This is a genomic window from Actinomadura meyerae (genome assembly GCF_900188445.1).
Classification (GTDB): domain Bacteria; phylum Actinomycetota; class Actinomycetes; order Streptosporangiales; family Streptosporangiaceae; genus Spirillospora; species Spirillospora meyerae.
This window is the reverse complement of record NZ_FZOR01000017.1, coordinates 112,844-154,311: the sequence shown is the minus strand read 5'-3', so window position 1 is coordinate 154,311 and position 41,468 is coordinate 112,844. Positions and strand designations below refer to the sequence as shown.

Genomic DNA, 41,468 nt, shown 5'->3' with positions numbered 1-41,468 from the left:
CGAGAACATCACCCACGACTCGCCGGCCACGATCCGATTGATCTGCCCAGCAGCTTAATTTAACGGCATTGCACCATGGAATTGGTGAACGCGGCATCAGTGATCGCTGCCGCACTCGCCTCCCGCACCGTCCCCGACTCCCCAGCCGCCTGCCTGGAACTGGCCGAAGAACTCGCCTCCGCCAACGATCTACAAGAGGCCGCGCTAGCCGGGCTCGTCGGCGTCGTGGACAGCGCCCGGGAAGTGCAGCGGTGGGGTTTCCCCTCCACCCGTTCCTGGCTGCGGTCCCGCATGGGCATGCGAGAATCCCGCGCCAAAGAGCGGCTGACCCTGGCCCGCCAGCGCCACCGCCTGACGGAGGTCACCGAGCGGTGGACCGCAGGCGAACTGTCAACCGGGTACGCCGCGACGATCGCCGAGGCCACCGCCCGCCTGGACGATGACGACTGCGGCGCCGCTGAGGACATCCTGCTGGACATGGTCGACCAGGGCTTCTCCGCGGGGAAGGTCGCCAGCTTCGGTAAGCGGATCCGCGACGTCATCGCCGAACGCGACGGACGCGAGCAGGAGCCCGAGGAGGCGCGGCGTGGATATGAGCGGTCCTGGATCGACTCCACCCGGTCCCTGGACGGTGGCCGCTACATCAAGGGCTGGTTGAACGCCGAGGACGCCGCGATCTGGGACGGCACCCTCGCACCGCTGGCCAAGCCCGCCGGAACCGACGACCGGCGCGACCTGTCCGAACGCACCGCGGCCGCGCTCACCGGCGTGCTGTCGGGTGGGCACACGGCCACCAAGGTCACCGTCATCTGCGACCTGGACACCCTCACCGGCGGAACCACCCCAGCCCGCCTCACCGACGGCACCCCCATCCCCGCAGCCCAAGCCCGCCGCATCGCCCTGAGCGCCGGAGTGTCACCGCTGCTGCTCGGTCAGGGGAACACCCCGCTGTACCTGGGGCACCGGGTCAGGTTCGCCACCGCCCCGCAGCGCCAAGTCCTGGAGGCGCTGTACGACACCTGCGCGGTACAGGGATGTGAAGTACCGGGCACGTTGTGCGAGGTCGACCACGTCCACGGCTGGGCCCTCGGCAACAGCCCCACCGACATCGACAAACTCACCCTCACCTGCGGCTGGCACAACCGCTACAAACACACCCACCCCGACCGCCTCCACATCACCAAAACACCCGACGGCCGCTACACCTACCGGCTCCACCCACCGGGTATCCGAACACTCGGCCCCGACGGCGATCCTGAACCCGGACGCCCACCACCCACACCACCCGCATGGTTCGAGGCCGCGTGATCGACAGACCGGTGCCCGAGCCCGGCCGCCCCCGGCGGCACGGGCCGGGCTCGCACGGGCTGGGCTCGCCTGCCCACCCCCACCCACCTGCCGCGCTGCCCCATAAAGCTAACGGCGCCTGATCGGCAAGCTCCAACTGGCCGTGCCACCCACCGCGGCCGGGCAGCCATCCCCTCAACCCGGCAGCGCCCACCCCCGGTAGGCCCCAGTAGGCCCACTGCCCCGGCCTCGGCCACCCCGGGCGTCAGCTTGCAGCCCTCCCCGGCCCGGTCACCTGCCAGACTCGCGCCAAAGCGTGTGAATCACAGCCTGCAGCGCGTCCCGTCCTCCGCGCCTCCCGCCGCTACCCTCCGGCCAGGGCTGAGGCGACCCACCTCCTGACCAAGGCCCGGCAAGGGCGGGCCGGGGCTTGCCGGCACGTTCGAGTGATGGGGATGTGGTTCCTGTATGGGGTGGGGGCGGCGCGTCGGGCAGAGGGCAGGCGGAGCCTGCCCGACGAAAGCTGCACTCAGGGGCCGCAGAGGCTCCAAAGTCAAGGGTGGGACGGAGTCCCATCGCGAAGCGACGCCGAAGGCGCCCTTGACTTTGGAGGGGCGGCCCCGTACGCAGCGCCGCCCCCACCACGATTCCCCCAACACCGAACATCCGACACCGAACAGCGATCAGACCATGGCCGATGAGGGAACCGGCACCGACTCCTAGCGCCTGGCCCAGGCCCGCGCCAAGCGCCAACAGCAAGCCATCGGCTGACCTGCGGACACCGTAGCCGAGGACAGGCATGACGACCCCGCCCTCGACCTCCGAGCTCCTACCACCGGCGCAGCAGGGCCGTGGCGATGGCGACCTGAACGGGTTCCAGCATCACCTTTCCGTCTTCGACCTCCCATAGGGCGTTCTGCAGCACGCGGCCGAGAGTCCAGCCGGTCGCCCGGTTCCGGTCCAGGCCGACGACCTCGGTCAGCAGGTCGAAGCGCCGGAGCACCGCGCGAGTCACATCACCGGTGGCCTCGACCTCGTCCCACCGATTGTCCAGCGCGGGCAGCAACTCGAATCCCGGGTCACCGGCCAGCGGTTCGGGATCGATCGCCAGCCAGGGTTCCCGTTCTCCGGCAAGAACGTTGTCGTAGTGCAGATCCCAGTGCAGCAGGCGGTCGCCAGGTTCACCCATCAGCTCGGTCACGGCCGACGCACAGATGCGCACCAGCCTCTGTTCGGCAGGGTCACGCAATGCCGACACCGCCTGCGGGACTTGGTCGAGCATGGCGGCGGCGATGTCGGACAGCCGCCGCAGACCTGTCGGGGCAGGCACCGAGGTCAGCCGTGCCATCAGATCGGCCAGGACCCGCAGGGCCGTGGTGTCGTCGGCGATCGAGGACAGGGGCCGGGCCGCATCCAGCCGCTCGAGCAACTGCGTGGCGCTGTTCTCGTCATGGTCGAGCAGGCGCACGATCCCGTTGCCGTTCCACGTCCGCAGGCCGGCGGCGGTCCCGACGGTCTCCTCCCGCGGCTGCTGGAGCTTCAAGACCGCGGGAGTTCCGTCGGACCGAAGCACGGGCAAGACCAGTGACGCCATGCCATATGCGGGCGGACCATCCGGCCGCAGCCCCCAGCGTTCCAGGAACTCACCACCCAGCCGGGGCAGCTCGGCGATCCACGCCCGCGCCTCGGCGCCGTGCGCGCCATAGGACGCGGCGAACACATCCGGAACGTCGATACGGATCGACCTGGTCACGGAAGAGTCTCCTTCGTCAGTTCGAAATCAGGTGCGATGAACGAAGGAGATCGCGGAGGCGCCCGAGTGCCGGGCAGGCGTCAAAGCATGCCCCAAGCCTACCTGTAAACGATCATGACCGGCCCCGGGACTCCGGCCCGGCGGCCGCCACGTCGCGCCTCGCTGACCGACGCGCCGTGAGGAGCGTTTGCCCGATTCGGCCCCACCGGCACATGTGTGGCCTGCACGTCGCCCAGCCGGGCTCCCACATCCCGCACGTTCACAACCCGTGCGTGCACGAGAGGCACGCTCGGCCTTCGCGCAGTGGTACTACACGGCTAACTCAACGTGTCACGGTAAGAGGCGGAACAGGGCCCGCGTAGGGCACTGGATGTCGAGACTGACGAAAGTCCATGCCGCCCACGTGAGACTCAACGTCTTCCTAGAGCACGTGGACTTGTTCGACACCAGATTGTCACCCTGTTCGCACTGACCAGCCGTTCATTCATCCGCTGGTCGCCGAACAAGTCGTGTACACACGGTAGTGACATGGTCACGATCCAGCTCCCCCGGGGGTCAGCATGGTCAGCCCGTACGTACGACGCCAGCGCCTTGCGGCCGAACTCCGCAAGCTCCGCGAGGAGCGCGGCTTGATGGCGGAGGAACTCGCCAAGCGCATCCACTACTCGCGCATGAAGATCAGCCGCCTGGAGAACGCCCACGGCCGCCCCGACGTAGGTGACGTCGTCAAGATCTTGGATGCGCTCGAGATCTCGGACGACGAGAGCATGACCATCATCCGCCTGGCCTCCGCCGCCTCCGAAAGGGGCTGGTGGGACCGCTACGGCGACGCCATGGGCGCGCGTCAGCGGCTCTACGCCGACATCGAGTCGGGCGCTGCCACCATTCGTGAGTACAACCAAAGCGCCATGCCGGGTGTCCTCCAGACCCCAGACTTCATCGCAGCTTTGATCGGCCTGACGAAAGCTGAAGGTCCGCTCGACTTCAGCCCCAAGAAGATGACGGACGCCCGGCTTCAGCGTGTTCGGTCGATCTTCCGACCCGACGGCCCGGTATACGAAGTGGTCGTGGACGAGGTAGTCATACGGAGGCTCACCGTCCCAGACGACATCATGAGAGCCCAGCTCTGCCACGTCATCAAGATGCTGGAAACCGAGCCGCAGCTGACCCTACGGATCCTGCCGGTCAACGCGCGGCTGGTCGGCACGCTGCTTCCCCGCTCGACCTTCACCCTCTATACCTTTCCCGATCAGGACGACCCGCCCATGGCCGTGGTGGATACCATCACGGCTGACCTCGTCTACACCGAGCCGCGAGAGGTTGAACGGTATACACGCAGGTATGAGTATCTCCGTCGGGCGACTCTGTCCCCTGAAGACAGCAAGATGCTCCTGATCGAGGCGGCGCGAGAGCCGAACGACTAGACAGGAACTCCATGACCAGCAGATTCACCAACTGGCGCAAGTCTCGTTACAGCGAGCCCAACGGCACCTGTGTGGAAGTGGCCGCCGGCCCCGCTGGCACCGTAGGCATCCGCGATTCCAAAGCGCAGGGAGCAGCGCCGATACTGGAACTGACGCGCCAGGAGTGGGTTCGTCTCCTCGAATCCGTCCGATCCATCTGATCGAACGTTACTCATCAAGCCGCTCTGAGCGGCGATGATCACCTTCCACGGTGATGCGCATTCGGTGCTAAAAAGTTCTGGGGCGCGCGGTGCTGTGGTTGCATATGGCCTCATGGCTTCTCCGGTGTATCTCCCGGCTGGGACTCCGCCTCGGCAGGCACAGGACGAGGACGGGCGGGTCGTTCGGGTTCTGGCGAGTACGCGGCAGCGTGTCGCGGCCCGGGTCGTCGACTTCGTCGTGGCCGCCGTGGTGTTGCTGGTGGTCGTGTCGCCCATGTACCTGTCCGTCTTCCTGGCCGAGGACGCCTCTTCTTCCCAGCTCCTCTGGGTGGCCGTTCCGGCGATGCTTCTCGCCATCGCCGCTCCGGCCCTGCTGCGGGTCGGCGGGATCGCGCGGTGGGGTTGCACGCTCGGGCAGCGGGTCGCCGGGATCCGCGTCGTGTGCCGGGAGGACGGGACGCGGGCGCCGGGGTGGCGGCGCTCTTTCCAGCGGTACGGCGTCTCTCGGTCGACGTCGTCCGTTCCGTTGTTCACCGATCCGTGGGCGCACCGGAGCGACGAGCGCCTCGGGCAGTGCCTGCACGACCGCCGCGCCAAGACCGTGGTCGTGCGGGCGGAGGCGCCGCCCGCACCCGAGGAGGAGACCGGTGGGCTGGCGGCGCTCGGCTCTTCCGTGCCGGTCGTACCGAGTACCGACCATGTGCGGCGCTGGGAAAGGCGGGAGCGCCGGTGGCGCATCGCGATCGGCTCCATCACCGGCGTTCTCGGGGTGGCCATTCTGACGGCGCCGGTCGCCATTCCGTTGATCGCCACCGGTTCGGTGCCCGGCAGCGGTCCGGCGTTCGAGGTGAACACCTTCTACGACGATGACATCCGGTTCACCAACGCCTACAACGGGCAGTCCGAGACCTACGAGCGGACGGCGGCCGAGGTCTTCGACGACGAGAACGGCTGCCGCGCCGGTGCGACCACCGAGCAGGGGCGCGGTGTCACGCGCCGGCTCGGGTGCGAGGGGCGCATCGAGATCGCGTTCAAGACCCCGGACGGGGTGCTGGTCAGCAGCCACGTCCTGAAGTTCGGCGATGCGGCCGCGGCGCGTGAGGCCGCGCGGCAACTGCGGCACACCGATCTGCGCTTCGTGCCGGGTGGCGACACCGAACCGCCGGGCGGCGCTCAGGTCGGGCAGGTGGGGAGCCAGGACCGGTACGTCGTCGCGACCACCGCCGTGTCGCCGCCGCGGCCGGACGCGGCGGCCAGGGCGAAGAGCGCCTTCCGGTTCATCCACGCCCCCACCCTGAGCGTCATCATCTGGCTGTGAGGGCGCCGGCCGCCCGTCGCCGCCTGTCGCCGCCGACCGCCTGTCGCCGGCGGCCGGCGGGTGACGGGGACGGGGACGGTCAGGCGGGTGCCACTCGGGCCGCCAGGGTCTTCTTGCTGATCTTGCCTACGGGGGTGCGGGGGAAGGCGTCGGTGGTCTCCAGGCGGTCGGGGAACTTGTAGGCGGCCAGGCCGCGGGTGCGGAGGAACTCCTTGACCTCCAGGAGGGTGGGGGCCTTCCCGCCGTCCCTGATGATGAGGAAGGCGCAGGTCCGCTCACCCATCACCGGGTCGGGGATCCCCACCACGGCGGCGTCGTGGACGGCCGGGTGGGCGAGCAGGTGGTTCTCCAGCTCCTCGGCGGACACCTTGTCGCCTCCCCGGTTGATCTGGTCCTTCTCACGGCCTTCGACGATCAGGTGGCCGGACGGGAGCCGCCGCACGAGGTCGCCGGTCCGGTAGAAGCCGTCCGGGGTGAAGGAGCGGGCGTTGTGCTCGGGGGCGCGGTAGTAGCCGCGCAGGGTGTACGGGCCCCGGGTCAGGAGTTCGCCGACCTCGCCGGGCGCCACCTGCTCGCCGTCCTCGTCGACGATGCGGATCTCGTCGGCGGGCGACAGCGGGCGGCCCTGCGTCTGCTCGATGAGGTCGGCGGGGTCGTCCAGGCGGGTGTAGTTGAGGAGTCCCTCGGCCATGCCGAAGACCTGCTGGACCTGGCAGCCGAGGGTGGCCGGGACTTCGGCGGCGCGCTCGGCGGCGAACTTCGCGCCGCCGACCTGGAGGAGTTCGAGGGAGGAGATGTCCTCCTCCTGCCAGGACACCGCGTCCAGCCAGAGCAGCGCGATCGGCGGGACGACCGCGCAGACCGTGGCCCGCTCGCGTTCGATGAGGGGGAACGCCTCGTCGGGCGAGCCGGACGGGGACAGCACGACCGTGCCGCCGGTGGCGAAGACGCCGAGGATGCCGGGGCAGGCCAGGGCGAAGTTGTGCGCGGCGGGCAGGACGACCAGGTAGACCGTGGCAGGGGTGAATCCGCAGACCTCGGCGCTGGCCTCCAGGTTGTAGACGTAGTCGCGGTGCGTCCGCGGGATCAGCTTCGGCAGGCCCGTCGTGCCGCCGGAGAGCAGGAAGACGCCGATGTCGGACGGCGACGGGGGCGTGAACTCGACGGGCTCGGCGTCGACGGAGGCGAGCGGGGTGAACTCCTCCGCGTCGCCGTCCACGATCACGCGGTCCACGGGGAGGGTGCGGGCCATGGCGCGGTAGTCGAAGTCGCCGTCGCGGTCGGCGCAGATGTAGGCGCTGGCCTCCGACAGCTCGCACAGGTACCGGATCTCGCTCTCGCGGTGGGCGGGCAGGGCGAGGACGGGCGCCGCGCCGATGCGGACGAGGGCGAGGAAGGTGACGACGAAGGAGGTCGTGTTCGGCAACTGGACGACGACGCGGTCGCCGCGGCCGATGCCGAGGGCGAGGTAGCCGGCGGCGGCGCGGGCGGCGCGCGCGTCGAGTTCGGCGTAGCTGAGGCGGTCGTCGCCCGCGACGAGGGCCGTGGCGGACGGGTCGCCGCGCAGCACGTCGCCGAGGACGCGGTCCTGCCAGTAGCCCTCGGCCTTGTAGCGGGCTTCGAGGTCGGCGGGCCAGGGCGTGAAGCCGTCCATGCTCACCGCCCGGCCATCTGCGCGGCGGCGCCGGGGACCGGCTCGGCCGGGTCGGAGCCGAGGGCGACGATGCGGTTGGCGGCGTCGACGTGCACGACGCGGGGCTCGTGCCGGTCCCGCTCAACCTCGTCCACGGACGCGTACGTGATGATGATGACCATGTCGCCGGGCTGGACCCGCCGTGCGGCGGCGCCGTTGATCCCGATGACGCCGCTGCCCGCCTCACCAGTGATGGCGTAGGTGACGAGACGGGAGCCGTTGGTGATGTCCACGACGTGGACCTGCTCCCCTTCGACGATGTCGGCCGCGGCCATGAGGTCCGCGTCGATCGTCAGGGAACCCACGTAGTGCAGATCCGCCTGGGTGACGGTCGCGCGGTGGATCTTTCCGTTCATCAGCGTCCGCTGCACCGGTTCGTCCTCTTCTCCACGATCTCTTCCCGATCTCTCCGCGATTTCTCCACGATCAACTAAGGCTAGGCTTACCTTAGCTACTCCCCCGGCAGAGGAGAACCCCGAGGATGCTCCGGCGACTGGCCATGGACATCAGTCCGCTGCGCGACAGCAGGCCGTTCCGCAACGTGTTCATCGCCCGCACCGTCTCGGTCTTCGGGATCGGCATGCTGGCCGTCGCGCTGCCCGTCCAGGTGTACGACCTGACCGGCTCCACCGTGCACGTCGGCGGGGTGTCGGCGGCGGAGGGGTTCGCGCTGCTCGCCGGGTTCCTGTGGGGCGGCGTGCTCGCCGACAAGGACGACCGGCGGCGCCTCATGCTGCGCGCCCGCACGGCCGCCGGGATCGGTTTCGTACTGCTGGCGCTGAACGCGTTCCTGCCGTCTCCGTCCCTCGCCGCCCTGTACGTCCTGGCCGCGTGGGACGGCCTGATGACCGGCGTCAGCATCACCGCGCTGCTCGCCGCCACGCCCGCGCTGGTGGCCGCGGACAAGCTCGTCGCGGCGGGGGCGCTGAACGCCCTCACCGTCCGGCTCGGGTCGATGGCCTCGCCCGCGCTCGGCGGCGTCGTCGTGTCGGCCTTCGGCGTCGGCTGGAACTACGCGGCGGCCGCGGCCGGCACCCTCGGCACGATCGGGCTGCTCACCACCCTCCCGGTGCTCAAGCCCGAGACCGCGGAGGCGCCCGGCAACCCGCTGAAGGCCATCGGGGACGGGTTCCGGTTCGTCGCCTCCCACCGGGTCGTGGGGTCGCTGATGCTCCTCGGCCTGCTGTTCATGGTCGCGGGCGGCATCCCCGTGCTGATGCCCGCGTTCGCGGAGCGGAGCCTGGACGGCGGCGCCACCACCGTCGGGCTGCTGTTCGCCGCGCCCGCGTGCGGGGCGGTGCTCGCGTCGGTGACGAGCGGATGGGCCGGGTCGGCGAGGGCGCCGGGGCTGGCGCTGCTCGTCGCGTCCGTGACCGGGTTCGCGGCGCTGGCGTGCCTCGGTCTCGCCCGCCATCCGGCGCTCGCGGTCGCGATCCTGTTCGCGTACGGGTTCGTCCAGTCGATCGAGGAGATCCTGCGGTACGGGCTGATCCAGTCCCACACGCCCGACTCGCACCTGGGACGCGTCAACGCGCTCTGGGCGGCGCAGGAGACGGGCGGCGGCGCGGTCGGGTCGCTGGGGGCCGGGGCCCTCGGCCGGTACCTCGCGCCGGGCGCCGCCATCGTCCTGTACGGGACGGTCAGCGCCGTCCTCGCGCTCGCACTGGCACTGACCCTGACCGGGCTCCGGACGGCGACGATGCGCCCGGAGCCCGAACCCGAAGCCGGCTGACCCGAGGCGAGCCGATCAGCCGAGGCGCGCCGATCACCCGTGGCGGGCCGATCATCCGAGGCGGGCCGATCATCCGAGGCGGGCGGCGAGCTCCTCCTCGGTCATCGCCTCGACCTCCAGCCAGATCGCGGCGACGGCCTCCAGCCGCCCCGGCTCGTCCTCCAGCTCGGTGAAGCGGCGGCAGACCCGCGCGACGGTCCGCTCGGCGAACAGCACCCGGACCGGCAGCGCGGTCGTGTCGAGCGCCTCCCGCAGCCGCGCGATCACCGTGGTCGCGAGGACCGAGTCGCCGCCGAGCGCGAAGAAGTCGGCGTCCGCGCCGACGCGCTCCTCCCCCAGGACCTCGCCGGCGATCCGGGCCAGCACCTTCTCCAGCGCCGTCGCCGGCTCGGCGTAGGGCGCCTCGCCCTTCTCGGCGGAGGCGAGCACGGTCAGGGCCTTGCGGTCGACCTTGCCGTTCGGCGTGAGCGGCAGCTCGTCCACCCGGATGAGCTGCTCCGGCACCATGTGCGGCGGGAGGAGGGCGCGGGCGTGCTCCAGCACCCCATCGATACCGCCGGACGCCACGATGGCGGCGGCCAGGCGCCCGCCGGCCAGCAGCGCGACGGCCCGGCCGACCTCCGGGTGGTCCTGCAGCGCGGCCTCGACCTCGCCGAGCTCGATGCGGAAGCCGCGCACCTTGACCTGGTGGTCGCGGCGGCCGAGGAACTCGATGGTGCCGTCCGGGCGGTAGCGGGCCAGGTCGCCCGTCCGGTACCAGCGGACGCCGCCGTGGACGACGAACCGGTCGGCGGTGCGCTCCGGGTCACCGGCGTAGCCGTCCGCGACCCCGGCGCCGCCGATCCACAGTTCGCCCGCGACCCAGTCGGGGCGGTCGCGGCCGAGGTCGTCCACGACCCGGCAGGCGACGCCGCGCAGCGGCACCCCGTACGGGACGGCATGCCAGTCGGACGGCACCTCCCCCGCGACCTCCTGCACCGTGGAGTGGATCGCCGTCTCCGTCGTCCCGCCGAGGGCCGCGAACCGGCAGCCCGGCGCGCGCTCCGCCAGCAGCGCGGGCAGGTGGGTGCCGACCCAGTCGCCGCCCAGCAGGACGAGCCGCAGGCTCTCCGGGCGGCCCGCGTTCAGCAGCATCTCCAGCACGGACGGGACGCAGTTCAGGACGGTCACCGACCACCGGTCGACCAGCTCGGCCCAGCGTGCGGCGTCGCGCCGCTCGTCCTCGCCCGGCAGCACGACCGCGCCGCCCGCCGACCAGGCCGCGAACAGGTCGAACACCGACAGGTCGAAGTCGAGCGCCGAGATGGCGAAGGTGACGTCGTCCTCCCCGATCGCGAACCGCTCGACCAGGTCGCCGATGGTGTTCATGGCCGCGCCGTGCGGCACCTCGACGCCCTTCGGCTCCCCGGTCGACCCCGACGTGAACAGCACGTAGGCGACCTGGTCGGGGCGGACGGCCACCGGCTCGGGCAGCGGCTCGGCCACCGCTTCGGCCACCGGCTCGGCCACCGGTTCGGGCAGCGGTTCGGGCAGCGGTTCAGCGCCGACCGGCCCGGCCGCCGGCGTCGAACCGCCGCCCGCGACGCCGACGCCGACGCTGACGCCGAGCTCACCGGCGGGGACCAGGGACGCGGCGACCCCGGCGCTCGCGCGGATCTTGGCGCGGCGGGCGTCCGGCTGCTCGGGGCCGATCGGGACGTAGGCGGCACCGGCGGCGAGGACGCCGAGCGCGGCGGTCACCTGCGCCGGGCTCTTCGGCAGCTCGATCGCGACGCGGTCGCCGGGACGCACGCCGCCCGCCACGAGCGCGGACGCGATCCGCAGGGCGCGGTCGGCGAGCTCGCCGTAGGTGAGGGTGCCGCCGTCGCCCCAGTGCAGGGCCGGGGCGTCCGGGCGGAGGCGGGCGTGCTCGAAGAACCCGCCGGTCAGCGTCCGCGGCGGCGGTGCGGGGGTCGCGTTCAGCTCGTTCCGGACGCGCAGCTGCGACGCGGGCGCCGCGACGCCGAGCGGCTCCGACCAGTCGGCGCCGTCCGCGCCCAGGCGGGTGATCGCGTCGGTGTAGGCGGCGAACATCGCCTCGGCGACACCGTCCGGGAATGCCGGGACGCGCACGTCCCAGTTCAGCAGCAGGCCGCCGGACACCTCGGTGACCTGCGCGTCCAGCAGCACCTGCGGGCCCTGCGAGATGATCCACTCCGGTTCGCCGAAGTGCTCGCGGACGCGCTCGCCGAACAGCTCGCCCAGGTTCAGCGCGCTCGTGTAGACGACCGGGGCGAGGACCTGCTCGCCGCGCTGCCGCGACAGGTCGCGCAGCACTTCCAGGCCCGAGTAGTCGCTGTGCGCGCCGGCGGTGTGCAGGTTCGCCTGGAGCGCGCGCGCCCGCTCGATGAACGTGAGGTTCTCGGTGAGGTCGGCTTCGAGCATGATGGAGCCGGTGAAGTCGCCGACGACCGCGTCCACGTCGGGGTGGACGGGCTCGCGGTGGAACAGCGGCAGGTTCAGCAGGAAGCGCGGCGTCGCCGACCAGGTGCCGATGACCTCGGCGAACACCGCCGCCAGCGCCATCGCCGGGGTGACGCCCTCGGCGTGCGCGCGTGCGATGAACCGGGCCTTGTCGTCGGGTGCCAGCCAGTGGTGCTTGCGTTCGACCCGGTTCCCCGGCTCGGGGACGACGGGCAGCTCCGGCGGGCCGGGCAGGTCGGCGAGGCGCTCGGCCCACCACCGCCGGTCCTCTTCGCGCGCGGCGGCGCGCGGGTCGTCGGCGAGGTAGCGCGCGTAGCCGTAGCGGATCGGCGCGAGCGCCTCGCCCTCGTACAGCGCGGCGAGGTCGGCGAGCATGACGCGGTAGCTCATCGCGTCCGCGGCGACCATGTCGACGTCCAGGTGGAGGCGGGCGGTGCCGCCGGGCAGGAGGCTGAGGCGGGCGTCGAAGACGCGGCCGTCCCCGATCGGGAGGCGCTGCTCGGACATCTCGGCCCGGATCCGCGCCAGCTCGGCGTCCGGATCGTCCGCCGGGCGCAGGTCGTGGACGGTCACGGCGGGCCCGGGGCGCTCGGGCAGGATCCGCTGCGTGCCGTCGTCGGACACGGCGACGCGCAGCATCGGGTGCCGCGCGGCCAGGGCGCGGACGGCGTCCTTGAAACGGGCGGGGTCGATGGCGCGGCCGTCCAGCTCCACGTACAGGTGGGCGGCGACGGAGCCGAGCGACTGGCCGGAGTCGCGGCCGATCCAGTACGCGTGCTGCATCAGCGCCAGCGGGAAGGGCCCGTCCGGCTCGATCTCCGCCCGCGACAGATCCGCCCGCGACACGTCCGCCCGCGACACGTTCGCCCGCGACCGACCGGCCTCGCCCTTCGCGGGCGGCCCGGCGGCCGGTTCCACCTGGCCCTTGGCGGCGAGCAGCTCCCACCATCCGGCGAGCGTGGGGCGCTCGGCCAGCTCGGCGAAGCGGATCTCGATGCCGGCGCGGCGCAGCCGGCCGGTCAGCCGCATCAGCCGGATCGAGTCCATCCCGAGCTCGATGAGGTTGTCGTCGGCTCCCGCTTCCTCGCCCAGCACGTCGGTCAGCGCGGTGCGCAGCTCTTCCCAGGTCAGCACGGAACCCCTCTCAAGATTAGGTAAGGCTAACCTAAATCAGGGGGTTTCGGCCGTCAACGCCCGCCGCCGCCCGGCCGGGACGATCAGCGGCGTCTCGGTCTCCGGGTCCGGGATGACGCGGCACGGGAGCCCGAACACGCGCTCCACCAGGTCGGCGGTGACAATATCGGCGGGCGGTCCCTCGGCGAGCACCTCGCCGTCCCGCATCGCGATGAGGTGGGTGGCGTAGCGGCAGGCGTGGTTGAGGTCGTGCAGCACCGCGACGAGCGTCCGGCCCTCCTCGTGGAGGCGCGCGCACAGGTCCAGGACCTCGATCTGGTGGGCGATGTCCAGGTACGTCGTCGGCTCGTCCAGCAGCAGGATGCCGGTCTGCTGCGCCAGGACGAGCGCGAGCCACACCCGCTGCCGCTGCCCGCCGGACAGCTCGTCCACCACCCGGTCGGCGAGGTCGGCGACGCCGACCGCGTCCATCACCTCGGCGACGACCGCCTCGTCCTCCCGCGACCACTGCCGCAGCAGGCTCTGGTGCGGGTAGCGGCCGCGCGCGACGAGGTCGCCCGCGGTGATGCCCTCCGGGGTGAGCGGCGACTGCGGCAGCAGCCCGAGCCGCCGCGCGAGCCGCTTCGGCGGCAGCGCGGTGATCGGCTCGCCGTCCAGGTAGACCGTGCCCGCGCGGGGGCGCAGCAGCCGGGCGAGGGCGCGCAGCAGCGTCGACTTCCCGCACGCGTTCGGCCCGACGATGACGGTGAACGACCCGTCGGGGATCTCCACGCCGAGCCCCTCGGCGACGACGCGCTTCTCGTAGGAAAGGGTGAGGTCGTCCGCGCGCAGCCGGGTCATGTCGTCCCCTTACGTCCGGTGGTGGACAGCAGCCAGGCCAGGTACGCGCCGCCGAGGACGCCGGTGACGACGCCCACCGGCACCTGGACCGGCAGGTGCAGCGAGATGAGGTCGCTGCATGCCAGCAGGGCGGCACCGGTCAGCGCGGCGGGCAGCAGCTGCGCGCCGGGCCGGCGGGTCAGCCGCCGGGCGAGCTGCGGCGCGACGAGCGCGACGAACGGGACCGGGCCCGCCGCCGCCGTCGCCGCCGCGACGAGGCCCACCCCGGCGACCGTGAGCAGCGCGCGGGTCCGCTGGACGGGCACACCGAGCGCCTGCGCGGCGTCGTCGCCCAGCTCCCCCATGCCGAGCGGCCGGGCGAGCAGCAGCGCCGCCGGCAGGAGCACCGCGACGGCGAGCGCGAGCGGGACGGCCTGGTCCCAGTCGCGCCCGTTCAGGCTGCCGGTGAGCCAGAACCCGGCCTCGTACGCCTCGTGCAGCTCGGCGCGGGTGATGAGGTAGGAGTTGAACGCCTCCAGCATCGCCGCCGCCGCGACGCCGATCAGCACCAGCCGGACGCCGTGCACGCCGCCGCCCGGCCGGTAGGCGACCAGGTAGACGGCGAGGGCGGTGAGCACCGCGCCCGCGACCGAGGAGACCGTGATCGCGACGGCGCCGCCGCCGAACACCAGGATCTGCAGCAGCGCGCCGGTCGCCGAGCCGGTGGTGAAGCCGATGAGGTCGGGGCTGCCGAGCGGGTTGCGGGAGATGCTCTGGAAGATCGCGCCGCTGAGGCCGAGCGCGAGCCCGGCGAGCAGCCCGGTGGCGGCGCGCGGCAGCCGCAGCGTCCGCACGATGAACTCGGTGGCGCGGTCGCCCTGCCCGGTCACGGCGCGCACCACGTCCGGCGGCGAGATCGGGAAGTCGCCCGACCCGACGACGAGGACGGCGGCGCAGGCCGCGACCGCCGCCAGCGCCCCGCACACCGCGGCCGCCCGCGGCTCCCAGCGCAGCGACACGCCGCCCGCGCGCAGCACTCTCATAGGTCGCGCGTCCTTCCCCGCCGGACCATCACCGCGAACAGCGGCGCCCCGAAGAACGCGGTGACGATGCCGGTCTCCAGTTCGCCGGGCGCGACGACCCGGCCGATGATGTCGGCGCCGAGCAGCAGCACGGGCGCGAGCAGCAGCGAGTACGGCAGGACGAGCCGCTGGTCGGGCCCGACCAGCGTGCGGACGATGAACGGGACGGCGAGCCCGAGGAACCAGATCGGCCCGGCCGCCGCCGTCGCCGACCCGCACAGCAGCACCACGGCGAGCGCGCCGAGCGCCCGCGTCCGGCCCGGCTTCGAGCCGAGGGCGCGGCCCGCGTCGTCGCCCATGCCGAGGGCGTTCAGCGGGCGGGCGAGCAGCAGCGCCAGGATCGCCCCCGCCAGCACGAACGGCAGCACGCGGTGGAACACCGCCAGCTCCCGCCCGCCGAGCGAGCCGACCTGCCAGAACCGGAAGCCGTTGAAGTTGGACGGGGTGAACAGCATGACCCCGGCCGTCATCGCGCTGAACACGGCGTTGAGGGCCGCGCCGGCGAGCACGAGCCGCGCGGGCGACGCGCCGCCGCGGCCCCGCGCGCCGACGAGGTAGACGAGGACCGACGCGCCCGCCGCGCCGGCGAACGCCGCCCACACGTAGACGAGCGGGTCGCCGGCGTCGGCGAGGCCGATGACGAGGACGACCGCGAACGCGGCGCCGCCGTTCACGCCGAGCAGCCCCGGCTCGGCGAGCGGGTTGCGGGTGAGGGCCTGCATCACCGCGCCGGCGAGGCCGAGCGCGATGCCGACGGCGATGCCGAGCAGCGTGCGGGGCAGCCGCAGCTCGTGGACGATCAGCTCCGCCCGGGACCCGTCGTCCGGGCTGAGCACGCCCGGGAGCACCCGCCCGAACGGGACGTCCCCGGCGCCGATCGCGAGGCTCGCGAGCACCGTCGCGAGGAGCACGGCCGTGAGGAGGGGCAGCCAGAGCAGGTGGGCGCCGAGCCGCCCGCCCTTCTTCACCGGGGATCGCGGCGGGCCGGTTCGTGCGGGGGACAACACGGTATAAGGCTAGCCTAAGCTAACTATCCCGGTGAAGGCAGCACATCGGGATGGCGGCGGCCCCGGCGAAGCGGCAGCTCAGGACGCGGGATGCTCCGGGTGGGCGAGGAGCCACGCCCAGATCTCGACCGGGTCCCCGGCGGTGTGCTGGGCGCCGCAGTGGCAGATGCCGGTCAGGGTGTCCGAACCCGGCGACCACTCCACCCGCAGCCGCTCGCCACCGCGTCCGCCGCCCGGTCCCCCGCCGCGGCCCGTGCTCATCGGGCCGTCTGCCGCGCCAGGATGCGGCGGGCGGCGAGGCCGCCGGTGTCGATGTTGATGGACAGCTCCTGGTAGCCCTCCGGCTCGGACGCGATGACCTTCTCCAGGACGTTCAGCGCCTCCACGTCCTGCAGCACGACCGTGCGGTTGCTCTCGGCCAGGAACCGCGACACCTCCTCGTCCTCCAGGGCGAAGTCGCGGGCGACGAGCCAGAAGTCGTGCGTGCTCGTCTCGGTCTCCGGGGTGATGGCGTAGCCGACCTCGACGTGGAACGCCCGGGAGTCGTCGCCGTCCGGGCCGGGCTCCACGCCGGTCGGCGCGATGCGGCTGTGCAGGAGGTACAGGCACGGCGGGTGGTACTCGATGTCCTGCCAGCGGTCGATGCGCCCCTCGATGCCGGTCGACCGCGAGTAGAACGGCGGGCACTCCACGTCCTTCATGCGGCGGCTGACGTAGACGATGCCCGCCTCCTCGTCCACCTCGGTGTTGATCGGGGTCTGCGCGACCTCGGGCGTGCCGATGTAGCCGGCGTGCAGGTAGGTCTCGTGCGACAGGTCGAGCAGGTTGTCGACGAGCAGTCCGTACCGGGCGGCGAGCGGCTCCATCCCGCGGACGGTCGTGTACTCGGGCGAGTCGAACCACGCGGCGCGCGGGATCGCGGACGCGTCGCCCTCGCCGTCGCCGATCCACACCCAGACGAACGAGTCCTGCTCGACGACCTGGTAGGCGGGGACGCGGGCGGTGCGCGGGACGCGGGTCTGCCCCGGCACCGCGACGCACGCGCCGTCGGGCGCGTAGGTGAAGCCGTGGTAGCCGCAGACGATCCGGTCGCCGTCGCGGTGGCTCTCCGACAGCGGGAAGCGCCGGTGCACGCAGCGGTCGGCGAGCGCGACCGGCTCGCCCGCCCGCGTCCGGTACAGGACGAGGGGCTCGCCGCAGATCGTCCGGGCGAGCAGTCCGTCGCCGACCTCCCGGGCGTAGGCGGCCACATACCACTGGTTGCGTGCGAAGACCATGGGTCGCTCCTCCGTCGATGGCGGGTGTGACTGGCAGGGGTGGATGGCGGGTGTGACTGGCAGGGGTGGTTGGCAGGGTCGTGACGACCATCGCGGTGGGAAGGTGACCCGGGCCACAGCGATTCCGTCCAACGGAAGAAGTCCGGTGGAGGAAGTGGAGGAACAGGTCAGCGGCTGTGCAGCGCCGTCTCCGGCGGGCGCAGCGCGCGGGGCGCGCCGAGCGCGCGGGAGATGCCGCGGGCGCTGGCGCGCACGACGGGGATCAGCGCCCGCGCGTCCCATCCGTCGGACGGCACGACGATCGCGACCGCCGCGACGACGGTGTCGTCCGGGCCGTACACGGGCGCGCCGACCGACAGCGCGAACGTCTCCACCTGGCCGTCGCTGATGGCGACGCCGGCGCGGCGGACCTCGGCGAGGACGCGGCGCAGCTCCGCGCCGGTGCCGATCGTCCGGTCGGTGAAGCGGCGCAGCGGCGCGGCGATGGCGCGCTCCTGCAGCGCGGGGTCGGCGTGCGCGAGCATCGCCAGGCCGACGCCCGTCGCGTGCGCGGGCCACCGGCCGCCGACGCGGGAGAACACGTGCACGGCGTCGCGGGCGGAGATCCGCTCGATGTAGACGACGTCGAGGCCGTCCAGGACGGCGAGGTGGACGTTCTCGTGCGTCGCCTCGTACAGGTCCTCCAGGAACGGCATCGCGGCGGCGCGCAGCGCGGGGCCGCGGGGCGCGAGGGCCGCGACCTCGAACAGCCGCAGCCCGATCCGGTACAGCCCGGACGCGTCGCGTTCGAGCGCGCCCCAGCACGCCAGCTCGCCGACCAGCCGGTGCGCGGTGGACAGCGGCAGGCCCGCGCGCCGGCTGATCTGGGTGATGGTGAGCGCGTCGCGCTCGGCGGAGAACGCCTCCAGGATGTCCAGGACGCGGCTGGTGACCGTCGGCCGGCCGCCGTCGGCCGGCCGGCGCGCGCCTCCGCCGCCCGCCGTCATGGGTCGCCGTGCTCCTCCCGCAGCCGCGCCTTCAGGATCTTCCCGGCGGCGTTGCGGGGAAGCTCCGCGGCGAGGACCGCCGACTTGGGGATCTTGTAGCGGGCCAGTCTGCCGGACAGCGACGCGATCACCTCCGCCGGGTCCACGTCCGCGCCGGGGCGCGGGACGAGGACGGCGCGGCATGCCTCGCCCCAGGTCGCGTCCGGGACGCCGATGACCGCGCACTCGGCCACCGCGGGGTTGGCGGCGAGGATCGCGTGCTCGACCTCCGCCGGGTACACGTTCTCCCCGCCGGAGATGATCATGTCCTTGATGCGGTCGACGATGTAGGCGTAGCCGTCCTCGTCGAGGCGGGCGGCGTCGCCGCTGCGGAACCAGCCGTCGCGGAGCACGGCGGCGGTGTCGGCGGGCCGCCCCCAGTAGCCGCTCATGACGTGCGGGCCTTGGACGACGACCTCGCCGGTCTCGCCGGGCGCCGCGTCCGCCATGTCCGGACCGACGACGCGCACGTCGCTGAAGAAGTGCGGCACCCCGGCGGACCCGGCCTTCGACACGGCGTGCTCGGCGTCCAGGAACAGCACGCCGGGCGCGGCCTCGGTCATGCCGTAGCCCTGCAGGAACGTCAGGCCCCGCTTCTGGTAGGTCTCGATGAGGGGCGGCGGGACGGGCGCGCCGCCGCAGGTCAGGATGCGCAGCGACGACAGGTCGGCGGCCTCCCAGCCGGGCTCGCGGGCGACCCGCTCGAACATCGTCGGCACCCCGAACATGAACGTGACCCGGTGCTCCTCGACCAGGCGGAGCGTCTCGGCCGGGTCGAACGCGGCGACGAGCACGCACGTCCCGCCCTTGAGCAGCACCGGCAGCGTGAGCATGTTGAGCCCGGCGGTGTGGAACAGCGGCGCCGACACGAGCGCCACCTCGCCCGCGACGAGGTCGTGGTCGATCAGGACGTTGATCGCGTTCCAGGTGATGTTGCCGTGGGTGAGCGTCGCGCCCTTGGCCCGCCCGGTCGTCCCGGACGTGTACATGATCATGCACGGGTCGTCGAGCGCGACGGGCAGGTCCAGCGGGTCGCCGTCCTCCCCCGCGAGGAGGTCCTCGTACCCGCCGCCGAGCGGGACGCGCTCCCGCACCGGGCCGCCGGAGATGCCGCCGACGAGCTCGGCGTGCGAGGGCGCGTGGATGAGGACGGACGCGCCCGAGTCGTCCAGCTGGTAGGCGATCTCGGGGCCGGCGAGCCGGGTGTTGAGCGGCACGAAGATGCCGCCGAGCATCCCGGTCGCGAACAGCGCCTCCAGGAACGACGGGTGGTTCGGGCCGAGGTAGGCGACCCGGTCGCCGGGCCGGACGCCGAGCCCGCGCAGCCCGCGGGCGAGGCGCGCGACGCGGTCGAGCAGGCCGGCGTAGGTGAGCGAGTCGCCCTCGTGGACGAGGGCGGCCGCTCGCGGGGTCTTGCGGGCGCGGCGCGCGGGCCACGACCCGAGTCCTTCGTTGCGCATGCGCGTCACCCCTCCGCGGGTTTCGAGGCCGTGCGGCGATCCCACCACGCGGTGGCGGACGGCACGAGCCCCTTCGGCAGGAACAGCACCACGGCGATGAGCAGCAGCCCGTACACCGCGTAGGACAGGACGGCCGGCGCCGACGCGGGCATCCCCTCGCGGGTGCCGATGTCGTTGAGCAGCTGGAGCAGCAGGGTGATGGCGGTGGCACCGGCGAGCGCGCCCCAGATCGTCCCGGCGCCGCCGACGACGACCATCACGACGTACTCGAACGACAGCAGGACGGGGAACGAGCCGGGCGCGACGTAGCCGATGTAGAAGGCGTAGACGCCGCCCGCGAGCCCCGCGAACGCGGCCGACAGGCTGAACACCGCCTGCTTGTAGACGGCGACCGGCACCCCGGAGGACGCCGCCGCGACCTCGCTGGTGGCGAGCGCCCGCAGCCCGCGCCCCGGCCGGGACGCCACGATGTTCCGGGTGACCAGCACGACCAGCCCGAGCGCGGCGAGGGCCAGGTAGGCGTAGGAGACCTCGCTCGCGAACTCGTACCCGGCGATCCGGAGCCGCGGGACGCCCTGCAGGCCGATATCGCCGCCCGTCCACTCCTGCCGCCCGACGAGGCTGAGCAGGATCAGCTGGACGGCGAGCGTCGCGAACGCGAGCTGGTGGCCGCGCAGCCGCAGCAGCGGGACGCCGACGATCGCGGCGCAGGCCGCGGCGGCGGCCGGGGCGAGCAGCAGCCCGAGCCAGGTCGGCAGGCCGTGCGTCGCGGTCAGCGCCGCCGTGTACCCGCCGATCATGGTGAAGGACGCCTGGCCGAGCGAGACCTGCCCGGCGTACCCCATCAGCATCGACAGCCCGACGACCACGGTCGCGGCCAGCAGGAGCAGCACGTACACCGACACCTGCGTCTCGGGCAGCACCAGCGGGGCGGCCAGCGCGGCGGCGGCGACGGCCGCCGCGGCGAGCGCGCCCGGCCCGGGACGCCGCCTCGGCGCGGGCGCGGCGGCGGGGGCCGCCGGCCGGTTCTTGCGGACGGACACGCTCATCGGGCGGCCTCCTCCTGCAGCGCGGTCCTCCGCGAGGCCCGCACCATCATGATGGCCAGCATCAGCGCCAGCGCGACGACGGTCTGGTAGGACGCCTCGCCGTAGCCCGCGACCATCGCCTCGGCGACGCCGAGCGTCAGCGCGCCGGCGAGCGCGACGACCGGGCGGTTCAGCCCGCCGAGGACCGCCGCCGCGAACCCGTTGGTGATCAGCAGGACGTCGCTGTTGTAGGAGATCGGCTGGAGCGGGGTGAGCAGCACGCCGGCGAGGCCGCCGAGCATCCCGCCGAGCGCGAAGGCGATGAGGCCCATCCGCAGCGGGTCGATGCCGAGGGTGCGCGCCGCGTACGGGTTGGACGCGCACGCGCTCAGCGCCTTGCCCGTGTAGGTGCGGCCGAAGAACAGCGCGAGGAGCGCGAACACGGCGGCCGCGACCCCGATGACGAGGAACGACTGCTTCTGGACGTGCGCGCCGAACACGGTGGCGGCGCCGCCCAGCCCGGCGTGCGAGCGCGGGTTGTCGCCCCAGATCATGATCTCCACCGCGTAGGCCAGGAAGCCGACCCCGAGCGTGACGATCAGCGCCGACTGCGGGGACGTGCCGCGCTTGCCGGTGGCGGCGGCCCCGACCGCGAGCCCGGCCGCGCCCGCGACGGCGACGGCGGCGGCCTCGGCCGCGCCGTGCGGCAGCCCGGAGGCCAGCAGCGACCCGGCCGCCATCCCGCCGACGACGGCGAACATGCCCTGCGCGAAGTTCACCACCCGGGTCACCCGGTGGATCGCGACGAGGCCGCTCGCCAGCAGCGCGAAGCCGCAGCCGGTGGCCACCCCGGAGATCAGGTACTGCAGGAAGGCGCTCATGTCTCCCCCTCGGTGCCGGCTGCCTTCCCTTCGGTGCCGGCCGTCTTCCCCTCGGTGGCCGCCGTCTCGCCCTCGGCGCCGGCCGTCTCCGCCTCGGTGGCGTCCGTCTTCCCTCCGGTGGCGGCGCGCCCGCCCAGGTAGGCGTCGGCGACGTCGGGGCCCGCCGCGAGCTCGGCGGCGGTGCCCTCGGCGCGGACGCGGCCCGCCTCCAGGACGTAGCCGCGCCCGCACAGCTCCAGCGCGAGCCGCGCGTTCTGCTCGATCAGCAGGACCGCGAGGCCGCGCTCGGCGTTCAGCGCGCGCAGGTGCTCGGCGAGGTCGGCCGTGACGAGCGGGGCGAGGCCGAGCGACAGCTCGTCCACCACGATCGCGTCGGGCTCGGCCATCAGCGCCCGCCCGAACGCGACCATCTGCTGCTGCCCGCCCGACAGCGACCCGGCCCGCCGCTTCCGCAGGTCGGCGAGCTGCGGCAGCACCTCGTACACGCGCGCGGCGTCGCGCGCACCCTTCGCGCGGCGGCGCCGCCACGCGCCGAGGACCAGGTTGTCCTCGACGGTCAGGTCGTCGAACATCTGCCGCCCCTCGGGGACGAGCGCGACCCGGCCGCCCAGCTCCACCCGTCCCGCCGCAGGGCGCAGGACGCCGAGGACCGCGTTGACGAGCGAGGTCTTGCCCGCCCCGTTCGGGCCGATCAGCGCGACCAGCTCCCCGGCCCGCACGGTCAGGCCGACCCGGTCGAGCGCGGTGGCCGTCCCGTACCGGACGACGAGGTCCGCCACCTCGATGACGGCGCCGTGCCCGCTGCCTCCGCTCACGCCGCCTCCTCCCCGAGGTAGGCCGCGATGACGGCGGGGTCGTCGCGGATCTCGGCCGGGGTGCCCTCGGCGATGAGGCGGCCGAGGTCCAGGACGGCGACCCGGTCGGCGAGGCGGGAGACGAACGCGACGTCGTGCTCGACGAGCATCATCGTCAGCCCCTCCCCGCGCAGGCCCTCGATCAGCTGCGCGAGGGCCTCCCGCTCGGCGGCGCGCAGCCCGGACGCGGGCTCGTCCAGCAGCAGCAGCCGGGGGCGGGCGCACAGGGCCCGCGCCACCTGCAGCGACCGCTGCTGGCCGAGCGGCAGGACGTCGGCCGGGCGGTGCGCCCAGTCGCGCAGCCCGACCCGGTCGAGCGCGGCCAGGGCGTCCGCCTTGATCGCGGCCTCCTCGCGGCGGTGCGCGGGCAGCCGGAGCACCGCGGAGGCGAAGCCGTGCCGGGTGCGGGCGTGCGCGCCGACCATGACGTTCTCCAGCGCGGTCATCCCGTGGAAGAGCCGGGCGCCCTGGAACACGATCGCGATGCCGAGCCGGGCGCGGGCGTGCGGCGGCAGCCGGTCGATCCGGCGGCCCGCGTAGGACAGGGTGCCGTGGTCGGCGGCGAGGTGGCCGCTGATCAGGTTGAACAGGGTGGACTTGCCCGCGCCGTTCGGGCCGATCACGGCGCGGGTCTCGCCCTCGGCGACCGTCATCGCGACGTCGCTGACGGCGTACACGCCGCCGAACGCCCGCCCGACGCCGCCGATGTCCAGCAGGGTCGTCATCCGGCCGCCTTCGCGGTCTCGGCGAGCTGCTTCACCGACCACTCGGTGGGGACGAGCTTGCCGTCCTTCACCTGGTTCATCGAGATGTCGGTGGGCTTGAGGCCGGAGTGGTCGGTCTTCGAGTAGGTGTACTGCCCGCAGGGGGTGACGAGCGTGAGGGCCTCGAGCGCGTCCCGGATCTTCTCCCGGTCGGTGCCGGCCTTGTCGATCGCGGCGGCGAGCAGCTTGACCCCGGCGTAGCCGTCCATCGCGAACTGCGGCGGCTCGTAGCCGTACTTCTGCTTGAACGGCACGGACATCTCCTGGACGGACTGCTTCAGCTTCCCGTCCGGCAGGTGCTCGCCGACGACGCCGATCGCGGACTGGACGTACACGCCCTCGGCGGCCTTCCCGACCGGGTCGAGCCACAGCTTGCTGGCCTGCGAACCGGTCATGTAGAGCGGCAGCTTCAGCCCGGACGAGGGGTACTGCTTGGCCAGCGTGACGCCGGGCGCGCCGGACGCCCACGCCACCAGGGCCTGCGCGCCGGAGTCGCGGACGTGGGTGAACAGCGGGCTGAAGTCGGACGCCGTCGTCTCGTAGGTCTCCTCCTTGACGATCTGGACGCCGTACTCGCCCGCGTACTTCTTCATGCCGGCGAACCCGGCCTTGGCGTAGGCGCTCTTGGTGTCGTAGGCGACCGCGACCTTGGTGATCTGGTGCGCCTTGAAGTACCCGAGCATCGCCTGGGCGTAGGTGGACGAGATCGCCGGGACGACGAAGGTGTACTTGCGGATCGGGTCCACCTGCTCGTCGGCGGGGGCCAGCGAGATGTAGGGGATCCGCTCGCGCTCGGCGAGCGGCTCCACCGCGAGGCCCACGTTGGAGAACGTGGAGCCGATGATCGCGGTGACCTTCTCGGACTTGAGCTTGTTGAAGTGCAGGACCCCCTGGTCGGGGGCCGTCTTGTCGTCGAGGGTGATCAGCTCGATCTTCCGGCCGTCGATGCCGCCGGCTCCGTTGAGCTGCTCGACGGCGAGCTCGACGGTCTTCTTCGCCTCGCCGCCGAGCGGCGCGTAGTTGCCGGTCAGCGACTCGATGAAGCCGATCTTCAGGGTGGAGCCTGAGCCGGACCCGCCGCCCGAGCCGCACGCGGCGGCGGCGAGGACGGTGGCGGCCAGAAGCGGGACGAGTTTGCGCACTGGGGACCTCCCGGGGTGGGCGTGCCCCGAAGTTAGGCGTATTCTTCACGGCAGTCAATGATTTGCCCAACATCAGCGTGACGGCGGTCACCGGGCCACCCCGGGAGCCGTCGTTACGCTGACGGGATGACGGGAGCCGAACGCTTGAGCGCACAGAGCGCGGCCGGGCCGGGGCCGTCCGACGAGCCGTCGCCGAGGCTCCGGCCGCAGTCGCTGATGCTGACCTACCTCGGCAACTACGTGCTGGGACGCGACATCGCGGTGTTCTCCGGCAGCTTCATCGACACCTTCGCCCGGCTCGGGGTGGGCGAGCACGCCGTCCGCTCGACGCTGACCCGGATGGTCGGCCGGGGGCTGCTGGCGCGGCACCGCGAGGGCCGCCGGATGCACTTCGGGCTCACCCCGCGCTCGGAGCGCATCCTGCACGACGGCGAGGACCGCGTCTGGCGGCGCGGCGTGCTCAACACCGACTGGGACGGCAGCTGGACCGTCCTCGCGTTCTCCATGCCCGAGTCGTGGCAGCGCGTCCGGCACGACCTGCGCGCCCGGCTGACCTGGGCCGGGTTCGGGTCGCTCGGCAACGGCACCTGGATCGCGCCGTCCCGGGTGGACGTCCGGCCGATCGTCGCCGGGCTCAACCTGAACGGGCACCTGAAGGTGTTCGCGGGCCCGGCCGAGGAGCCGACGGACGTCCCGCACATGCTCCGCGAGGCGTTCGACCTCGACGGCCTCGCCCAGGGCTACCGCGCGTTCCTGGACCGCTGGGACCGCCCCGACCCGCTCCCCCACGCGCCCGACGACCTCGCCCGCTACCTGTGGATGACCACCGAGTGGCTGCAGCTCGTCCGCGCCGACCCGCGGCTGCCGGTCGAGCACCTGCCCGCCGGGTGGCCCGCCGTCCGCGGCCAGCAGGTCCTGCTGGACCTGCGGGACCGCTACGAGGGCACCGCGCGGCGCCTCGCCGACGCCGCGATCGAGTACGTCCCCGTGGACCGTCCCGGCGGGGCGACCGGGTGACCTCGCCGCATGATCCGCGCCCTCGCGGGTACGACGCGTCCCCGGGGACCGACGGAAGGTGATCAGCATGTCTCTCGGGGCCGGTGACACCTCGGACGACGACGCCGACGCACTGCACGTGCGCAGCGAGGTGCGCGGCCCGTGCCTGCTGGTGCAGGCGGACGGCGAGCTCACCATCCTCACGGCCGAGCGGCTGCGCGAGCACGTCCTCGCCGAGATGCGGGAGCTGCCGCCCCCGCCGCGGATCGTCCTGGACGCCGGCGGGGTCGGGTTCTGCGACTCCTCCGGCCTCAACGCGCTCATCATCATCTGGAAGGCCGCGCACCGGGCCGGCGGCGAGTTCGTGCTCGCCGACCTGGACCGCCGGTTCCGGACGATCATCGAGCGCAGCGGCCTGGACCGGCACCTCGTCGCGTACCCGACCGCGGAGCAGGCCCTCGAGGCACTGGGCGCGGGCTAGCGGGCCCGGCCGCCTCCGGCATACGATGAGACGGATTTCGTATTGTCGTCTCACGAGGGCGAGGGCCCATGCCACACCTCGACACCCCCGCCGACACCCCCGCCGACGCTTCCACCGGAGCCTCCACCGCCGACCAGCGCGGGTTCGACGCCTTCGCGCGCGGCGTCCGGCTCGCCGGCGCGGTGACGCCGCCGCCGCTGCGCCACTCCCCCGTCGCCGCCCGCGCCATGCGCCGCGCCCGCCGCGCGGGCGGCGGCTAGAGTCGGCCGCACGATGACCACCGACGACGAACTCCTGCGCAGCCTGCTCACCGAGGACCCGCCGAGCGAGCCCCAGACCGACCGGATCCTCGACGCCGCCCTGCGCTGCTTCGAGACCTACGGCCCGCGCCGCACCACGATGGACGACGTGGCCCGCGAGTCCGGGCTCGGCCGCGCCACCATCTACCGCCGCTTCCCCACCAAGGGCGACCTCCTCACCGGCGTGCTGCTGCGGGAGGCGCGGCGCTTCTTCGCCGAGCTGGACGCGGCGGTCGCCGCGCTGCCCACCCTGGAGGAGCGCCTCGTCGAGGGGTTCGCCGTCACGCTGCGGATCAGCCGCGAGCAGCGGCTGATCACCCGCCTCATGGTCGTGGAGCCGGAGCTGATCCTGCCGCACTCCACGGTCAAGGCGGGCCCGCTGCTCGCCGCCGCCCGCGGCTACCTCGCCGGCCGGCTGCGCACCGCGCAGCGCCTCGGCGCCGCCCCCGCCGGCGTCGACCCCGAGCTCGTCGCCGAGATCCTCGTCCGCCTCACCCACTCCCTCGTCCTCACCCCCGAGGGCCACATCCCGCTCGACGACGAGGGCGCCCGCGCCTTCGCCCGCCACTACCTGCTGCCCATCGTCCAGACCTCCCCGGAGCGCGGGCAGACCGCAGGGGAGCACGAGGGCGGCTAACCCGGCAGCGGGAGTGTGATGGTCAGGGTGGTGCCGCCGCCCGGCGGGCTGTCGAGGGCCACCTCGCCGCGCAGGGCGCGGACGCGGTCCGTCAGCCCGGCCAGGCCGCCTCCCGGGGCCGGTGCCGCACCGCCCGCGCCGTCGTCGCGGACCTCGGCCACGACCTCGCCCCCGGCGGCGCGGACGGTCACCTCGACCGCGTCCGCGCGGGCGTGCTTCACCGCGTTCGCGAGGGCCTCGCAGAGCGCGAAGTAAAGGGTCGTCTCGATCTCCCGCGGGAACCGGCCTGCGGGCATGTAGAGCCGGACGGGCACGGCGGCGCGGGCCGCGACCAGCTCCATCGCCGCCGCCAACCCCGCGTCGGCGAGGATCGCCGGGTGCACGCCGCGGGCCAGTCCGTCCAGCTCGGCGACGGCCTCGGCCAGTTCGCGGCGGCAGACGCGCGCCTGCTCGCGGGCCGCCGGGTCCGCGGCGGCGCCCTCCAGCCCGGCGAGGGTCTCCTCCAGCGCGCGGAGCCGGGCGCGGGCGCTGCGCTGCAGTTCCGCCGCGAGCCGCTCGCGCTCGGCGGCCTGCACCCGGACGAGCCGCTCCCGCGCGTCGCGGGCCTGCTCCAGCGCCGCCCGCGCGGCCGCCTGCAGCCGGACGGTCTCCAGCGCCCGGCCGCCCGCCGTCAGCGCCGCCTCCACCAGCGGCCCGTGGTCGCGGAGCGCGGCGGCGAGGTCGACGGTGGCGAGGGGCTCCCCGTCCGAGGTGCGGACCTCGTGCCGCCAGCGGTCCGGGCCCGGCGCGTGCGGCGCGCCCGGACGCCGCCCGTCCACGCGGACGTAGCCGCCGTCGGCCCACAGCCACAGGTCGAGGTCGGCGTCGCCCAGCACGCCGCGCAGCGCGTCGCGGACCTTCTCCACCGAGACCGGCGCGGTGAGCCGGTGCATCCGCTCGACCACGGTCAGCTCCGCCAGTCGGGCGCGCAGCGCGGCGAACAGGAAGACGATCGGCAGCGTCGTGGCGCAGAACCCCTGCAGGAAGTAGACGCCGAGGACGTCGTCCAGCGTCACCGCGGTGCCGAGCAGCGCGCCCTGTGCCGCCAGCGCGGCGCTGACGCCGACCGTCACGGCGGCCGCGACCGGGACGGTGAACGCCCGGTCCAGCCGCCCGGTCCGCGGCACCCGCGCGAGGAGGATGACCACCAGCGCCCCGGCGAGCACGACCATCGCGACCGTCACCGCGCGCTGGGCGCAGCGGAACAGCTCCTCCTCGGGACGCACCGAGGGCCACACCGCGGAGGCGGCGAAGCCGTTCCACTCGGGCCGCGACACCGCGCACAGCAGCGCCTGCCCGCCGACCATGACCAGCACCGCCGCGGCCGTCCACAGCCGGGCGGCGGTGTCCGCCGGGCGGCGCCCCGGATAGATGACGACGCCGACGCCGATCGCGACGAAGAACACCGACTGCGCGAACACCGACACGACCGGCGCCGCGCCGCCGTTCCACGCCGCCGACCAGGTCACGGCCCACGCGGCGGCGGCGAACACGAACGCCGCGCCGGTGCGGCGCCCGAGCCGGCCGGCGGCGAGCAGGCCGCCCGCGGCGGCGAACCCGCCGCAGCACGCCAGCGTGACCGCGGCCTCGACGGGATGCCCGCGCCAGTACGGCCAGCCGCACGCCAGCGCGGCCGCCGCGATCACCGTGCCCGCGCCGAGGGCGCGGCGGACCCGCGCGCCCAGCCACAGCGGCCAGCGGGGGACGGCACTCACCGCCTTCCTTCCGTGTCGTCCCGGGGAACCACCGTCCGGGAGTGGGGTTTTCCCGGATGTGCGGGGCAGGCGGTACCGGGAGCATGGGAACGACCGGACGCGGCGTCCGGCGGGGCCCGCGGCGCGCCCGGTGGCGTGCGGGGGCCACCACCGGGTCACCCCGCGCGACCGGATCCCGCGGCCAGTTTTCCGCACCGCGCACGGCGCGCGGGAGGCTCCGTTACCCGATTGATGCGCCCGCCCGGCCGCCGCGCGCGGCCGTTTCCGGTCAGCGGTTCTCCACCGGTCAGCGGTTCTCCACCGGTCGGCGTGTCCCCTCCGCTCGGCGGGTCCCCTGCGGTCAGCGGGTCTCCGCGGCGCGCAGCCAGGTGAGGACGGCCAGCACCCGCTTGTTGGCGTCCTGCGGCCCCGGCGCCCCGCCCGACGAGGCGATCTTCAGCTTGGTGAAGATCGCCCGGACGTGGTCCTCCACGGTCCGCGCGGACAGGTGCAGCCGCCTGCCGATGCCCGCGTTGGAGTGCCCCTCGGCCATCAGCGCCAGGACCTCCCGCTCCCGGCCCGACAGCCGGGACAGCTCCGCCTCGCGGTGCCGGGCCTCGACGAGCCGGCTCACCACGTCCGGGTCGATGACGACCTCGCCGCGCATTACCCGCTCCAGCGCGGAGCGCAGGCTGTCGACGTCGGTGACGTGGTCCTTCAGCAGGTAGCCGACGCCGCGCGGCTGGTCGCGGAACAGCTCCATCGCCTGCGGGGTCTCGTTGTACGCCGACAGCACCAGCACGCCGATGCCGGGATGGCGCTCCAGCAGCCGGCGGGCCGCGACGACGCCCTCGCTGGTGAACGTCGGCGGCATGTGCAGGTCGACGATCACCACGTCGGGCGGGTCCCCGGCGACGCGGGCGAGCAGCTCCTCGCCGGAGCCGGCGGACGCCACCACCTCGATGCCGACCGTGGTGAGCAGGGTGACCAGTGCCTGCCGGAAGATCCCGCTGTCCTCCGCCACGGCTACTCGCATGGCACGTCCATCCTCACCCTCGTGCCCTCGCCGGGGCCGCCGCCGACTTCCACCTCACCGCGCAGCGCCCCGATCCGGCCGGACAGCCCGGCGAGGTCGGCCGCGGGATCGCCGGGCCCGCCGCCGTCGCAGGTCAGCTCCGCGGCCACCCGGCCGTCCGCATGGCCCACCCGGACGTGCACCCGCGTCGCGTGCGCGCGGTCCACAGCGTACGACAGCGTCTCGCACAGCACCGAGTAAAGCGTGGACTCCACCTCGCGGGAGAACCGGCGGGACGTGACGTCCAGCTCGACGCGCACGCCGACCCGCTCGGCGACGACCTCCAGCGCGGGCCCGATGCCCTCCTGGACCAGCAGCGCGGGCCGCACCTCGCGGGCCAGCTCGCGCAGCTCGGCGAGCGCCGCCACGAGCTGCTCGCGGCACGTCCGCGCGTGCTCCTTCACCACCGTGTCGCCCGTGGCGGCCTCCAGCGTGCCGAGCATCGCGCCGAGCGCGAGGAGCCGCTGCTGCGCGCCGTCGTGCAGGTCGCGCGCGAGGCGCTCCCGCTCGGCGGTCTCGGCCCGGACGAGCCGGCGGTAGGCGGCGCGGACCTGCTCCAGGGCCGCGTGCACGCTCGCCTGCAGCCGCGCCGTCTCCAGCGCCCGGCCGCCCGCGGCGAGCGCGGCCTCGACCAGGGTGCCGTGGTCGCGCAGCGCCGCGCCCAGCTCCACGACGGCGAGCGGCTCGCCGGAGGCGTCCTCGACCCGGCGCCGCCACCGCCCCTCGTCCCCGCCGTCCTCCCCCGGGCCCATCTCCGGGGCCTTCTCCGTGCCCTTCTCCGTGCCCTTCTCCGTGCCCTTCTCCGGGCGGTCCTCCGGGCGGTCCTCCGGGCCGAGGTCGACGGGGCGCCCGGCGGTGTCGACGTAGGTCCGCTCCGCCGGCGCCCAGAACCACAGCTCCAGCGTCGGGTCGTGCAGGACGTCGCGCAGGGCGTCCCTGACCCGCTCCACCGACACCGGCGCGGTCAGCCGGAGCATCCGGCCGGCGACGGTCAGCTCGGCGAGGCGGATCCGCAGCGCGGACCCCAGCAGGGTGAGCGGCACCAGCACGACGACCGCGCCCTGCACCGCGTACACCCGCAGCAGGTCGTCCAGCGGGAGCGTGTCCTCCATGATCGGCCGCTGCGTGAACGCGGCCAGGATGGCCACGAAGCCGATGGCGACGGTGACGGGCAGCGCGAGCACCCGCCGCATCCGGCCCATCCGGCCCATCCGCAGGACCAGCACGAAGGCGAGCGACAGTGCCAGCAGGACGTACAGAGTCCCGGCGACCCGCAGGACGACCCGGAACACCTCCAGGTCCGGCCAGGGCGCGGGCCACCACACCGACTCGCCGCGGAACGCCGCCCACTCCGGCCTCGACGTCGTCCACAGCGCGGTCGGGCAGCCCCACAGGACGACGCACGCCGCGACCGCCCAGATCCGGTCGGGCAGGTACTCCAGCCGTCCGGCGGGGTACATCAGGACGCCCACGGCGAGCGCGAGGTAGAAGGTCGCCTGCGCGTACGGCGACAGGAGCGGGCCGACGGAGGCGTCCCAGCTCGCCGCCCAGTTGACCGCCCAGCAGACGGACGCGGCCGCGAACAGCAGCCCGGTGCGGCGGGTCCGCGTCCCGGTGGCGAGCAGCACTCCCGCCATGGCGATCGCGGCGCAGCCGACCAGCGTGATCGCGGCGGCGGCCGGGTGGTCCCGCCAGTACGGCCACCCGGCCGGCAGCGCGAGCCCCGCCACCGCCGGCCCGGCGACGAGGGCGCGCCTCGTCTCCGCGCCGAACCACGGGGGCGATCTGCGCCGCCGCGGTGCGGAAATGACCACGACCATCCCTCCATGCTCGGACCTCGGCGGGAGGTCGTGCCACCGGATTGCCACGGGGTGCCGCACCGTGCTTTCCCGGAGCCCGCGGCGGGCGGCGCGGCCGCTTCGGAGAGTCTCCCCGAGCCGGGGCGCCCCGTACCGGCGCGTTATGCGATCGATGCGCGCGCCGTTCCGGCGTTTCCGTCCCGATCTTGCCGGACCCGGGTCCCGCCGCACCGGGACCATTCGGGACGCGCCTCCCTTGACGCGGGACGGCCCCTCGCCCGGACCCTGGTCACGGCCCGGTCCGGGCCCTGCTGAAAGGAATTCACATTTACCGGGAAAACACCGCCGCGGACCCGCGTTCTACTGGGTTGCCGGGCCGGGGCGGGGAATGCCAGGATCGTTTCCCGGGAGCAATGGGGGATGCGGGGAGAAAGGGGCGCGGGGGGAATGGAACAGACGACGGCCGTGCGCGAGGCGATGCCGGGGGCGGTGCTGCCGGTGCCCGCCGGCGCGGCGGGGCCTCCCGTCCCCGCCGCCGACCGGGTGCGGGTCCGGCCCCGGTACCGGGCGATCCTGGCGGTGGACATCGAGGCGTCGACGACGCGTACCGACCCGGTGAAGGCCGAACTGCGGCGCACCCTGTACCGGCTGCTGGAGGAGGCGTTCAACCGCGCCGGAATCGGGCGGCGGCACCGGGAGGAGTACGTCGACCGGGGCGACGGCGTCCTCGTTCTGGTGCGCCCTTTCGACGAGGTTCCGAAAACGCTGCTGCTGCACCCGGTCGTGCCGCTGCTGTCCGCACTGCTCGCCGAATACAATTCGGCGCAGACGATCACGCCCGGCGGCGACCGGCGAATTCGGCTGCGGGTGGTGGTGCACGCCGGAGAGGTGCACAACGACGGGCACGGCAATTTCGGCGAGGCCCTCGACGTCGCCTTCCGGCTGCTCGACTCGGCGGAGGCGAGGAGCGCCCTGCGGCGCACCCGCGCGCCGCTGGCGCTGATCGTGTCCGAGGACATCTACCACTCGATCGTGCGGCACGGGTACGAGGGGATCCGCGCCGACTCCTACGTCCCGCTCGTCCGGCTGGAGGTCACCGGCCGCAGCCACCAGGGCTGGGTGCACGTCGCCGGGTCCGCCCCGGCGCGCGTCCACCGCCGCACCGTGCGCGGAGCGCGCGAGGGCCTGCCCGCCTGGCGGCGCCGGCTGCGCGCCCTCTCGGTCAGCGGCGGAGGGCCACGCCCGCCAGGGTGAAGGCCCGCTCGGGGTGCGCCGTGACCGGCCCGCCGGGGCGCCACAGCGGGGTGAAGACCAGGCCGGGCTCCACGAGCTCGAAGCACGAGACGATCTCGAGGATCTCGTCCCGGCCGCGCCCCCAGAAGTGGCCGCTGGACGGCTGGAACACCCGGCCGACGTCGCCGCCGGACTCCGGCTCGGGCTCCTGCGTGATGTGCGTGAACACCAGGTGGCTGCCCGGAGCGAGGGCGCCGTGCAGGCGGCGCAGCGCGGCGGCGGCCTCGGCCGCGTCCGGGATGAAGTGCAGGACGCGGTCGAGCACGACCCCCACGGGCCGGTCGAAGTCGATGAGCGCGCGGACCTCCGGGTCGTCCGCGACGGCGTCCGGGCGCAGCGGGTCGCACGGGACGAACGCGGCCCGGCTCGTCCGGGCGAGCAGCGCGCGGGCGTGCGCCAGCACCACCGGGTCGCCGTCGGCGAACACGACGGCCGCGTCGGGCGCGATCTCCGCCGCGACCTCGTGGACGTTCCCGCGCACGGGCAGCTTGCTGCCGACGTCGATGAACTGCCGGACGCCGGCGCGGGCGAGGAACCGCACCGCGCGGCCGATGAAGGCGTGGTTCTCCCGCGCGGCCGCCCGCGCCTCCGGGATGACGGCGAGCAGCCGCTCGGCGACCTCCCGGTCCGCCGCGTAGTTGTCCTTGCCGCCGAGCAGGTAGTCGTAGATCCGCGCCGTGTTCGGCGTGACCAGATCCACGTCGGCGGGAGTCCACCTCTCATCGGCCATCGCAAAGCTCCGCTCTTCCCCGGGCAAATGATCGTCTCACGGACGCGGAGTGCCCGCACCGGGACCCACCGTGAGACGGCCGCGGCGCGGGGATGGGGGACGAGCCGAACGCCCCCGCCCCGAAAACGCGAGGGCCCGTGGCGGCCGGGTGCCGCCACGGGCCCGTGGGGGTGGGTCTACTCGTTGAAGAGGCGGCCGTAGTCGGCCATGGCGAGGGCTATGTCCGCCTGCGCCCAGAAGCGGTGGTACGTGAAGGTCGGGGCGGTGGAGGTCTCGCCGTTGGCGTAGGCCATGACGCGCTGGTAGTCGGGGTCGCTCTTGTAGAAGGACCGGATGGACATGAAGGTCGAGTTGGAGTTGATCGGGTCGCCGTTCGGCATGGTGCCCGTCCAGCCGGACGGGACGTAGACCGGGTCGATGACGCGCCGGTAGTCGCCCTTGCTCTCCTCCACCGACACGCCCTTGGCGTCGGCGTGCTTCCACAGGGCGTCGAGGAGGTCCTTGGCGGTCTGCTTGGCGTCGGCGTCGCCGGACTTGGCGGCGTAGTACGTCAGGGTCTTGGCGTACGCGGCGGCCACGCCGACGTCGCTGGTGTAGTCCTCCACCGTGACGTGCAGGTCGGAGTTGGCCGGCGGCATGCCGCTGGACGACGACCAGTTCGCGTCCGGCTGCCCGGTCCACGTGAGCGTCGACGGGATCTGGATGGAGCCCGTGGACGGGTCGACGGTCGTGTTCGACAGCGCCCAGGAGACCCACTTGTCGAGGATCGCCTCGGCGTTCGCGTCACCGGTGACCTGGTAGTACTCGGCGACGCGCTCCATGGACCACGCCTGGAAGCCGAACCACTGGTTGCTCGGCGGGTCGTGATAGACGGGCTGCCAGTCGTAGGGCATGCCGAAGAACTCGGTCAGGCCGGTCGGCGGGGTGCTGTAGCTGCCGTCCCAGCTGTTGGTGACGCCGCCCGCGATGCCGCCCTCGGCGGACTGCAGCCACTTGTAGAGCTGCAGCTGCCGGGTGAGGCTCTTCTCCCAGTCGGCCTTGGCCGTGGCGCCCTTGGGGGCGAGCGCGGCGTCGTTCACCAGCGCGTAGGCGGCCAGGGGGTTCTGGTAGCCGAAGTGCGAGGCGCCGTCGCCGATGCGCCACGCCCAGCCGGCGTTGGTGTCCGTGGCGCCGCCCCAGGCGTAGTACCAGGACAGCAGGTAGTGCTCGCTGTCCTTGCCCGTCCCGGCGGGGCAGGACGAGGCGGGGCGGCAGTCGCCGATCTTCTTGAAGTACTTGTCGAAGAACGCGTAGCGCAGGTAGTCGCCCATCTTCCCGGCCTTCGCCACGGTGGCCGAGACCTCACCGGCCTTGCCCTGGTCCGCGGCCCACGTGTTCGCCCAGTACGCGGCCTGGATGGCGCGCGCGTCGGCGTCGGGGGCGTTGGTGAACTTCCACTGCTTGGCGTAGGACGAGTCCTTGATGAACAGGTCGAGGTAGCCGTTGGTGCCGCCGAACGCGAACTTGTCGCACGTCGGCTGCGGGACGGTCTCGAACACCGACTCCTGGGAGCCGCGCTGGTAGGTGTTGATGTAGGACGGGCCGCCTGCGCTCGGGCCCTCCTCGCAGCCGCCGCCCGGCGTGTTGCCGTAGCCGTAGACGTTGTCGACGTCCTGCAGCCAGTGCATGCCGTAGACGTCGTCGGTGCCGTAGGCGGACTTCAGCTCGCTCGCGATCGGGTCCTGCCCGACCGGGACGCTGCCGTCGATCAGCGACGGGTAGTCGCTGACCTCGGGGTGCTCGGCGGCGTACGTGGCGGGCTTGGAGGGGTCGTAGAAGGAGTTCGTCGGCTGGTCGGCGTGGGTCGGGATCATGTACTTCTCCATGAGCGCCCACGCGTCGTTGAAGGGGTCCCAGTCCTGCGTGACCTTGCCGTACATGGCCTCCAGCCAGATGAGGTAGCTGTACGCCTCGGACGTGGTCTCGTGCCCGTGGTCGGGCGCCTCGACCATGAAGGTCTCCACCGAGTGGTACGGGATGCCCTCGGGGCTGAAGTAGCCGTTCGCCGGGTCCTTGATCTTGTTGTACTGGTCGAGGAACCGCTGGGTGTAGCCGTCACCGCCGGTGGCCACCTCGGTCGCGGTGACCGTGGCCGGGGCGAAGCCGGAGGCCGACGAGGTGAAGGTCGCCTCGCCCGTGCCGGAGTCGTCCGCGGTGATCGTCACATTCTGCGCGGTCGACCAGTTCTGCGGCGTGAACGTGAGCGTCCCGCCTCCGGTCACCGACAGGCCGCTGTTGCCCGCGGTGCGCGCGGTCGTCACGGTGACGTCCGACGACGGCGCCTCGGACAGCTTCACCGCGAACGTGGCCGTGGAGCCCTGCGCGACGGTCAGCTTCGACGGGCCGGCCACGACACTCGCCTCGGCCGCGACCGTGATGCCGACCGGCGCGGACTCGGCCGTGCCGCCGGCGCTGTCGGTCACCTTGGCGTAGAGCGAGTAGTCGCCCGCGGCCGAGGGCGTCCAATCCAGCGTGTAGGGGGCGGTGGTGTCGGCGGCGCCGAGCGGGCCGTCCTGGTCGAAGAACTCGACCTTGGAGACGGTCGCGCCGGTCCCGGCGGTGGCGGTCGCCGCGAGCGGCACCGACGCGCCCACCGAGTAGGTGGCTCCGGCCGCCGGGCTGGTCAGCGACACCTTCGGGGCGGACGTGCTGCCGTTGCAGGGCGTGCCGTTCAGGGTGAACGACGTCGGGTCGGTGTTCGTCCCGCTGTAGGTGAACTGCCCGCCGACGCTCACCGTCGCGCCGGACGCCAGCGACCCGTTCCAGCTCTCGTTCTGGACGGTGACGTCCTGGCCGGACTGCGACCACTTGCCCGACCATCCGCTGGTCAGCCGCTGGTTCCCCGTGTAGGAGTACTTCAGCGTCCAGCCGTTCAGCGCGTCGCCCTGGTTGGTGATGTCGATGGTGGTCGTGAAGCCGCCGCCCCAGTCGTTCTTCGTGTAGACGACCTTGCACGCGGCCGCCGCGGCGTTCGCCGGTGCGAGCGCGCCGAGACCGCCGCAGAGCAGGGTCAGCGTCGCGCCCACGGCCGTGAGCGCGCGCCATCGTTGCCGTCTTCTCACCTTGGTTCCCTTCCTGAGTCGCCCGGCGTGCGGGCATGCCGGGCTCCACCGCCGGCGGAGTCCGGCGGCGGCGTCCCTTGGAGGAGCGCGCCCGCGGGCGGGCGCGCGTCAGGCCGGGGCCGTCAGCCGGACTCCCGGATGATCAACTTGGTGCGCAGCACGACGCGCCGCTCGGTGTTCGGCCGGCCGCCGGTGCAGGCGCGCAGCTCGCGGGCGAGCCGGGCGCCGAGGTCCTCGGCGGGCTGGCGGACGGTGGTGAGCCGGGGCCGCACCTGCCGGGCGACGGGCGCGTCGTCGAAGCCGACGACGGCGACGTCGTCGGGCACGCGGCGGCCCGCCCGGCGCAGCGCGCTGAGCGCCCCGACCGCCATCTGGTCGGACGCGGCGAGCACGGCGTCGACGTCCGGCCGCCGCTCCAGCAGCCGGCGCATCGCGCGTTCGCCGGACAGCCGGCCGAAGTCGCCCTGGCAGACCAGCCCGTTGACGCCCATCCCGGCCTCCCGCGCGGCGAGCCGGTAGCCGGCCAGCCGGTCCACGGCCGCGCCGGTGTCGGCGGGCCCGGCGATCGTGCCGATCCGGCGGCGGCCGCTGGTGAGCAGGTGCCGGACGGCGGCGTGCGCGCCGCCGCGGTTGTCGACGTCGACGTAGGGCAGCGCCACCTCGTCGAGAGGGCGCCCGGCCAGCACCACGGGCGCGCCCGCCGCGGCCTGCACCAGCGGGGCGACCTGGTCGCGGCGGGCGCCGACGAGCAGCACGCCCTCGGCCCGGCCGCCGCGCAGGTAGCCGGTGGTGGCGCGCCACTCGTCGGGCCGGCCGGCCATGAGGACGACGAGCGGCGCGCGGCCGTCCAGCTCGCGCCGCACGCCCCACAGCAGGCGCGCGAAGTAGGGGTCGCCGAGGACGCGGCAGGCGTCCTCGCACACGACGGCCGCGATCGTGCCGGAGGACTCCCGGTCGGGGGAGCCGCCGCGGCGGCGGACGTAGCCGAGCCGCTCGACGGCCGCCTCCACCTGCTGGCGGGCCGTGCGGCTGACCCGGGCCGAGCCGTTGAGCACGCGGGAGGCGGTCGCGGGCGAGACGCCGGCGAGCTCGGCGACGTGGGCGAGGGTCGGGGGGCGGTCGGGAAGGGCGGGGTCTTCGGGGTGGGTGAGGGTCACGCTTGGCACTCCCTTCGGGGGTTCCCGGGCCGTCGAGGGGGGTGGGACCGGGTCGGGAGTAGTGGGAGCGCTCCCAAGAATCCGGTCGGACGCCGTTTGTGTCAAGGGTCACAGGCCAATTGGATCCGCCGAATGGCTCCCCGGTCCCTCTTCGCGCGCGCGAGGCGCCGTGAAAATTCGTGAAAGGAATGGAACAGGGGTTCCATGCCGCGTCCGGCCCGTTCTACGTTCACCGCAGTCCAGGAGTGGGAGCGCTCCCAAGCGAAAAGTTCCGACGTGAAAGCCGAGATCCCATGAGATCGTCGCCTTCCCCGCGCGCCGCCGCGGCCGCCCTGACCGGGGCGCCGTGCGCGGCCGGCCCGCTCGCCGCCGCCGGGACCGCGCTCGGCGCGCCGCCGGCCCGGGCCGCTGTCTGCGGGCCTGCACCGGAGCTGGAGGTCTCCGGCAACACGTTCATCGGCGCCCCCGGCGACGCCGTCCGGCCGCGCGCCGCGGCGGCGCGTACCGGAACGCGGTGCGGAACTGCGCCGGCCTTCTCGGGGAGAACGGCATCACGCCCATTCCGGAGCTCCATTGGAGCCATGGGCTGCGGACCGGCAATGACAACCATTGTGACACGGCCGCCACCGAATGCCGGAAGCCGATGCCTGGCGCCGAATACGCGCCCGAGTTGTGGCGCCGCCGCCGCGCACCAGCGGCCCGCCCCTGACCACCCGGAAGAAGTCCACCCCAACCAGATGGAGGAATCCGGATGAAACACCCCCCTGCGCGCAGGAGGCCCGGCGCCCGGCGCCGCGGCGCCGCGACCGCCGCGGCGGTCGTCCTGCTCGCCTCAGGCACGGTCGCGCTGGCCCAGGCCCAGGCCAGCGCGGCCGCCGGCTGCAAAGTCGACTACACCACGAACGACTGGGGCTCCGGCTTCACCGCCTCCGTGACCGTCACCAACCTCGGCGACGCCATCAGCGGCGGCTGGACGCTGGAGTGGGACTTCGCCGGCGACCAGCAGGTGACGTCGGGCTGGAACGGCACGTTCAGCCAGTCGGGGCAGCACGTCACCGTGCGGAACCCGAGCTGGGCTCCGGCGCTGGGCACGAACGCGTCGGCCAACCCCGGGTTCCAGGGCACCTACTCCGGCACGAACTCCGCTCCCACCCAGTTCAAGCTCAACGGGACCGTGTGCGACGGGTCGACGGGCGACCCGGGCGACGGGGATCCCGGTGACGGCGACCCGGGCGACGGCGACCCCGGCGACCGCGTCGACAACCCGTACGCGGGCGTGAAGCAGTACGTGAACCCCGAATGGTCGGCGCACGCCGCCGCCGAGCCCGGCGGCGGCGCGATCGCGGACCAGCCGACCGGCGTGTGGCTGGACCGGATCGCCGCGATCGAGGGCGTCAACGGCGGGATGGGGCTGCGCGACCACCTCGACGCCGCCCTCGACCAGGGCGCCGGGCTGGTCAACCTCGTCGTCTACGACCTGCCCGGCCGGGACTGCTCGGCGCTCGCCTCCAACGGCGAGCTCGGCCCGACCGAGCTCGACAAGTACAAGGAGCAGTTCATCGACCCGATCGCGGAGATCCTCGGCGACGAGAAGTACGCCGGCCTGCGGATCGCCGCGGTGGTGGAGATCGACTCCCTGCCCAACCTGATCACCAACGCGGGCGACCGGCCGACCGCCACCGAGAACTGCAACGTCATGAAGGAGAACGGCAACTACCAGAAGGGCATCGCCTACGCGCTGCAGAAGCTCGGCGCCCTGTCCAACGTCTACAACTACATCGACATCGGCCACCACGGCTGGATCGGGTGGGACGACAACTTCTCCCCGACCGCGCAGCTCCTCGCGGAGGTGGCGGAGATGTCCGGCTCGAAGGGCAACGTCGCCGGGTTCATCACCAACACCGCGAACTACGGTGCGCTGACCGAGCCCTACTTCACCATCAACGACAGCGTGGGCGGCACGTCCGTGCGCGAGTCCGACTGGGTGGACTGGAACCGCTACGTGGACGAGCTGTCCTACGCGCAGGCGTTCCGCCAGGAGCTCATCAGCCAGGGGTTCGACTCCGGCATCGGCATGCTCATCGACACCAGCCGCAACGGCTGGGGCGGTTCCGCTCGCCCGACCGGGCCCGGCCCGATGACGGACGTGAACGCCTACGTGGACGGCGGCCGGACCGACCGGCGCATCCATCTCGGCAACTGGTGCAACCAGGCGGGAGCGGGCCTCGGCGAGCGGCCGAAGGCGGCCCCCGCGTCCGGTATCGACGCCTACGTGTGGATGAAGCCTCCGGGCGAGTCGGACGGGGCCAGCGAGGAGATCCCGAACGACGAGGGCAAGGGCTTCGACCGGATGTGCGACCCGACCTACGAGGGCAACCCGCGTAACAACAACAACATGAGCGGCGCCCTGCCGGACGCGCCCCTGTCCGGGCACTGGTTCTCCGCCCAGTTCCAGGAACTGCTCCAGAACGCCAACCCGCCCGTCCAGTAACCGGCCCCCAAGGAGAGAAAGGCCCCGTGACCGGCTCCCGGTCACGGGGCTTCTCCTTGTCCCGGGCCCTCTCCCAGTCTCGGGGCTTCTCCCAGTCTCGGGGCTTCTCGCTGGTCCGGGGCTTCTCGCCGTCCCGGGACGCCGGCCCGCCGCGCGGTGCGGCGCCGGAACGGGAGCGGCCCGCGGCGTCCCCTGCCGGACGCCGCGGGCCGTGTTCTGCCGGGAGCGGATAGTGCGGGAGCTGTCAGGAGGTCATGCAGTGCGGTTCGAGGTCCGTCGACGAGCCGGGGGCGTTCGCGGTGAACCCGAAGGTCGTCGAGGCGCCGACGGCCAGCGAGCCGTTCCAGCTCTCGTTCTTCACCGTGACGTCCGGACCGGACTGCGTGTAGGTGCCGTTCCACAGGCTGCCGACCGTCTCACCGTTGGCGAAGGTGAAGTGGGCCATCCAGCCGTTGAGCGGGAGCGTGCCGGTGTTGGTGACCTTGATCTCGCCCTGGTAGCCGCCTCCCCAGCTGTTGGTGGAGGTGTACTCGGCGCTGCACACCATGCCGGGGTTGCCGGGCGGGTCGGTGGGGTCGGTGGGCGGGTCGGTCGGGTCGCCGTCGCCGTCGCCCTCGCCGACGCCCGTCACCTCGCCGTTGCCGCCGTCGAACACGACATCGGAGCAGCCGTAGAACGTCTCGTTGCTGTCCGAGCGCTGCCACACGGTGTAGATGATGTGGCGGCCGCTCTTGCCGGACGGGAGCCGGGCGTTCCAGTGGTAGTAGGCGTCCTCGCTGCCGGGCGAGCCGACGCTCGGCGGGTCGGTGGCGCTGTAGAACGGCTCGTCCTCCAGGTCGTCCCAGCTGAGCGGGCGGGTCGGGCTCCACGTGTCCTTGGTGATGTAGGTGCGGAACGTGCCCGGGTGGGCCGCCCACTTGTTGTACCGGAACTCGATGTCCGCGCCGGACGTCAGGTGCGTGACCGGCCAGTCGTCGCGGGCCAGGTCGTAGCCGCTGAAGTCGTACACGACCGCGCCGCCGCTGCACAGCTCCCCGTCGGGGATGAAGCCGCGGGTGCGGCCGGCGCCGTCCGAGCGGAGCACCGCGAACCAGTTGTAGAGCGAGGTGGTGCCGCTCTGCGCGATGGCCGCCGCGCACGCCGGGTTGTGCGGGACGATCTGCCCTGTCGAGGACAGCCCGTCCTTCCAGCACAGGTACGTGCGGCTGCCCGGCACCATCATCGCGCCGTGCGCGGACGCCGGCACCGCCGTGACCAGGGCGCCCGCCAGCAGCGCGGGGCCGAGCACCGCCCCCGCCAAGAGCGCTCTTCGTCGTCGCCTTCCCATCGTCCT

34 protein-coding genes are annotated in these 41,468 nt (G+C 73.4%); 11 read left to right on the top strand and 23 right to left on the bottom strand.

Annotated features, from left to right (window positions below; translation table 11 throughout):
* Positions 1-84: 84 nt before the first annotated feature.
* Entirely contained in the window at positions 85-1,308 is a 1,224-nt protein-coding gene (locus CHF16_RS19230; protein WP_179271593.1) for an HNH endonuclease signature motif containing protein, read from the top strand.
* A gap of 808 nt (positions 1,309-2,116) precedes the next feature.
* On the opposite strand, the gene CHF16_RS19225 is transcribed toward CHF16_RS19230, so the two are convergent.
* Entirely contained in the window at positions 2,117-3,040 is a 924-nt protein-coding gene (locus CHF16_RS19225; protein WP_089327452.1) for an aminoglycoside phosphotransferase family protein, read from the bottom strand.
* A 560-nt stretch (positions 3,041-3,600) separates the two neighbouring features.
* Here CHF16_RS19225 and CHF16_RS19220 point away from each other — a divergent pair.
* Genes CHF16_RS19220 through CHF16_RS19210 form a run of 3 tightly spaced genes read left to right on the top strand, consistent with a single transcriptional unit; the run spans position 3,601 to position 5,982 of the window.
* Positions 3,601-4,464 (top strand): helix-turn-helix domain-containing protein, encoded by an 864-nt coding sequence (locus CHF16_RS19220; protein ID WP_089327451.1) that lies wholly within the window; start codon positions 3,601-3,603, stop codon positions 4,462-4,464.
* An 11-nt stretch (positions 4,465-4,475) separates the two neighbouring features.
* Entirely contained in the window at positions 4,476-4,664 is a 189-nt protein-coding gene (locus CHF16_RS19215) for a DUF397 domain-containing protein (RefSeq protein WP_089327450.1), read from the top strand.
* A 34-nt stretch (positions 4,665-4,698) separates the two neighbouring features.
* Positions 4,699-5,982 (top strand): RDD family protein, encoded by a 1,284-nt coding sequence (locus CHF16_RS19210; RefSeq protein WP_089327449.1) that lies wholly within the window; start codon positions 4,699-4,701, stop codon positions 5,980-5,982.
* A 79-nt stretch (positions 5,983-6,061) separates the two neighbouring features.
* On the opposite strand, the gene CHF16_RS19205 is transcribed toward CHF16_RS19210, so the two are convergent.
* On the bottom strand, positions 6,062-7,636 hold the full coding sequence (locus CHF16_RS19205; RefSeq protein ID WP_089327448.1) for a (2,3-dihydroxybenzoyl)adenylate synthase: 1,575 nt from the start codon (positions 7,634-7,636) through the stop codon (positions 6,062-6,064).
* A gap of 2 nt (positions 7,637-7,638) precedes the next feature.
* A complete protein-coding gene (panD, locus tag CHF16_RS19200; RefSeq protein ID WP_089327447.1) occupies positions 7,639-8,046 on the bottom strand; it encodes an aspartate 1-decarboxylase in 408 nt (135 codons plus the stop codon).
* 110 nt (positions 8,047-8,156) lie between these two features.
* On the opposite strand from panD, the gene entS reads away from it, so the two are divergent.
* The gene (entS, locus tag CHF16_RS19195; protein WP_089327446.1) at positions 8,157-9,407 is read left to right on the top strand and encodes an enterobactin transporter EntS; all 1,251 of its coding nucleotides are present in this window, start codon (positions 8,157-8,159) and stop codon (positions 9,405-9,407) included.
* 69 nt (positions 9,408-9,476) lie between these two features.
* On the opposite strand, the gene CHF16_RS19190 is transcribed toward entS, so the two are convergent.
* From CHF16_RS19190 to CHF16_RS19130, 13 genes are all read right to left on the bottom strand, one after another.
* Positions 9,477-13,004, bottom strand: coding sequence for a non-ribosomal peptide synthetase (locus CHF16_RS19190; RefSeq protein ID WP_089327445.1), 3,528 nt, complete (start codon positions 13,002-13,004; stop codon positions 9,477-9,479).
* A gap of 36 nt (positions 13,005-13,040) precedes the next feature.
* Positions 13,041-13,844, bottom strand: coding sequence for an ABC transporter ATP-binding protein (locus tag CHF16_RS19185; RefSeq protein WP_089327444.1), 804 nt, complete (start codon positions 13,842-13,844; stop codon positions 13,041-13,043).
* Entirely contained in the window at positions 13,841-14,866 is a 1,026-nt protein-coding gene (locus tag CHF16_RS19180; RefSeq protein WP_089327443.1) for a FecCD family ABC transporter permease, read from the bottom strand. The genes CHF16_RS19185 and CHF16_RS19180 overlap by 4 nt, the downstream gene beginning before the upstream one ends.
* Positions 14,863-15,912 carry a FecCD family ABC transporter permease gene (locus CHF16_RS19175; protein ID WP_218826730.1) on the bottom strand — a complete coding sequence of 350 codons (1,050 nt, stop codon included), beginning with the start codon at positions 15,910-15,912 and terminating at the stop codon, positions 14,863-14,865. Before CHF16_RS19175 ends, CHF16_RS19180 begins: the two co-directional genes overlap by 4 nt.
* A gap of 78 nt (positions 15,913-15,990) precedes the next feature.
* Entirely contained in the window at positions 15,991-16,173 is a 183-nt protein-coding gene (locus CHF16_RS19170; RefSeq protein ID WP_089327441.1) for a hypothetical protein, read from the bottom strand.
* Positions 16,170-17,189: an aromatic ring-hydroxylating oxygenase subunit alpha gene (locus tag CHF16_RS19165; RefSeq protein WP_089327440.1), complete on the bottom strand. Its 1,020-nt coding sequence runs from the start codon at positions 17,187-17,189 to the stop codon at positions 16,170-16,172. The genes CHF16_RS19170 and CHF16_RS19165 overlap by 4 nt, the downstream gene beginning before the upstream one ends.
* Positions 17,190-17,356: 167 nt before the next feature.
* Positions 17,357-18,175: an IclR family transcriptional regulator gene (locus CHF16_RS19160; protein WP_089327439.1), complete on the bottom strand. Its 819-nt coding sequence runs from the start codon at positions 18,173-18,175 to the stop codon at positions 17,357-17,359.
* Positions 18,172-19,674: an acyl-CoA synthetase gene (locus CHF16_RS19155; protein ID WP_089327438.1), complete on the bottom strand. Its 1,503-nt coding sequence runs from the start codon at positions 19,672-19,674 to the stop codon at positions 18,172-18,174. The genes CHF16_RS19160 and CHF16_RS19155 overlap by 4 nt, the downstream gene beginning before the upstream one ends.
* Positions 19,675-19,679: 5 nt before the next feature.
* On the bottom strand, positions 19,680-20,723 hold the full coding sequence (locus CHF16_RS19150) for a branched-chain amino acid ABC transporter permease (RefSeq protein WP_089327437.1): 1,044 nt from the start codon (positions 20,721-20,723) through the stop codon (positions 19,680-19,682).
* Positions 20,720-21,583, bottom strand: coding sequence for a branched-chain amino acid ABC transporter permease (locus tag CHF16_RS19145; protein WP_089327436.1), 864 nt, complete (start codon positions 21,581-21,583; stop codon positions 20,720-20,722). Before CHF16_RS19145 ends, CHF16_RS19150 begins: the two co-directional genes overlap by 4 nt.
* On the bottom strand, positions 21,580-22,398 hold the full coding sequence (locus CHF16_RS19140) for an ABC transporter ATP-binding protein (RefSeq protein WP_089327435.1): 819 nt from the start codon (positions 22,396-22,398) through the stop codon (positions 21,580-21,582). The genes CHF16_RS19145 and CHF16_RS19140 overlap by 4 nt, the downstream gene beginning before the upstream one ends.
* Positions 22,395-23,162, bottom strand: a complete 768-nt coding sequence (locus CHF16_RS19135; protein WP_089327434.1) for an ABC transporter ATP-binding protein — start codon at positions 23,160-23,162, stop codon at positions 22,395-22,397. Before CHF16_RS19135 ends, CHF16_RS19140 begins: the two co-directional genes overlap by 4 nt.
* Complete coding sequence (locus CHF16_RS19130; protein WP_089327433.1) at positions 23,159-24,343, bottom strand: ABC transporter substrate-binding protein; 1,185 nt, start codon at positions 24,341-24,343, stop codon at positions 23,159-23,161. Before CHF16_RS19130 ends, CHF16_RS19135 begins: the two co-directional genes overlap by 4 nt.
* A gap of 144 nt (positions 24,344-24,487) precedes the next feature.
* Here CHF16_RS19130 and CHF16_RS19125 point away from each other — a divergent pair, with 144 nt between their 5' ends.
* The 4 genes from CHF16_RS19125 to CHF16_RS19110 all read left to right on the top strand — a co-directional run bounded on the left by CHF16_RS19125 (position 24,488) and on the right by CHF16_RS19110 (position 26,756).
* Complete coding sequence (locus tag CHF16_RS19125; RefSeq protein WP_245868804.1) at positions 24,488-25,360, top strand: PaaX family transcriptional regulator; 873 nt, start codon at positions 24,488-24,490, stop codon at positions 25,358-25,360.
* A 67-nt stretch (positions 25,361-25,427) separates the two neighbouring features.
* Positions 25,428-25,820 carry an STAS domain-containing protein gene (locus CHF16_RS19120; RefSeq protein WP_089327432.1) on the top strand — a complete coding sequence of 131 codons (393 nt, stop codon included), beginning with the start codon at positions 25,428-25,430 and terminating at the stop codon, positions 25,818-25,820.
* A gap of 68 nt (positions 25,821-25,888) precedes the next feature.
* Entirely contained in the window at positions 25,889-26,080 is a 192-nt protein-coding gene (locus CHF16_RS19115) for a hypothetical protein (RefSeq protein ID WP_089327431.1), read from the top strand.
* A gap of 13 nt (positions 26,081-26,093) precedes the next feature.
* Positions 26,094-26,756 (top strand): TetR/AcrR family transcriptional regulator, encoded by a 663-nt coding sequence (locus tag CHF16_RS19110; RefSeq protein WP_089327430.1) that lies wholly within the window; start codon positions 26,094-26,096, stop codon positions 26,754-26,756.
* Here CHF16_RS19110 and CHF16_RS19105 read toward each other — a convergent pair.
* The 3 genes from CHF16_RS19105 to CHF16_RS19095 form a co-directional block, all read right to left on the bottom strand.
* Positions 26,753-28,510 carry an ATP-binding protein gene (locus tag CHF16_RS19105; protein ID WP_089327429.1) on the bottom strand — a complete coding sequence of 586 codons (1,758 nt, stop codon included), beginning with the start codon at positions 28,508-28,510 and terminating at the stop codon, positions 26,753-26,755. The two genes, CHF16_RS19110 and CHF16_RS19105, sit on opposite strands and share 4 nt — an antisense overlap.
* Before the next feature lie 340 nt (positions 28,511-28,850).
* Positions 28,851-29,525: a response regulator transcription factor gene (locus CHF16_RS19100; protein WP_089327428.1), complete on the bottom strand. Its 675-nt coding sequence runs from the start codon at positions 29,523-29,525 to the stop codon at positions 28,851-28,853.
* Positions 29,516-31,378 (bottom strand): sensor histidine kinase, encoded by a 1,863-nt coding sequence (locus CHF16_RS19095; RefSeq protein ID WP_143228053.1) that lies wholly within the window; start codon positions 31,376-31,378, stop codon positions 29,516-29,518. The genes CHF16_RS19100 and CHF16_RS19095 overlap by 10 nt, the downstream gene beginning before the upstream one ends.
* A 432-nt stretch (positions 31,379-31,810) precedes the next feature.
* On the opposite strand from CHF16_RS19095, the gene CHF16_RS19090 reads away from it, so the two are divergent.
* Complete coding sequence (locus CHF16_RS19090; protein ID WP_089327426.1) at positions 31,811-32,617, top strand: hypothetical protein; 807 nt, start codon at positions 31,811-31,813, stop codon at positions 32,615-32,617.
* Here CHF16_RS19090 and CHF16_RS19085 read toward each other — a convergent pair.
* The 3 genes from CHF16_RS19085 to CHF16_RS19075 form a co-directional block, all read right to left on the bottom strand.
* On the bottom strand, positions 32,586-33,386 hold the full coding sequence (locus tag CHF16_RS19085) for an SAM-dependent methyltransferase (RefSeq protein WP_089327425.1): 801 nt from the start codon (positions 33,384-33,386) through the stop codon (positions 32,586-32,588). The genes CHF16_RS19090 and CHF16_RS19085 overlap by 32 nt on opposite strands.
* Before the next feature lie 176 nt (positions 33,387-33,562).
* Entirely contained in the window at positions 33,563-36,487 is a 2,925-nt protein-coding gene (locus CHF16_RS19080) for a glycoside hydrolase family 48 protein (RefSeq protein ID WP_089327424.1), read from the bottom strand.
* 122 nt (positions 36,488-36,609) lie between these two features.
* The gene (locus CHF16_RS19075) at positions 36,610-37,644 is read right to left on the bottom strand and encodes a LacI family DNA-binding transcriptional regulator (RefSeq protein WP_089327423.1); all 1,035 of its coding nucleotides are present in this window, start codon (positions 37,642-37,644) and stop codon (positions 36,610-36,612) included.
* 751 nt (positions 37,645-38,395) lie between these two features.
* On the opposite strand from CHF16_RS19075, the gene CHF16_RS19070 reads away from it, so the two are divergent.
* On the top strand, positions 38,396-40,135 hold the full coding sequence (locus tag CHF16_RS19070) for a glycoside hydrolase family 6 protein (RefSeq protein ID WP_089327422.1): 1,740 nt from the start codon (positions 38,396-38,398) through the stop codon (positions 40,133-40,135).
* Positions 40,136-40,379: 244 nt separating this feature from the next.
* Here the strand turns inward: CHF16_RS19070 and CHF16_RS19065 are convergent, their stop codons facing one another.
* Positions 40,380-41,435 carry a lytic polysaccharide monooxygenase auxiliary activity family 9 protein gene (locus CHF16_RS19065; protein WP_245868802.1) on the bottom strand — a complete coding sequence of 352 codons (1,056 nt, stop codon included), beginning with the start codon at positions 41,433-41,435 and terminating at the stop codon, positions 40,380-40,382.
* Positions 41,436-41,468: the final 33 nt, after the last annotated feature.

Coding starts and splice junctions, on each gene's coding strand:
- CHF16_RS19135 (WP_089327434.1), bottom strand. CDS start 23,162: ATGACGACCCTGCTGGACATCGGCGGCGTCGGGCGGGCGTTCGGCGGC.
- CHF16_RS19115 (WP_089327431.1), top strand. CDS start 25,889: ATGCCACACCTCGACACCCCCGCCGACACCCCCGCCGACGCTTCCACC.
- CHF16_RS19210 (WP_089327449.1), top strand. CDS start 4,699: ATGATCACCTTCCACGGTGATGCGCATTCGGTGCTAAAAAGTTCTGGG.
- entS (WP_089327446.1), top strand. CDS start 8,157: ATGCTCCGGCGACTGGCCATGGACATCAGTCCGCTGCGCGACAGCAGG.
- CHF16_RS19160 (WP_089327439.1), bottom strand. CDS start 18,175: ATGACGGCGGGCGGCGGAGGCGCGCGCCGGCCGGCCGACGGCGGCCGG.
- CHF16_RS19155 (WP_089327438.1), bottom strand. CDS start 19,674: ATGCGCAACGAAGGACTCGGGTCGTGGCCCGCGCGCCGCGCCCGCAAG.
- CHF16_RS19100 (WP_089327428.1), bottom strand. CDS start 29,525: ATGCGAGTAGCCGTGGCGGAGGACAGCGGGATCTTCCGGCAGGCACTG.
- CHF16_RS19220 (WP_089327451.1), top strand. CDS start 3,601: ATGGTCAGCCCGTACGTACGACGCCAGCGCCTTGCGGCCGAACTCCGC.
- CHF16_RS19120 (WP_089327432.1), top strand. CDS start 25,428: ATGTCTCTCGGGGCCGGTGACACCTCGGACGACGACGCCGACGCACTG.
- CHF16_RS19070 (WP_089327422.1), top strand. CDS start 38,396: ATGAAACACCCCCCTGCGCGCAGGAGGCCCGGCGCCCGGCGCCGCGGC.
- CHF16_RS19165 (WP_089327440.1), bottom strand. CDS start 17,189: ATGGTCTTCGCACGCAACCAGTGGTATGTGGCCGCCTACGCCCGGGAG.
- CHF16_RS19170 (WP_089327441.1), bottom strand. CDS start 16,173: ATGAGCACGGGCCGCGGCGGGGGACCGGGCGGCGGACGCGGTGGCGAG.
- CHF16_RS19205 (WP_089327448.1), bottom strand. CDS start 7,636: ATGGACGGCTTCACGCCCTGGCCCGCCGACCTCGAAGCCCGCTACAAG.
- CHF16_RS19145 (WP_089327436.1), bottom strand. CDS start 21,583: ATGAGCGCCTTCCTGCAGTACCTGATCTCCGGGGTGGCCACCGGCTGC.
- CHF16_RS19090 (WP_089327426.1), top strand. CDS start 31,811: ATGGAACAGACGACGGCCGTGCGCGAGGCGATGCCGGGGGCGGTGCTG.
- CHF16_RS19150 (WP_089327437.1), bottom strand. CDS start 20,723: ATGAGCGTGTCCGTCCGCAAGAACCGGCCGGCGGCCCCCGCCGCCGCG.
- CHF16_RS19215 (WP_089327450.1), top strand. CDS start 4,476: ATGACCAGCAGATTCACCAACTGGCGCAAGTCTCGTTACAGCGAGCCC.
- CHF16_RS19085 (WP_089327425.1), bottom strand. CDS start 33,386: ATGGCCGATGAGAGGTGGACTCCCGCCGACGTGGATCTGGTCACGCCG.
- CHF16_RS19180 (WP_089327443.1), bottom strand. CDS start 14,866: ATGAGAGTGCTGCGCGCGGGCGGCGTGTCGCTGCGCTGGGAGCCGCGG.
- CHF16_RS19110 (WP_089327430.1), top strand. CDS start 26,094: ATGACCACCGACGACGAACTCCTGCGCAGCCTGCTCACCGAGGACCCG.
- CHF16_RS19185 (WP_089327444.1), bottom strand. CDS start 13,844: ATGACCCGGCTGCGCGCGGACGACCTCACCCTTTCCTACGAGAAGCGC.